Origin of the sequence: Streptomyces hygroscopicus subsp. hygroscopicus (assembly GCF_001553455.1) — a bacterium.
GTDB lineage: Bacteria > Actinomycetota > Actinomycetes > Streptomycetales > Streptomycetaceae > Streptomyces > Streptomyces hygroscopicus.
Map to the genome: position 1 here is coordinate 1 of NZ_BBOX01000065.1, position 49,020 is coordinate 49,020.

Consider the following 49,020-nt stretch of genomic DNA (forward strand, 5'->3'; position numbering starts at 1 on the left):
CGCTGACCACCAGCAGCTGCGGTTCCTCGTCCGGTGCGGGACGGGCGGGGGCCGTGGCGCACTCCTCCACCACCAGATGGACACCGGTGCCGCCGAAGCCGAAGGCGCTCACCCCCGCCCGGCGCGGCTGGCCGGACCGCGGCCACCGGGTCGGTTCGGTCGGGATGGTCAGCCCCGCCGCGTCGAGTCCCGCCCGGTCGGCCGGCTCGAACTCAGGCTGCGGCGGTATCACGCCCCGGTGGACGGCCAGGACGGTCTTGATGAGTCCGGCGATCCCCGCGGCGTTGAGCGCGTGCCCGACCACCGCCTTCACCGCGCCGAGGAAGGCGGGCGCGCCCCGCTCACCGCGCAGTTCGCGCAGCACACCGATCTCGACCGGATCGCCGACCGTGGTCCCGGTGCCGTGCGCCTCCAGGTAGCCCACCGAGTCCGGGGGCAGGCCCGCGTCGCGGTAGGCCCGGCGCAGCGCCCGGAGCTGACCGGCCGCCTGGGGGTGCATACCGCCCTGCACCGTCCCGTCGTTGGCCGTTCCCACACCGCGGATCACCGCGTAGACCCGGTCGCCGGCGGCCAGTGCGTCGGCCAGCGGCCGCAGCACCAGCACCCCGGCCCCCTCGCCCAGGACGAAGCCGTCGGCCTCCGCGCCGAAGGGCAGGCAGGTGCCGCGGCGCGAGATGGCGCCGATCCGGCACAGCCCCACCAACAGGTCGGGGGTGAGGATGAGTTGGGCGCCACCGGCCAGGGCGATGCGGCACCGGCCCGCGCGCAGCGCGAACACGGCGTTGGCCACCGCCATGAGGCCACCGGAGCACGCCGAGTCCAGGGCGTAGCTCTCGCCGTGCAGATCGAAGACCGAACTGACCGTGTTCGGGCCCATGTTGAGCAGCAGCCCGGCCACGGACGTGCCGTGCAGCCCGTCCACCGCGCGCACCGACTCCGGCCACCGGGGATCGGCCGCCCGCGCCCCGAACTCGCCGCCGGCCAGCTGACGCATCCGGATCCGCAGGGTGCTGATCTCGCGGTAGCCGCTCTCGGTGAGTGCCGTGATCACCGAGGTCTCCTCGCGGTCGAAGCCCTCGGCCTCCCATCCCGCGTCCTGGATCGCCTCACGGGCGAGGTCGATCAGCAGCCGGGCCTGGGGATCCATCGACCGGGCCCGGCGTGGCGGGATGCCGTAGTGCGCCGCGTCGAAGTGGCCGACGTCCGGCAGCAGCGCCATGGTGTCCGTATAGGCCGAGGCCGGGTCGCGGAAGCTGTCGCTGAGAAAGGCGGCGGCGTGCCACCGCGAGTCCGGAACGGTGGAGAACTGCGCCCGCGGCTCGGTGAGGAGCCGCCAGTACTCGTTGACGTTCCGGGCCCCCGGTAAGCGGCAGGCCATTCCCACGATCGCGATGTCATCGCGCCGGGGTGCGGTTGTGTCCACTGTTGGAATCCTTCGCTCTCGCAGATGTCATCCGGTGTCGGCCAATCGCTCGCGCCACCAGTCCACCGTCGCCTTGACCTGCTGATCGACCGGGGTGGCCCGTACCGAGAACGCGGCTTCGTAGGCGCTCGCGTCCAGGACGAAGGGGCGGTCGAACTGGTAGCGGATCTCCTTCAGTTCGCGGATCAGCGGGGAGACCAGGCCCAAGGCCGCCAGCACGGCCGGCGGCAGCCCGCGCACCGCGACCGGCCCCGTTCCCGACTGGGCGGCGAGGCGGTCGACCATCTGCCGGGTGGAGCGCGCGGGCTCCGTCGGGACGTGCCAGGCCCGGCCCCAGGCCCGCTCCTCGCCCGCGACCTCGACCAGGGCCCTGGCCACGTCGGGGAGATAGCTCCAGCTGTGCGGGGCGTCCGGGTCCCCGAGCGCGGAGACCGGCTTGCCGCGCAGCACTCGTGGCATGACCCGTCCGGCCAGGTGGCCCCCGTCGGTCACCCCGGGCCCGAAGAAGTCCGAGGCGCGCACCTCGACCGCCTTGATACGGCCCTGTTCGTGGAGTTCGCGCGCCTGCTGCCAGGCGGCGGCGCGCACCCGTCCCTTGGTGGTGGTGGCCGACAGCGGCAGGTCCTCGGTCATGGGGCCGTCCACCGGGCCGTAGCCGTAGAGGTTGCCCAGCATGACCAGGACGGCCCCGGTCGCCTCGGCCGCCGCGCAGAGCGACGTGGCCAGCGGCGGCCACTGGCGCGCCCAGCGGTGGTAGGGCGGTGCGGCGCAGCTGAAGATGGCGGCCGCGCCCCGCGCGGCCGCGATCAGTCGGGTGCTGTCGGTCGCGTCCAGCGCGACGTGCTCGATACCGGGTTCCGGAGCGCGGCCCGAGGTGGTGACGACCCGTACCGCATGGCCCTGTTCGGCCAGCAGCCGGGCGGTGGCCGTTCCGGCGGGCCCGAATCCTACGACGACATAGAGGCTCACGCGCGGCACACTAGCGCGAGACGCTGTGGCGCCTGCGATAAATATGGCGGGCCGCGCCCCTTGCCGAGGACCGGTCCTGGCCAGCCGGGCGAGGAGAGCGGGCTGCGCGTACCACGCCACCCCGCGGGCACCCGCCACGCGAGGTACCACAAGCCCCCGCCGAGCGGGCCCCGTTCACACGCGCAGGCGGTACGGCATCATGCAGACGACGACATCGGTGCGCGCCCTGAGGACCGTGGCCAGCAGCAGGCCGCGCCGGTTCTGGAGGATCTTGTAGCGCCGGTGCCGGGGCTCGACCTCGGGGATGAGAACGGCGATCTCCCGGCCGCCCCCGGCCTCGCGCCGCACATACGCGACCACCGGCTGCACCAGGGACCGGTGCGGGCTGTCGATGATCTCCAGGCGCACCCCGGGATTCCAGCGCTCCCAGGTGTCCTGCAGGGCCCGCGCCTTCTCGGGCTCGGCCTGGACGCTGATCGCCACGACCTCGTCGCCCAGGGCGAGCGCCGCCGTCAGCGCGCGCTGCGCGAGCCTGCTGACCTCGCCGAGCGGGACGATGACCAGGCTCATGGTGCGCGCCGGTGGCGGCGGGATCCGCCCGAGCCCGAGTTCCCGGCCGGCCGCCGTGTAATAGCGCTGGACGCGGGTGAACAGCAGCATCAGCAGCGGCACCGCGACGACGACCGCCCAGGCCCCTTCGAGGAACTTGGTGGTCAGCAGGACCAGACCGGCCCCGGTGGTCAGCACGGCCCCCAGACCGTTGATCATCGCCCGGCGCAGCCACCCTTCCGGCTGCTCGGTCGCCCAGTGCCGTACCAGCCCGACCTGGCTGATGGTGAAGCCGGTGAACACCCCGATGGCGAACAGCGGGATCAGCCGGTGGGTCTCGCCCCCCACCGCGCTGAGCAGCGCGGCCGACAACAGCGCCAGCGCCACCACCCCGTACCGGTACACCGGCCGCTCCGCGCGCAGCCCGAACAGGTGGGGCAGCCGGTCGTCCCGCGCCAGCAGGCTCATCAGGACCGGGAGGCCGCCGAAGCTGGTGTTCGCGGCGAGCGCGAGAACAAGGGTGACGATGAGGTTGGTCGCGTAGTACTGCCATCCGGTTCCGTACGACCCGGCGGCGAGCTGGGCGAGGACCGTTACACCGCCGCGCGGCGCGACATGGTCGCGGCGGATCAGATACGCCATCCCGAGCAGCATCGCTCCGAGGAGCATGCCGAGCATCAGCTCGGTGTGCCGCGCCCGCTCGATGCGCGGCTCGCGGAACATCGGCACGCCGTTGGCGATGGCCTCCACCCCGGTCAGGGCGGAGCAGCCCGAGGAGAACGCTTTCAGGATCAGCAGAACGCCCAGCGCCTCGGTGGCCTGGACGGGGTGGGCCGCGCCGACGACGGCCGCGGGGTGCGAGCGCAGGATTCCCATCACGACGATGCCGAGCATGCTGACGATGAACAGCACGGTCGGCAGCATCAGCACCTGGGCGCTCTCGGCCACTCCCCACAGGTTCACGGCCGTGAGCAGGGCGAGCAGCACCAGGCAGACGGCGAGCAGATGCGAGGAGAGGGGCGGGAAGGCGGAGGCGAGGCTGGCGGCGCCGGCGGCCAGGCTGACGGCCACGGTGAGGACGTAGTCGATGGTCAGGCTCGCCGCGGCGAGCAGGCTCACCCGTTGCCCGAGGCTCTTCTTCGCCACCGCGTAGGCGCCGCCGCCGTCCGGATGGACGGCGATCACCTGGCAGTAGGAGATCACCAGCACGGTGAGCAGGACGGTGATGACGACAGTGATGGGCAGCGTGGCGGTAAGGGCCCCGGTGACGGCGGCGACCAGGACGACCACGATGGCCTCGGGGCCGTAGGCGACCGAGCTCAGCGCGTCCAGGGACAGCGCGGCCAGCCCCTCGAGGCTGGTGAGATGGTGCTTGTCGCCCTCCCCGTGACGCAAAGGCACCCGTGGCCGCAATGCGCGGTGTGCCAGTCCGAACGCCATGGGGAACCTCGGGACGGGGTTGTCGGGGGCCGTCCCGCGACAGTGTGCCCCGCCGTGGCGCCCGGCCACCTGAGGCATGCCCGGACAGCCGCCGCTTGTCCGCCGCCTCCGTGACTCCGCTGACCTGACCGAGTGCTCCTCACGGCGCTCCCCGAGTGTCGCCGCGGCGGTGGGAGCCGCGTCCATAGCATGACCTGGCGCGGTCATCGACCTGTCGGCAGCAGGCCGGGCCGTGCGATTGGTTCCTGGGGCCCATGCGGTCGCGCATCCGGCGAGCGAGGGTGGCGCTGACGAGGCGCGCCGGGTTACGCCCAGCGCCGGACGAGTGGAGGTTGGTGACCATGACGGTGATGTCCGTGCCCAGGTTCGAGCGGTTCTTCCGGGTGGCGGCGGGACTTGATGTGGACAAGAACGACCTCAAGCGCTACAGCGGCTTCGTGGACGCCAAACTCTACGATCTGCTGCTCATCGCCGAGGCGGTCGCGAAGGCCAACGCCCGGGACGTGATCCTGCCGTGGGATCTGCCGATCACCAAGGGGCTCCAGGAGAGCATCCACCGCTTCCGGGACCTCGACCACGAGATCGAGTTGAAGCCCATCCTCGATCAGCTCGCCACGCACCCGCCGCTGGACCGCGCACCCGACGACGCGACGGAGGCGAGGCTGCCGGAAATCGTCGGCGGGCTCAGCCTGGCGCTCGCCAAGGCGTTCAGGATTATCTACCCGGACCTGAAGAATCCGCAGACCAAGCACTGGGAGACCGTCTGGCCGCTCTTCAATCTCCTGCTGTGACGCCCGGGTTGTGCATGCCGGGAGCGATGCGGTGACCGCCGGACCGGCCAGGATGGCCCTCCGAAGCCCGCGGCGGCACCCGGCGAAGCGGGACCGCCGCGGGAGGGAGCCGGATCCCGGCGGTCTCAGCCGCCCTGGCGTTCGCTGCTCTCGGTTATCCCGATGTGACGGGGCTTGGCGCTCGCCGCCTTGGGGACGGTGATCGTGAGCACGCCGCTGCACACACCGTTCCCTGGCCGCGCCGCTGTCGGCGAACCGGCATGTTCATCGTCCGTCGTCGGGGTGGCGCGCGACATCGACGGTGGTGTGGCCGAGGTGCTCATGGACCTGATGAATGGCCATCGCCCCTTCGCCGACGGCGGAGGCCACCCGCTTGACCGAGCCGCTGCGCACATCGCCCGCGGCGAAGACGCCGGGCAGACTGGTCTCCAGCCCCAGACAGACACGGCCCTGGCCCTCCCAGACCGTGCCACTCGCACGGGCCTGCGCCGCGGCGCCGGTGAGGACGAAGCCGCGGTCGTCGAGGGCGACCACGTCGGCGAGCCACGCCGTACGGGGCTGGGTCCCGATGAAGACGAACATCGCGCGCACGACCAGCTTGCGACGCTCCCCCGTGCGGTTGTTCTCCACCACGATGGCCCGCAGGACGTCGTCGCCCTCCGCCTCGCGCACCTCGCTGTTGAGTATCACGTTCACCCGCGGATGGCGTTCGATCTGGTCGACGAGGTAGCGGGACATCTTGGCGGCGAGGTCAGGTCCCCGGACCAACAGGTGGACCCGCGGGACGCGCTTGGCGAGGAAGAGGACGGCCTGGCCCGCGGAGTTGCCGCCGCCGACCACCGCGACCGGATCCGCGCTGCACTGCTGGGCCTCGTACACGGTCGCCGCGTAGTAGACGCTCGCCCCCTCCAGCCGTTCGATACCGGGTACTTCGAGCCTGCGGTACTTGGCGCCGGTGGCCAGCACGACGGTGTGGGCCACCACATCGCCGCGCTCGGCGAAGGTGACGCGGTAGGCACCCTCCTCGGGCTTGAGCGAGGTGGCCTCCGCGGGAACCCAGACCCGGGCCCCGAACTTGCGCGCCTGGAGCTCGCCCCGTTCGGCGAGGTCGGAGCCGGAGATCCCGGCCGGGAAGCCGAAGTAGTTCTCGATGAGGGACGAGGTGCCGGCCTGGCCGCCCGTGGCGATCGTGTCCATGAGGTCGGTGGTCAGTCCTTCGGAGGCGCTGTAGACGGCGGCCGCTAGCCCGGCGGGTCCGGAGCCGACGATGATCAGATCGCTGCGCGCCTCCTCGATGGACGGAGAAGAGAGACCGATGAGCCGCGCCAGTTCGGCGTTGCTGGGGTTGCGCAGCACCCGCTGATCGCGCCAGATGACGATCGGTGTCTCTTCCGGGGGGATGGAGAAACGGCGCAGCAGTGCCTCGGCCTCCTCGTCCGACTCCAGATCGATCCAGCGGTGCGGCAGCCGGTTGCGGGCCGCGAACTCGCGCAGCCGCCGGGTGTCGGGTGAGTAGCGCGAGCCGAGGATCCGAAAGCCCGCGCCGGCGCCGACGAGCAGCGCGCGGCGGCCCAGGTAAGCGCGGAGGACGAGGTCACCGAGGATCGGATCGCGGGCGACCAGCACCCGCAGCCGGTCGAGCGGAAGGGACAGCACCTCCCCCGGCTCACGGACCCGGGCGGTGTAGAAGGCCACCTGCCCCTGGAGCAGCCCCAGCTCGCCGAGGAAGCGCCCCGGCCCGTGCACCCTCAGGACCCGCTCGTCGGGGGTGCCGTGGGCCTCGACGATCTCGATGGAGCCGTTGAGGATGACCAGGAAATCCGCACACCGCTCCCCCTCCCGGACCAGCACCTGGCCCGGCTCGACCCGGAAGCGCTCCCCGTGTTCGGCGAGGAACGCGATCTGGGCCTGCGACAGCCGGGGGTAGGCGCCGTACAGATCCGGGGTCTCGAACGGCACCGCCTCGTCGGGAGCGGCCTCGGGGGGCCGGTCGTCGCCTGCCATCAGGCCGGCGCCTCGTGGGCGTAGCACCAGCGCCAGTTCTCGCCCGGCTCCATGGGTTCCACGATGGGATGCTGCTCGACATAGGCGTGGGCGCACGCGTGCTTGAGCGGCGAGGAGTCGCAGCAGCCGACATGCCCGCAGGTCAGACAGAGCCGCAGATGCACCCAGGGGGACCCCAGGCGCAGGCACTCCTCACACCCCTCGGGGCTGCGCGGGGAGACCGGGCGCACCATCGACAGATGCGGATCGGGCTCGATGGCCATGGCGTTCACCCTCTCTCGCTGTCCCGCCGGCCCGCCGCCACCTGCTCGACCCAGGAGCGCAGGGTGCCCGCCGGGGCAGCACCCGCGCGGCGGGCGACCGGCTCGCCCTTGTCCAGGATGAGCAGGGTCGGCACGGCCTGCACCTCGAACCGCTGAGCGAGGTGCGGATTGCGGTCGATGTCGACCTTGACGAGTTTGACCCTGCCCGCCAGCTCCGTGGCGACCTGCTCAAGTGCGGGGCTGACCATCCGGCAGGGCCCGCACCAAGTCGCCCACAGATCCACGACGACGAGGGGCGTCGCCTCCTCGGCGACCTCGGCGAACTCGTTCTCGTCCGCGTCCACGATCCACGGCAGCGGCGACTTGCAGTTCCCGCACCGAGGGGCGCCCTCGGCCGCCACGGGGATCTTGTTCGCGCGTCCGCAGGTGGGGCACTTGATGGTCCGGGCTTTGGTCGTTGGGCTTGACATGGCCGGTCACGCCGCCTCTCCGACTTCCTGCCGGGCTCGCTCCTCCGCGTGCTCGCCCGATGGCTGTTCGTAGGTGACCACCAGTTCACCGTGCTGGGCGTCCACCTTGACGGTGGCGCCCTCCTGGACGTCGCCCTTCAGCAGGGCGCGTCCGATGAGGGTCTCCACCTCGTGGGAGATGAAGCGGCGCAGCGGGCGTGCCCCGTAGACCGGGTCGTAGCCTTCGTGGGCGATGACCTTCCGGGCTGGTGCCCTTGGGATCACCGAGTTGGTGGTGCCCAGGTCGATACCGACTGCCTTGGCCATGGGAACTCCTTCCGGGACGGCCGCGGATATTCCCCCCGGTGCCCGGTCGGGCGACAGGACAGGGATATAACGACACCTAAGCCACAGTAGTGACTAAATGGGCTCAGATGGGCGCCTGCGCCTGTGGGGTCTCATTTCGGCGCCCCGGACCGCCACCGAGGACAGGTACGGGCGGGCGCGATCCGGGCGGCCCACACCGGGGCATACCGGCCCGCCGCTTCCCGGCCCGGCCGGGCAAGGACGGCCGCCCCGCGGCCAGGATGGCGCCCCGGCCCCGTGGGCCTCGGGGTACCGGGACAGCGGCGCCCGGCCGCCGGATCAGCCGGAACCGTCCGGGTGCAAGATGACCTTGGTCCAGCCCTCGTCCCGGCGGTCGAAGTGGTCATAGGCGTCGGGAGCCTGGTCCAGCGGAAGCTCATGGGAGACCACCCAGCTGGGCTTGGCCTTGCCCCCGGCGATCAGGTCGCGCAGTCGGCGGTTGTACCTCTTCACCGGTGCCTGGCCGGTGCCGATCTTCTGGCCCTTGAACCACAGCTTGCCCCAGTCGATGGGCACCTTGCCCTTGGCCTCGAAGTCGCCGATCTGGGGCTGGGCTTCCCTGCCGCCCGGGTCCTCGGGGACGAACACGCCCACCACGCCGATGCACCCGGTGAAGCGGACGTTCTCGATCAGGCTGTTCATCGTGCGGGAGGCGTCCTCGTGGCCCGACGGGTCATGGGCCTGGTAGCCGACGCACTCGCAACCGTTGTCGGCACCGAGCCCCAACGTGGCTTCCTTGATGACCTCACCGGGGTCCTGTTCGCGCATGTCGATCGGCATGGCGCCGATCTCCTCGGCCTTGCGCAACCGATCGGTGTGGAAGTCGCACACCCACACCCGTCCAGCACCCTTGATCACCGCCGAGTAGGCCGCCATCAGTCCCACGGGACCCGCACCGTAGATGACGGTCTGGTCTCCGGGGTTGACGCCCGCCATCTCGGTGGCGTGGTAGCCGGTGGGGAAGATGTCAGCCAGCATCACGTAGTCCGCCTGGCGCTCTTCGGCGTCCTCGCCCAGCCGCAGCGCGTTGAAGTCCGCGTACGGCACACGCAGGAACTCGGCCTGGCCGCCCTGGTACGGCCCCATGTCCGCGAAGCCGTAAGCGGCTCCGGCGGCCGAGGGCTCCGGCTGCATGGTCAGGCAGTAGTTGGTCAAGCCGCGCTCGCACTGTTTGCAGAAGCCGCAGGCGATGTTGAACGGCAGCACCACATACATGCCGACCTTGAGCTTTCTGACCGCCGAGCCGACCTCGATGACCTGCCCCAGGTTCTCGTGCCCGAAGATGCGGCCCTTCTCGAACGACGTACGCCCTTCGTACATGTGCAGATCGGAGCCGCAGATATTGGCGGTGGTGATTTTGACGATCGCGTCGCAGGGGTGCTCGATCCTCGGGTCGGGCTTCTCCTCGACCACGACGTTCCGCGGTCCTTCGAATACAGCTGCTTTCATGATCACTCCTCGCTCACCACCACACGCATACGACCACTGCCGTCACCCGGCCCGAGGCCGCGAGCGATGGTGGATGGATGGTGGCGAGGCCGTGATGTCCTGCGGCCCCGCTGCGATGGCGGCACGTGCCGTGGAAGACGGTCGCCCGGTCCTCCACGGTCTCATCCGGGCACTTCGAACGCGACCGCGGCCGGCGGAGGTGGTGGCGGCGCCCTCGGCCCCGCTCAGTCCTCCGAGAGATCCTGCTCGGCCCAGATGGTCTTGCCTTGGACCTCCAGGCGAGTGCCCCAGCGCTGAGCGAGTTGGGCCACCAGGAAGAGGCCACGGCCGCCCTCGTCGAGCGCGCGGGCCCGGCGCAGATGCGGTGCCGTGCTGCTGAAGTCGGAGACCTCGCAGATGAGCGCGCGGTCGCGGATCAGGCGCAGCCGGATGGGCGGGCGGCCGTAGCGGATCGCGTTGGTGACCAGTTCGCTGACGACCAGCTCGGTGGTGAGGACCAGCTTCTCCAGTCCCCAGTCCATCAGTCGGGCGGTGACCTCCCGCCGGATCCGGGAGACGACGGCGGGTTCCGGTGGGATCTCCCAGGTGGCGACCCGGTCGGGGCCGAGGGCCCGGGCGCGGGCGAGGAGCAGGGCGACATCGTCTTCGGGGCGGTCGGGGAGCAGAGTGTGCAGGACGGTGTCGCCGAGGGCGTCCAGGGACGGGGCCGGCTGGGCAAGGGCCTCGCACAGCGCCTCCAGCCCCTCGTCGATCGCGCGGTAGAAGCTCTCGACCAGACCGTCGGTGTAGAGGGCGAGGACACTGCCCTCGGACAGTTCGGTCTCGACCGCCTCGAAGGGCAGGGTGCCCAGCCCGAGGGGCGGGCCGTTGGAGACGTCGAGGATATCGGCGCTGCCGGCCGGGGTGACCACGACGGGCGGGGGGTGGCCGGCGCTGGCGAGCGTGCAGTGGCGGGAGACCGGGTCGTAGACCGCGTACAGGCACGTGGCACCGGTGGCCCCGGAGGGCTCTGGATCGTCCTCGGCCGCCAGCCGGGTCACGAGATCGTCGAGGTGGGTGAGCAGCTCGCCGGGCGGCAGATCGATATCGGCCAGGGTGCGTATGGCGCTGCGCAGCCGCCCCACGGTGGCGGACGCCTCGACGCCACGGCCCGCGGTATCGCCGACCACCACGGCGGCGCGAGCGCCGGAGAGCGGGATCACGTCGAACCAGTCGCCGCCCACGCCGGCCCACGCCTCCGAGGGCACATAGCGCGAGGTGACCTCCATCGCGGCCAGGTCGGGCAGGCGCCGCGGCAGCAGATGGCGCTGCAGAGCCCTGGCCGTCATGCGCTCGCGCTTGTAGCGGCGTGCGTTGTCCACGCATACGGCCGTTCGGGCCGTGATTTCCTCGGCCAGCAGCAGGTCATCCTCGTCGAAGGGCACCGGCGTCCGGTGGCGCGCGAAGAACACCACACCAAGGGTGACACCGCGGGTGCGCATCGGCACCACCAGCTCCGAGTGGATCCCGTACTCCCGGATCCGGGCGGCCCGTACCGGATCGAGGGCGTTCCACCGGACCATGAGCTCGTCGGTCACCTGGTAGAGGATGGCCCGGCCCTCGGCCAGGCATTCGGCCGACGGTGAGGACTCCGGATGGGTATCCAGTTCGCCCACGTCGACCACGGCCTCCGGGGTTCCGGGGAGGACGGAGCGATGGGCGGCACGGCGCATGGTGATGGGACCGGACAGCGGGCCCGAGGGGGGTTCCTCACCCTGGTCGAGGAAGGTGAGCAGGTCGACGCCGACGAAATCGGCGACCCGGGGGACGGCCACGTCGGCCAGTTCATGGGCGACATGCGCGAGGTCCAGGGTGGAGCCGATGCGCTTCCCCGCCTCGTTCAGCAGCAGCAGCCGCTCCTGGGCCTGGTGCCGGCGGGTCGTGTCGTACGCGGCGAAGCACACGCCGTACACACTGCCCGTCCGGTCCTTGAGCGCCGCGAGCGAGATCGTCCAGGCGTGCTCGCGGCTTTCCCCCGGCACCCGCAGATAAGCCTCCAGGACCTGCCGTTCGCCGTTTTCCAGCACGCGACGCATGCCCTCCTCGGTCTTCTCGCTCTCCGGGTGCGGCAGGAGCTCGACCAGGCGCATACCGCGCATCCGATCCTCGGTGAGGGCGGCCGCCGCCTCCATATCGGCGTTCGCCCGTACCAGCCGCAGGTCCGTGTCGAAGACCGCGAGCACGCACGGGGCCTGGGTGAACGCCCCCACAGCCGGGTCGGCCTCGGGCGGACACGGTTTCCGCGCGGCGGCGGCCACCAGGAGCCACCCGGTGGCACCGCCGTCCGCCACCACGCGGTGCGCCAGCGCCTCCGCCTCCACGCGATGGCCGTCACGGTGGCACAGCCCCACCCGTCCGCTCCACCCCGACCGGCCGGCCAGGCAGCGCCCGACCGCCTCGACGGCGGTCCCCCCGGCCCATAGCTCGGTCACTGCTCGCCCCACGATCTCCTCGGGCAGATAGCCGAGCAGCCGCTGAGCGCCCTCGCTCCACCCGGTCACGACGCCGTGCGAATCCATCGTGGCCGTGGCCAGGTACACCATGTCGAGAGGCTCGTTCACCACGGAGGACATCGTCTTACGGTCCCGTCGGCCACCATTCGATCACCAGAATCGTGGCGTCGTCGCTGAGTCGTCGCGCCGGCGGTCGAACGATGGCGTGCATCAGCAGGCGGAGCCCATAGCGGTTCAGGACCTCCGGGAACACCGCACGTGAGGCGTGCTCGGCGGCGCTGACCAGCGCCTCGAGCAGCTGTCCGGCGGCCTCGGCCGAGGTCGACACATCCGCGTCCACCATACGAGCAACTGTACGGCGGGCTCTCTTCCGGCGTCGTCCGTGGCCACCGTCCCGGCCGCCCTGCGGGCGGGCTCAGCCCTCCCCCGTCGGTGGCCGGGGCGCGCCCCCGCGCTCCCGGGCCACTCGTCACTCCGCCTCGGCCAGCTGAACGCGCCGCTCCTGCCGGGCCGAGTCGACGTCCCGTTCCAACGACGTCCGGCTCACGCCGCTCGTCGGCTCCTTCAGCGCCCGCACCAGCAGCTCCGCCCCGCGCCGCACCCCTGGATCCTCTCCGCTGTCGGTCCCCTCCCAGGCGGCGAGAGCCTCATCAAGGCATCACCTTCGTCATGCGGCCCCCGCGGAGAACGCCATGCGCGGGGGCCACGGCCGCCGCGCTCGCCAGCGACGCCAGGCGCGCGTAGTCGCCCAGTCCGAGCGAGCGGCCCACCTGCTTGGCCAGCGCTCCGCCGCCAAGGAGGAACAAGGACACCGCGAAGTCCACGGCATAGAGGCCGACGAACGGCCTGGAACCGGTACGGGCCGAGACCTGGCAGTTCGCCTGCTTGCCCAGTGCACCGGAGTACTGGGGAGCAACACCGACGGACATCTTTCCCTGTGCGTCCACACACCTACCGTGCAGCTGGACACAACCGACGCAGAGACCTGACGGAGTCCTCCTAGCCCCGGCGCAGGCCGGCCAGGAAGCGCCAGAGCGCGGAGCGGTACCGTTCCGGCTGGGCGGGTGTCGCGGGCTCGGGCGCCGGAGCGGGGGCCGGGTCGGGGGTAGCCGCGGGGGCCGGGTCGGGGGTAGCCGCGGGGGCCGGGTCGGGGGCAGGCGCGGCCGTCTCGGTGACGGCCGGCACCGAGACCTGCCGGGTGCGCATCCGGAACCGGACCGGGAAGGACTTCAGGCCGCGTACGTGCGCCGACGAGCGCCAGGGCAACTGGTCGACGGGCAGCCCCAGTTCGATGTCACACCGCTCGAACAGCTTGCCCACCGCCGTGGTGACGATCATGTCGGCGATGCCCCGGCCCGGACACTGGTGCGGCCCCGCGCCCCAGGCCAGATGGGCGCGTGAGCTGACCGACGCCTCCTGGCTGCCGGGGGTCGCGAACATCGGATCGCCGTGCGCGGCGGCGATCGAGGGCAGCACCGCGTCCCCCGCGGCCAGCCGGAAGTCCCCCAGGTCGGTGTCGGCCACGGGGAAGCGGAAGGTGAGGTTGGCCCACGGTGGCGAGGCGATGTGCACGCGGTTGACCAGCTCTTCGACGGGTCCCGCCATCAGGCCGGCCCGCGTCCCGGCATCCCCGGCCAGCACCTCCAGCACGCTGTTGGTGATGGCGTGGCTGACCAGCTCCGACATGATGACAATGATCGCGTAGAGCTCCAGGCCGATCTGTTCCACCGTCAGCGCGGGTTCCACCGCGAGCAGCCGGGTGGTCAGGTCGTCACCGGGGTGCCGCTTCTTGTGCGCGGCGAGTTCGGTCGTGGCGGCCACCAGGCGGCCCACGGCCGCGGCGGCGTCCGGGCCGCCGTCCACCATCCGCCACGAGTCCATGAAGACCTCGTCGCCCTGCTCGACCGGGAAGCCGAACAGCCGGTTGACGGCCATCAGCGGCAGCGCCCGCGCGAACTGCGCGCCCAGGTCCGCCCATCCGCTCTCGCTGCCGTCCGCGAAGAAGGTGATCAGCTCGTCGGCGTGCCGGGAGACGGCCTTCGCCAGCTCGTAGGACTGCGGCGCGTGGGGGTCCTGGAAGGGGGCGATCGCCTCGTCCACGGCGGCGCGCGTGGCCTTGCGCTGCTGGTCGTCCTGGAGCAGCAGATGGCTGACCTGGTAGCCGGGCAGATTCGGCCAGTCGGACGGCACCCGGCCCTCGCGCAGCCACCGCCAGTGCTGGACGTCCTTTTTCCACACCGTCTCGTCGCGCAGGACCTCCCACACCTCGCGGTAGCCGAGCACCAGCCAGACCGGGACCCCGTGCAGATCGACGGGCGCCACCGGCCCGTACCGGCCCCGCAACCGCGCGTAGAACGCGGCGGGCCGGGTCTCGAAGTCACGGGTGAACAGCGGCTCGACCGCCAGGGACGCCAGCTCCGAAGGGGGGAATTCCATGTTCGGTGTCCTTAGTGCGACAGGAATGGCCATTCCGGCTGGGCCGTGAGGTCCGTGTGGGGAAGCCACACGGCATGCTGACGCGCGGCACGGAGCGAGACCGGCCCGCTACAGCGGGACAGACTAGCGGCCGACCCGCGGCCTGAACAGCGCGGCTGTCCCCGCGGCGGCCCTCGCCCCGGCCACGAGCCGGGCCCCTGTCGGCCCGGTTCGTGGCCGGGCGGACAGGGGCCGGTCCGCCGTGTCGTCGCGGATCTCCCGGTGCCCGGCGGCGACGGCGCGGCGGCCGGTCCTGTCGAGGAGTGGTCAGTTCGGTGGCGCGATCACCAGCCGTGCGCCCCGGGTCCCGGCGGAGGAGGGCCCGGTCTCCAGGAGGAGTTCCCCGGGTTCGACGGCGAGCCGGAGGTCCCGGGTGACGGAGGCGAGGGTGTCGGCGCCGATCGCGAACACGGCCTCGGCCCGCTCCCCCGGGCTCAGGCCGAGGCGGACGAATCCGCGCAGTTCACGGACGCGGGGCCAGGAGGAACCACCCGACAGCCGCCGTACGTAGAGCTGGACCGTCTCGCGCACCGGCCGTGCCCCGGTGTTGCGCACGGTGACCCGGCAGGTGAGGGCGGGATCGTCCAGGGTCACCCGGGCGCGGGAGAGCCGTGGCGGGGCGTACTCCACCGTGGTGTACGACAGGCCGTGGCCGAAGGGGTACCGGCCGCCGGCGGGCTGGTCCACATAGCCGCGATACCCGTGGTCCTTGGCGTTGTAGAACACCGGCAGCTGCGCGGCCGACCGCGGTACCGACACCGGCAGCCGCCCCTCGGGCTCGGCCGCGCCGAACAGCACGTCGGCGACGGCCCGTCCGCCCCAGGGGCCCGGGTACCAGGCGCTCAGCACCGCCGCGGCCGTACCGGAGAGGTCGGGCAGGGCGTGCGGACGGCCCTGGACCAGGACGACGACGACCGGTACGCCGGTGGCCGCCACGGCGTCCAGGAGCGCCAACTGCCCTGCGGGAAGGGACAGATCGGCCAGGTCGACGCCTTCGCCGCAGGTCATGCCGACGAGGTCGGCGGACGTCACCACGGCCGCGCCGTTGGTGTCGAAGGAGGTGTCGTCCGACCGGGCGCTGGAGCCGCCCAGGACGAGCACCGCGACGTCCGCCGCCGCCGCCAGCGCCACCGCTCCGGGCAGGCCGGAGAGGTCTCCGCCGACCAGATCGCACCCCGGCGCATGGGTGATCTCGGCGTCCGGCGGGGCGGCCGACCGGATGCCGTCCAGGACCGTGACGTGGTGGGAGCCGGGCCGCTGCGGCGCGGTGTAGTCGCCGGTCTGCTGGGCGATCGAGTCGGCGTTCGGGCCGAGGACGGCGATCCGCCGGGTCGATGGCGCGAGCGGCAGGACGGCCCCGTCGTGGGCGAGCAGGGTGATGGACGCGCGGGCGAGGCGTTCGCTCAGCGCGCGTGGGCCGGAGCACGGTTCCGCGCGTGGGGCGGGGCGTGGTTCCGCGCGTGGACCGGAGCGCGGTTCCGGTGGCGCGGTGGTGCGGTAGGGCTGCTCGAACAGGCCCAGGCGGAACTTCAGCGCCAGGACCCGGGCCACGGCGGTGTCCAGGGTCCGCTCCGCGACGAGCCCCCGGTCGACCGCCTCGGCCAGCCGGGGGAAGCAGGCGTCCCACAGGCTCAGATCACATCCGGCGTTCAGCGCGCGGGCGCCCGCGGCCACCGGGTCCCCGGTGATTCTGACCAGGCGGTCCACGGCGCCACCGTCCGCCATGACGAGCCCGTCGAACGCCCATTGCTCCCGCAGCAGCCCGGTCAGCAGCGTCCGGCTGGCCACACAGGGCAGACCGTCGAACTCGTTGTAGGCCGCCATCACCCCGGCGGCGCCGGCGCGCACCCCGGCCCGCGCCGCCGCCAGGTGGATCTCGTGCAGTTCGCGGGCGCCCAGTTCGGTGGCCGCGCTGTTGCGTCCGCCGACGGTGGCCCCCTGGCCGGCGAAGTGCTTGAGCACGATGGCCACTCCGGCCGAGCGCGCGCCCCGCACCAGCGCCCCGGTGAACTCGGACGCCAGATACGGGTCCTCGCCGAAGCACTCCTCCGCGCGGCCCCAGCGCGGGTCGCGCACCAGGTCGAGGGCGGAGACCAGCGCCACGTGGCCGCCGCGGGCCCGCAGTTCCGCGGCGACCCCGGCCGCGGCGGCCTCGTACAGGGCGGGGTCCCAGGTGGCGCCGACGGCGAGGTTGACCGGCAGCACGGTGCCGTCCAGGGCCTGATGGCCGTGCGGCATCTCCTCGGTGAACAGCAACGGTATGCCCAGCCGGGTGTTCTCCACCACGTGCCGCTGCACCAGGTCCGCGACACCGGCCCCGTCCGCCGCCGTGATGCCGTCCGCGAGCCCGACGCCGGACCACGCGTCCGCCCGCTGCAGCCCGTACAGGGCTCCCATCCCGTCGTACGCGGCGACCTCGGCGCGGAAGGCGTCGGTGAGCCGGTGGCCGCCGTCGTGCCGCTCGTAGGCGTGCCAGCCGTACATGCGCTGGTTGACCTGGCCGACCTTCTCGGTGAGCGTCATGCGCCCCAGCAGGTCGCGGACCCGCTCCGGCACCGGCGCGGAGGGGTCGCGGTAGAGGTGTGCGGTCATGTCAGCTCCAGGACGCGCACTCCGTACGGGTCGAGCGTGACGTCCGTGACCGGCGCGCCGGACGCGAGGTCGCGCAGCGTGCCGTCGGCGGCGGGGCGGACGGTGAGCTCCTCGGGGCTCTGGCTGACCAGCCACACGAAACGGCGTCCGTCCTGGTGGAGCAGGAGGTCCGCGCCGATGTGCGGGCAGTCGACGGTCACCGGGCGGCGGACCCCGGCGACCTCGGCGAGCGCCGCGTACAGGCGGTGGGTGTCCTCGGGGTTGGCCCGCGCGGTGCGGGCGGCCATGTGCTCCAGGGGGTAGGTGGCCAGGACGGTGCGGCCGCGCCCGGTGTCGCGCACCAGGAGGGCGGGCCGGCCGTGGGCGTCGACGGCCACCACCCGGGCGTCCCCGGCGACGACCGGCAGATAGGCCCGGCTGTCCTCGTTGCCCGCGACGGGGAAGCGGAGGGTGTCCCCGGCCGTCAGCCCGCCGAAGTCGGCGGTGAACGTCATCTCCACCACGTCGTCCTCGATGGGCTCGGCGACCCCGTAGGAGAGCTGGAGTTCCACGCCGAACAGCCCGTCCAGGTCGTCGAACCACGGGCCGCGGGTCCCGGGGTGTTCACCGGAGCAGAACGAGAGGTAGACCGTGGCGCCTTCGTGGGCACGGCGTTCGAGCGCGCGCCGGGTGCGGGTGGTGAGCTGACGGGTGGCGGGCAGCAGATACAGGGCCGCGTCGCCGGGCAGGCCGTCGGCCTCCCGGGTGAAGCCCACCGGCAGGTCGGCGGCGCGGGTGGCGACATAGCTCTGGTGCAGGGAAGTGAAGATCAGCGGGCGGTCGGCGGGCCTGCTGTAGGGGTAGCCGCGCTCCAGGAAGGCGGGCACCACCAGCGCCGCGTCGGCGTCGGCACGCCGGCAGTGCGCGAAGTCCACGGCCTTGAGCGTCTCGGCGAACGCGGCGAGTTCGAGCAGCGGGGCCTTGGGGGCTCCGGTGCTGTCGGTGATGCCGAAGTGCATCTCGAAGGGGTGGTGGTCGTAGGGCGAGCGGTCCCACAGGCCGTCGTAGTCGGTGTTGTTCCAGGCGATCCAGCCCGTCGCCCCGCCGAGCAGGGAGTTGTGCAGGGTCTGCCGGTAGTAGACCGCCGCGTTCGCGGCGGACACGGTGTCCGTGGACAGGCCGAACTCCTCCAGTACGACGGGCTGCCCGGTGACCGAGGCCAGTTCGCATTCGAAGGCGGCGCGCAGGTGCTGGCGGGGCCGGTCGGTGTCGGAGCGGTACACGTGCGGGCCGACGAAGTCGACGTACTCGGCGGTCTCGCGCAGCGAGAAGCCGTTGTCGCGGCCGGTGACCTCGATGCCCCACGCGCCGTCGCCGAGGGAGACGGGCTGGGTGGCGCCGGCCGCCCGTACCGCGTTGCACATGGCCTGTGCCCAGGCCGTGACCACCTCGGAGGAGGGCGGGTCCACCTGGTAGATCCGGCCGTATCCGGGCATCTCGTTGGTGATGAGCCAGCCGGTGACCGCCGGGTGGTCCGTGAAGCGGCGGGTCATCTGGGAGGCGAACCACGCCTGGCGGCCGACCATCCACACGTCCTCGTACAGATCGCGGCCCCCGCGCCAGGCCGGGTCCCAGTTCTCGCCCGACATGTGTCCGACGATGAAGGTGGGCACCGTCCCCATGTCCGTCTCGGTGTGCGCGTCGAGGAAGTCGCGGAAGCGTTCGCACAGCGTCTCGTCGACGCGGTGGGGCTCCGGGTGGAAGTCGGGCCAGTAGAAGAACGACCGGGTCATCGTCAGGCCGTGCTCGCGCAGCACCCGCAGTTCCTCGCGGACCGTCTGCGGGTCGTAGTCGCGCCACATCAGCGGCCCGCCGGTGCGGGACCAGAAGTTGGCGCCGAGCCAGGGCAGGACGGCGGGGTGGTGGGTGAGCTGGGCGCTGTGGCGTCGCATGGTCCTTCTCGGGTCTCGATGGTGTGGGGGTGCGGGGGCGGGCGCGGATACCGGTGAGCGGTGGGCTTCAGGCGGGGGCGGGTCCGGTGGACTCGCGGACGACCAGGCGCGGCCGGTCCTCCAGCACCGTCTCCTCGACGTCCTCGCCGCAGCGGGCGAGCAGCAGCCGGGCCGCCGCCGCGCCGACCCGCTGCACCTGCTGGTCGACCGTGGTGAGCCGGGGGTGCAGCCAGCGGCCGAGCGGCAGGTTGTCGTGGCCCACCACCGACAGGTCCTCCGGGATCCGCAGACCGGCGCGGCGGGCCGCGCCGACGCCGCACATCGCCATGGAGTCGTTGGCGTAGACGATCGCCGTGGCACGGTCGGCGGTGTCCAGCAGCGCCCGGGTCGCGGCGACGGCGGACACTTCGGTGAAGTCGGTGTGCAGCACCGCGTAGGGCCGCAGGCCCGCCTCCTTCAGGGCCGTCTCGAAGACACCGCCGCGCAGCCGGGTGTGTTGCAGGTCGGCGGGGCCGGCCACGTAGGCGATGCGCCGGTGTCCGAGTCCGACCAGGTGGCGGACGACCTCCTCGACGGCGGCGCCCTGGTGGCGCAGGCCGACGCGCGGCACCGAGGCGGACCGGTCGGGGGGACCGAGCAGCACCGCGGGCAGGCCGAGGCGGGCCAGCAGGGCGGGGCGCGGGTCGTCCGCACGGGCGTCGGTGAGCACGGCCCCGTCGACGCGGCCTTCCGCCGCCAGCCGCTTGTAGAGGGCGTTCTCCTCCTGTGCCCCGGCGACCAGGTGCAGCAGCAGGCCGTAGCCGCGCGGCGCCAGTTCGCCCTCGATGCCGGTGATCAGTTCGCTGAAGTGCGGGTCCGCGCCGAGCACATCGGTGGGACGCCTGACGACGAGCGCCAGGGTGCGGGTACGGGCGCTGCGCAGGGCGGCGGCGGAGGCGCTCGGCGACCAGCCGAGTTCCACAGCGGTGTCCAGGATGCGCCGCCTGGTCGTCTCCGCCAGCCGGCCCTTGTCGTTGAACGCCTGGGACACGGCCGCGGTGGACACTCCGGCGGCGGCCGCCACCTCCTTGATGGTGGGGCGTCGCCCCGGCTTCCCGGTGGGCGCGCTCACATCTTCACCGCCCCGTTGACCAGTGCCTCCTGCATGCGCTTCTGCAGCACCGTGTAGACGACCCAGACGGGTACCAGGGTCAGTACGGTGCCGGCGGTGAGAACACCGTAGTCGGTGCCGGTGATGGCCTTGAGCGTGGGCAGGGCCACCTGCACGGTGCGCTGTTCGGGATCGGGGCCGATGATGACGAGCGAGTACAGGTACTCGTTCCAGAACGTGAGGAAGTTCAGCAGGAGGACGGTGGCGATGCCGGGCAGGCACATGGGTGTGTAGATGTGCCGCAGCACCGCGTAGGTGGACGCTCCGTCCATCCGGGCGGCCTCCTCCATCTCCCTCGGGATGGTCCGCATGAACTGCACCAGGATCACCACCGACAGCGGCATCGCCGTCGCCGGCAGGAAGATCACCATGAAGGCGCGGGTGTGGAACAGCCCGGTCGCGGCGGCGAGCAGGAACGTCGGGAAGAGCGCCGCGAACGTCGGGACCAGGAAACCGAGCGAGAACACCTTCTCCATCGCCGACGCCAGCCGTCCGGCCGACCGGGCGAGGGCGAACGCGGCGGGCAGCGCCAGCAGCAGCGTCAGCACCAGCGCGAGGACCGTCACCAGCGCCGAGTTGACGACGGCCGGTCCCAGATCGGCGCCCCGGTAGGCGGTCCGGAAGTTGTCGAAGCCGAAGGAGGTGGGCAGCGCGAAGGGGTGGGCGAAGATCTCCTCGTTGCTCTTGAACGCGGAGGCGAGGAAGTAGTACAGGGGCACGATCAGCAGCACCGCGTAGGTCCACACCAGCAGGTGTGCGGGCAGCCAGCGTTTGCCGGGTTTCATGGTGGGCCGCCTTCCGGTCAGTAGTTCTGGCGGAACACGCGGCGGATGGTGAGCAGCCCGACGAGCCCGGCCAGGAAGAGGATGACGCCGACGGTCTGGCTGTAACCCAGGTCGGCCGCGATGAACGCCTTCTGGTAGACGAGGAACGAGAGGGTCGTCGACGAGCTGCCGGGGCCGCCCTGGGTGAGCAGCAGGACGTGCTGCGCCGAACCGAAGAGGGTCCACAGGAACTGCAGCATGGTGACGACGCCGACGTAGTCGCGGATCACGGGGAAGTGGATGCGCCACATGGTCCGCCAGTGCCCGGCCCCGTCCAGCTGCGCCGCCTCGCCGAGGTCTTCGGGGACGCTGCCGAGCCGGGCGGCGAACAGGACGGCGGTGAAGCCGATTCCGCTCCACACGTCCAGGGCGATGAGGCAGGCCAGGGCCGTGGAGGGAGAGGCCAGCCAGGCGTCGGTGAGCGAACCGAGCCCGGCGGACCGCAGCGCGCCGTTGGCCAGCCCGTCCGGGGACAGCGCCGCATAGAACACCATCGCCTTGGCGGGGGTGGAGATCAGCCCGGGGATGAACAGCAGATAGCGGATGACGCGGTGGCCGGGCGGCCGCTGTGCCACGTAGTAGCCCAGCATGTAGGCGCATACGATCATGATCGGCAGCGCCACCGCCAGTTGGACGGCGGTGTTGCGCACCGCGTCCCAGAAGACGGGGTCGTCCAGGACCGTGCGGACGTTGTCCAGACCGGCGAAGGACACCGGCTGGAGCATCCCCGGCCAGTGCAGGGCGGCGATCACGAAGATGGCGGCCACCGGGCCGACCATGAAGATCACGTACCAGACCAGCGCGGGGACGGCGAGGATCGTGCCGCCCTGCCGGGGCATGCGTGAGGGGGTCGGGGCGGAGGGCGGCGCGGGGTGGCGTATCGCGGCCCCGCCCGGAGTCGGCGTCCATGTCGTCATGGGGTGGCTTCCGTGGGATCGGGCTCGGGGTCCGAGCGAGTGGGCGGGCGGTTCACGCGGACCGGTACGCGGTTTCCAGCGCGGCGCGGACCTTCGCGGCGCTGGTGCCACGGGTGAAGGACGTGCTGGTCGCGGTGATCAGCGGCTGGGCGGCGGCGGGCGGGACGTACACATCGGGCAGCAGTACCTGGCTCACCTCGGAGCCCAGCCGCTGCGCGGCGGCCACCAGCGGGAAATCCGTACTGACGGCGTCGGAGCGCAGCGCCATGTCACGGCCGCTCTCCTCGATGAACCGGGAGACGGTGTCGGGGCGGTACATGAAGCGCACGAACTTCTCGACGGCGTCGATCTTCTTGGTGCCGTTCGGGCTGATCCAGAACCCGATCAGGGTGTACGTCCGCAGGATGGTGGGCTTGTCGTGCGCGGCGCCGCCGGCCAGTGGCCAGCCGCCGACCTCGGTGTGCCGGGCCACGTCCGCGGGCACCTTCGCCAGCGCCGAGGACATCGCCGACTCGATCGCCGCGGCCCGCGTGTTGAACTGCGTGGTCATCGTGTCGGAGGTGAGGCCCTGCGCCTTGTCGGCGAAGACGCCCGCGTCCCGCAGCGTCACGAAGTAGTCGATGCCCTCCCGGGCGCCCCTGCTGCCGAAGTCGCCCGTGGAGTAGGCGTGCCGGGCCTCGTCCTCGGTCAGGAAGGTCTGGATGATCTGGGCGAGCAGTTTCTGCCCGGTCCAGTCGTTGCCGCCGACGGTGACCGGCGCGATGCCCTTGGCGCGCAGTTTGCGGGCCGCGCTGATCAGTTCGTCGCCCGTGGTGGGTATCGCGTCGACACCCGCCCGGTCCAGCAGGGCCCGGTTGTAGGCGATGGGCCAGTTGGTGGCGAAGTAGGGGAAGGCGCGCAGCCTGCCCTTGGCGTCGGTCCACGCGGCGAGGGCCTGGGGGAGCACCCGCTCGCGCAGGCCCCATGCGTCGAGGTGGTCCTTGACGTCGACCGTGGCGCCGACGTCCGTCCAGGCCAGCGTCTTGTCGTAGAGGTTGACCATGACGACGTCGGGCTCCTTGCGGGCCAGCCGCGAGGTCTCGTAGACCTGCGCGAGGTCGTCGCCGTTGATGAGGTTCTTGACCTTGAGTCCCGGGTTCTCCTTGCGGAACCGGTCCAGGGCCGCGAGGTAGGTGGGCGATCCCGGGGCGGTGGTGCCCAGCTGGCTGTGCACGACGAGGGTGTGGGGATCGGAGTCCGCGCCGGTCAGTGCGGAGCAGCCGGACAGGCCAGGCAGGACGGTCGCGGCGGCGGCGCCGGAACCGGCGGCGAGGAAGCCGCGCCGAGTCAGCGGTGAGTGCACTGCGGGGTCTCCAACCAGGCGGTTAACGAGTGGTTAATCGATCTACCTCGAGGGTGTGAGGACTGTAGGAGCCGCTTCGCGTCCGGTCAAGCCCCTGCCGGGAGGTGGACCGGCGGCCCGACGCGCAGCCGCCGGGGCGCCGACAACGCCTCATCCGCGCACCGAAAACTTTTCGGACGCGGGCCCCGAGAGATCCTCTTCGTCTTCGACGCCCCTCTCCCCACGCCACAACATCGCAGTTCACAGCGGAAAGCCGGAGGAGCGTCAGCAGGCATTCCTACCGGAATAGTTCCGGAAGAAAGCGTTGACGTTGCGTCAGTCCCGCAGCATACTCCGCATCGATCGTTGCCCATCGGCACACCGCCGTCGCCCGGCCACCAGCCCGGCGGCGGGTCGGCAGCGCCGCGACACAGTGCACCCCAGCACGGCCGGACGGTCCGCTCGACAACGTCCGGCCCCCGGAAGAAGGGACAGCAATGGTCATCGATGCCTGTCATGAGGAGCGCGCGGATCAGCGTCCTCGGTTACCCGTCCGCAGGGCGTTCACCCTCGGTGTCGCCGGTCTCCTCACCGCCGCCGGCGTCCTCACCCTGGCCGGTACCGCGAGCGCCGCGAGCACCCTCGGCGGCGCGGCGGCCGCCAAGGGCCGCTACTTCGGTGCCGCCGTGGCAGCCAACCACCTCGGTGAAGGACAGTACGCCGCCACGCTGGACACCGAGTTCAACGCCGTCACACCCGAGAACGAGATGAAGTGGGAGTCCGTCGAAAGCTCCCGGAACTCGTTCAACTTCGGCGCCGCCGACCAGATCGTCAGCCACGCCCAGGGCAAGAGCATGAAGATCCGCGGCCACACCCTGGTCTGGCACTCCCAACTGCCGGGCTGGGTCGGCGGTCTGGGCGCCACCGATCTGCGGTCGGCGATGAACAACCACATCACCAAGGTGATGCAGCACTACCAGGGCAAGATCTACGCCTGGGACGTGGTCAACGAGGCGTTCCAGGACGGCGGCAGCGGCGCGCGGCGCAGTTCACCGTTCCAGGACAAGCTGGGCGACGGCTTCATCGAGGAGGCGTTCCGCACCGCCCGTGCGGCCGACCCCAACGCCAAACTCTGCTACAACGACTACAACACCGACGGTCAGAACGCGAAGAGCAACGCGGTCTACGCCATGGTGAAGGACTTCAAGGCGCGCGGTGTCCCGATCGACTGCGTCGGCTTCCAGTCGCACTTCAACAGCCAGTCCCCGGTCCCCGGCGACTACCAGCAGAACCTCCAGCGCTTCGCCGACCTCGGCGTCGACGTGCAGATCACCGAGCTGGACATCGAGGGTTCCGGCTCCGCCCAGGCCGACAGCTACCGCCGGGTCACGCAGGCGTGCCTGGCCGTGTCCCGCTGCACCGGCATCACCGTATGGGGCATCCCCGACAAGTACTCGTGGCGCGCCAGCGGCACTCCGCTGCTGTTCGACGACAACTACGGCAAGAAGCCCGCGTACGACGCGGTGCTGGCGGCGCTCGGCGGCGGCGGAGACGGTGGCGGTGGCGGTGGCGGTGGCCGGTCGTGCACCGTGTCGTACGCCGAGACCCAGCGGTGGGGCGACCGTTTCAACGGCCAGGTGACGGTGCGGGCGGGCAGTTCCGCCATCAGCGGATGGACGGTCACGGTGACCCTGCGTTCCGCGCAGACCGTCTCCGCCACCTGGAACGGCAGCCCCAGCTGGGACAGCAGTGGCAAGGTCATGACGATGAAGCCCAACGGCAACGGCAACCTGGGCGCCGGAGCGTCGACCAGTTTCGGCTTCACGGTCATGGCGAACGGGGACTGGTCCGCGCCCACCATCGGCTCCTGCACGGCCTCGTAGCCCGGCCGGCGGGCGCTGCCCGGCGGTGGCGCACCCACGGCACGGCGGCTCCTCGCCGCCGTGCCGCCCGCCCCACGGCCACGTCCGCACTCGCACCCGCACCCGCACCCGCACCCGCACCCGCACACCAGGAGGAGACATGCCCGGAGGAAGAGAATCCGGCGGAACAAGGGCCCGCGACCGGGCGGGCCGGAGCCCACGCGCCCGCCTGCGGATCGCCCTCGTCGCCGCGGCCACGGCCGCCCTGGCGGCGTTCTCCGCCGCCCCGTCCCCGGCGGCCACGCACACCGCCGCGGGCGCCGAGGCGGCCTGGGCCAACTGCCCAGGCGGATACGTCGGCCTCACGTACGACGACGGACCGAATCCGGCGTCGACCCAGGCGCTGCTCACGGCCCTGCGGGCGGGCGGCGCCAAGGCCACCTTCTTCATCTGGGGGCAGCACGCCGAGCAGTACCCGGACCTGCTCCGGGCCGAGCAGGCGGCGGGCATGTGGATCGCCAACCACACCATGACGCATCCGCATCTCACCCAGATCGGCGAACCGGCGGCGTACAACGAGATCGCGGGCGCCCAGAACACCATCCAGCGCATCACCGGGCAGACACCCGCCCTGTTCCGGCCGCCCTACGGCGAGACCAACGCTCAGGTCAGGTCCGACGAGGCTCGTCTGGGGCTGACCGAGGTGCTGTGGAGCGTGGACTCCCAGGACTGGAACGGGGCCAGTACCCAGCAGATCGTCCAGGCCGCCGCCACCATGCGGGCGGGAAGCATCATCCTCATGCACGACGGTGGCTACCAGACCACCGTCGGCGCCGTGCCGCAGATCCTCAGCGGGCTCGCGGCCCGGGGGCTGTGCCCCGGCAGGATCACGGCCGGCGCGGGCGGCGGCGCGGTCGTCACGGCTCCCTGAGCGCCGGGTCCGGGTGACCGCCTGCTCCGCGGGCGGTCACCCGGACATGACTGGCTGTCAGGCTTCGGGGAACACCCAGCGGTGGAAAGGCGTTTCGCGGAAGCTCTCGGGATGGTGTGCCGAGCGCCACCGCAACGGCACCGCCGGACCTCCGTCACGGTGCAGTTCGCCGGTGAGCGCGTAGTCGGGGTGCACACCGTCGTCGCTCATCGTCGTGGTGAACTCGAACGTGAACCGGTCGCCCGGCTGCACCGGCAGGCCCGTCTCCGACAGCGGGGCGTAGACGGGGGTCCAACTGCTCCAGTTGTGCAGCGAGTCGATCGGCACGTCGTCCTCGGCCGCCCACAGCCGCACCCCCAGCGCGAGCCCGGAGAAGTGGCCCGGCCGGGTGAACGTCAGCTCGGCGCGGTCGACGCCCTCGGGCCGCAGGTCGCCGTTGAACTCCAGCGGCTCCACCTCAACGGCGTCGGACAGGTACGACCGCTCCCGCACCTCCGGGCTCTCCTGCAGCCCGGCGAGACACACCCGCAGGTCGAAGGGGCGGCCCACGGCGGCGAATACGTTCTCCACGAAACGGAAGACGGCCGGGGGGAAACCGGGCGGTTCGCCCCCCGTGGCGCTGCCCAGGTCCAAGGCGACAGCCGTGGTGGCGCTGCGGTGCGGAATGAACAGCCCGTTGGGCTTCACCAGGCGTTCCCGCGCGTCCCGCAGCACCGAGCCCGCCCCCTCGGAGCCACCGAGTGTGCCGATGATCTCGGAGACGCACATATCGACGCGTTCGGGCAGCTCGATCTCGGTGGACAGGCCCTCGATCACGGTGATCCGGTCGGCGAAACCCGCCTCCTCGATGACCTTCCGGGCGATCTCCGCGGGCTTGGGCATGACCTCCACGGCCCACACGTGCCGCGCCCCGGCACGGGCGGCGGCCAGCGCCCACACCGCGTCCTGCCCCGTGCCGATGTCGAGCACCGTCCGGCCGGGGGCGTAGCGCGGGACGGCTGCGGCGTACCGGCCCACCCGGTCCTCGTCCTTGAGCATCATGTCGTACACGAAGTCGTCGTACACCGGGTACTCACCGACGGAAGGGAACAGCATGACCGGCGGGTTCGACTCGTAGTGGCAGGCGCGCACCGGAATCGTGCGACCGGGCGCCGCTAACTCGGACACATAAGAGTTGGGCATTCTCCGTCCTTTTCCCTGGGGGGTGGTCGTTCCGAGCAGCCTGCCAGGTAAAGACAATGGAAAGCCCTAGGAGTTCGGCTCAACCATGGGCCGATATCGCGATCAAAGATCAGTTCACGTGGCCAGAAATGATCCGTGAACGCTTATAACCTAAGATTCAATTATTCAAATGCGAGAGACTGCGTCCGGTGAATTGACATGCTCGCGATCAGGGGAACGAAAGCAGAAGCGCCGTGCCGTGGTGGGGTCACCACGGCACGGCGCTTCTTTCGGAGCCGGCCAGTTTCCGCTCCGCGCGTCACTCCCCCGCATGCGGGCGCCGCGCCCAGAACAGCGCGTGGCCGCTGTCGCCCTCGGGAACGAACTCCTCCTGCTGGACGGCCAGCCCGGCCTCGGTGAGCCAGGTCCGGTAGGTCGCGGCGTCGGCGTGGCTCCACCACATCGTGGTACCGCCGCCGAGCCAGTTGTCGTCGGTTCCGGTCCAGGCGCTGTGTCCGGTGGTGCCCAGGAACCAGCCGCCGGGGCGGAGCCAGCTGGCGATCTTCGCGAGAAGGGGAGGCTGTTCTTCGAGCGGAATGTGGATCAGGGCGTAGAGGGATACCACGGCGTCGAAGGAGGCGGCCGGGAACTCCACGGCCGTGGCGTCGGCTTGACGGAACTCGGCCTCCGGCACCAGCTCCCGCGCCCGGCGGATCTGCACCTCACTGATGTCGACGCCGGTGACGCGGTGCCCCGCGCCGCTCAGCACCCGGGCGACCGGTATGCCGGTGCCGCACCCCAGGTCCAGCACGGTGGCACCGGCCGGGATGCGCTGCTGGAGGGTGCCGAGCCAGGGCTGGTACTTCGTCTCGGCGGTGAAGGATTGCTCGTAGTGGCGGGAGAGCGCGTCGTACCCGCGCCTGACCAGATCCTTGGGGTCGTTGATGTCCACGGCGCAGCACGGTAGTTGGGGGCCGGTGCGTTCCGCGAACGGTTTTCGCGCGTCGATGCGGCGCCGTCCGCGCCTTCGGCGCCTTTGAGCATGGGTCCGGGGGTGCCCTGGCCAGGCTCCGTCGCCGACCACCGGGCCGGTGGGGGCGAGGCCCGGTGGCGGCCGCCGTCGGCCCATGGTGAGGACCGGTCCGGACTGCGGCGGGGGGTGGGGTACCCCTGGAAAACGTTTGACACATTAGTTGCGTCAGATCAAGCGTTTTTCAGAGAGGGTACCGGGAGGGAGGCCCGCTCCACCGGCCCGCAGTCCGGATGGACCCTGCCCCGGAGGTCGGAAGCCGCCGCCCGGCTCCGCCTCCACGGACCCGGGCCCGGCGACGGCGCCGAGCCCTCCACCCCCTGCCCCGCTGCTCAACGGCGCCGAAGGCGCGAGACGATACCCGCGCCCGGCCGCCCGTCCCCGGCACCCGCTCCTGGTCGCCCGCTCCCGGCGCCGTCAGACCGTGCGCACTGCGGCCACGAACTCGGCCCAGGCCCCGGCCGTCACGACCAGAACGGGACCGCCCTTGTCCTTGGAGTCGCGGATGCCGACCCGGGCGATGTCGGGGAGGTGGGCAATCTCGACGCACGCGGTGCCGTTAGCCTCGCTGTGGGAGGACTTGAACCATGCGCGCTCCGGCGCGATGTCGGGCGCTATGCGGTGAGTCATGTCAGACCTCTCGTGCTAGTCGTTGCAGGAATGCCGGTGTCTCGTTCGGAGCGAGAGCCGCCGCGCGCAAGCCCTCGAATCTGCGGGAGAAAGACCAGATCGTTGTGTCCTTGTCGCTGATATCGGACCCGTCGGCGACATCGCTTTGCACGACCGTCGGCAGCGGGGAACCGAACTCCAGGAGGGTGAAGTTGGAGCCGGGACGGTACGTGACCGTAGCCATCGGGAGGATCTGCACGGTCACGTGGTCGAGCTGCGTGAACGCCAGGATCTCCTCATACTGCTCGCGCATCACCTCCGGGCTGCCCACCACCCGTCGCAGCGTTGCTTCCTCCTGGATGACCCAAAGCTCCAACGGGTTGTTTCTGCGCGTGAGAGCCTTCTTGCGTTCCATCCGGATCTGGATGTGCCGCTCGACGAACTCGGTGGTCGTCTCTTCTACGGGCTTGGCCGCCTGGAGCAGTTCACGGGCATAGCGCTCGGTCTGTAACAGCCCCAGCACCACGCTCGGTTGCCAGGCCCGGACACTTCGAGCGCCACTCTCCAACCCGATGTACATCCCCATACCGGACGGCAGAACGCTGCGATAGATCGACCACCAACCACGGTTGAGCGAGTCTCGATGGATCTCGATCAAGAAATCCACATCCTCGCCATCCTCGACGCCGTAGCGATCCAGAAGGGCTCGCAACTCCGCGGCGGTTTTGAGACCTGTCAGCCCGTTCTCGACCCGATGGAGCTTCGAGGGGGAGAACGTCAACCCGTCCACCGCCTCCGCGAGAGTGAATCCGGCCTTATCCCTCAACCGCTTGAGCTCCCAGCCGAGTTGCATGCGACGGACTGTGGGCCCCGTTGGTGCTGCCATGAGTATGCCTCCCGGTGGATCGAGCCTGCCATGCCGTGGCGCGAGATCCGAGTCTGTCATCGAGAGTCACCTTTGTTGTGACAACAGCCCACTCGGTCACATATGCCATCTCAAGCGAGAAATTCAATCGCTCTTGCACAGCAACTCTCACGACCATGAAGCTGTTTCCGCCACCGCTTCATCACTCGCGGTAGTCGAACCTCGGAACGCCATGGAGCCCTCATGCCTTCGTCACGCCCCCGTCTGCTGCCCTGGCCCGGACTGAACGGGCAGCCCTGCTACCTCGTCACCGACGACACCGGCACCAGCTACCTGTCGCGGCTGGCCGACGAGATGGAAGCCGTACAGCTCCGCACCGGGGCCGATCTCCTCGGACACGCGCGGCCCCTGCTCCGGGACCACCGAGCCGGCGCCCGTGAACTCCGCTTCGTGGGGCATCGGCTCGCCGAGGCGCTGCATGACGCGCTGCGGGTGGCCGAGAGCCGGGGGCGGCGGCTGGAGGACGGGGAAGAGACCACGGCCGAGCAGAGTTAGTAGAAGCATGAACAACGTGGAGGTCGTGGTCATCGGTGCCGGGCAGGCGGGCCTGTCCGGGGCCTATCACCTGCGGCGGGCCGGGTACGAGCCGGGACCGGGCTTCGTGGTGCTCGACCACTCGCCCGCGCCCGGCGGGGCGTGGCAGTTCCGGTGGCCGTCCCTGACGTACGGCAAGGTGCACGGGATGTACGACCTGCCCGGTATGCGGCTGACCAGCGACGAGGCGGACGCCGAGCGGCCCTCGTCCGAGGTGATCCCCGCGTACTTCGCACGGTACGAGCGCGCCTTCGACCTGCGGGTCGTCCGGCCCGTGCACGTCGCCGCCGTACGGGAGGGCGACGACGGCCGACTACGCGTCGAGACCTCGGCCGGGACGTGGTCCGCGCGGGCGCTGATCAATGCGACCGGGACCTGGGACCGGCCGTTCTGGCCGCGCTACCCCGGACAGGACACCTTCCGGGGACGGCAACTCCACACCGCCCAGTACCCGGGGCCCGGGGCGTTCGCGGGGCGGCGGGTGATCGTCGTCGGAGGCGGCGCCTCGGGGGTGCAGCATCTGCTGGAGATCGCGGAGGTGGCGGCCGAGACGACCTGGGTGACCCGGCGCCCGCCGGTGTTCCGCGAGGGGCCGTTCGGCGAGGTGCAGGGGCGGGAGGCCGTGGCGATGGTCGAGCAGCGGGTACGGCAGGGCCTGCCGCCGCGGAGTGTGGTGTCCGTGACCGGGCTGCCCCTGACGGAGGCGATGCTGCGCGCCCGTGAGCAGGGGATACTCGACCGGCTGCCGATGTTCGAGCGCATCACCCCGGACGGGGTGGCCTGGGCGGACGGGCGCCAGGTGGCGGCGGACACCATCCTCTGGGCCACCGGTTTCCGCGCCGCGATCGACCACCTCGCCCCGCTGAGGCTGCGCGAGCCGGGTGGCGGGATCGCCGTCGAGGGGACCAGGGCGGTCCGCGATCCACGGGTGCATCTGGTCGGCTACGGGCCGTCGGCCAGCACGGTCGGCGCCAACCGGGCGGGCCGGGCCGCCGTCCGGGACATCCAGGCGCTGCTGAACGGGGCTTCGGCGTCCGGCCGCATCCCGGTGCCGGGCCCGGCCACCGCCCCCGGCCCAGCGACCACCCCCGGCTCGGTTCCCGCCCCGGCTCCGGAGGCCGCCGGTCGGGGCCCGGCTCTGGCGTCTTCCTCGTAACGGGCCCGGCAGGTGCGCGGGGCACCGACGCACGGGCCCGGCATGTGCGCGGACGCGGACAGCGGATAGACGGTCCCGGTGGCGCGGCCAAGAGACGGCCGTCGCGAACACCACCCGCACGAACACCCCACGTGCACACACAGCGGGCAGACGGTCCGGCTGCACGGCCAAGAGACGGCCATTACGAACACCACGTGCGCGGGCAGCGGGTGGGCGGTCCCGGTGGCGTGGCGAAGAGACGGCCGTCGCGAACACCACCCGCACGAACACCACGTACGCGGGCACCGCATCCAAGCCGAGAACACGGGGCACCGCACCCGAACCGAGAACACGGGGCACCGTACCGAGCCGGAACACAGGTCACCGTTACCCGAGCCGGAACACGCGCCCCGCACCCCGCGGGCTCCGCGTCACCCCGCCGGTCTGGGCGCGAACGTCGAGTCCCTGACCACCAGTTCCGGCTGGAGGACGATCCGCCGGTGCTGATGGCCGTCCGCCCCCTCACCGGTCTCCTCGATCAGCAGCTCCGCCGCCGCACGCCCCATCCGGAACGCGGGTTGCCGTACCGAGGTGAGCGGCACCGCGGCCGCCGCCGCGAACTCGATGTCGTCGTACCCCACCAGCGCAACCTCCCCCGGCACCGACACCCCGGCCGCGAAGAGCGCCTGGAGCACGCCCAGCGCCAGCAGGTCGTTGGCGCAGAACACCGCCGTCGGCCGGGGTGAGATGCCCAGCAGCCGCGCGCCCGCGTCCCGGCCCGACGCCACGTCCAGCCGCTCGGCCTCGATGTGCACCATCGCCTCCGCGGGCAGCCCCTCCTCCGCGAACGCGGCGAGCAGCCCGGCGCGCCGGTCCTGGCACTGCGGGAGCTGCATCGGGCCGCTGACGTAGACCACGGAGCGGTGGCCCTGGGCGATCAGGTGGCGCCCGGCGAGCGTTCCGCCCTCGACGTCGTCGACCGAGACCGAGCAGGCGTCGCCGCTGGGCACCTCGCGGTCCACGAAGACGAACGGGATGTCATGGCGCCGGAATCCCTCCAGGTTGGTGCCGGTGACATCGGCCGGGGTGACCAGCACCCCCCGCACCCGGTGCTCGGCGAAGAGGCCGAGGTAGTCGGCCTCCTCCTCGAGGCTCTGCGCGCTGTTGCACACCATCACCCCCAGCCCCGCCTCCCGCGCCGCCCGCTCCGCGCCCCGCGCCACCTCCACGAAGAACGGGTTCGCCATGTCCAGCACCAACAGCGCGATGATGCGGCTGCGCCCGGCCCGCAGCTGACGGGCGGACTCCTGGCGGACGTAACCCAGCCGCTCGATCACGGCCTGTACCCGGTCGCGGGTGGTCTCGGCGACCATCTCCGGTCGGTTGATCACATTCGACACGGTGCCGACCGACACTCCCGCCTGCCGCGCGACGTCCTTGATCCCCACCATGCGTCCCACGACCCCGACCATCCGCCTTCCCGCGACCCACCGCGGCCGCGGGACCATCGTAGTGCCCTGTTCGACCGGTCGGTCAGGACCGGGCCGCACCGCTCGGACCGCCGGGGAGCGGTGTCTCACCCCTCGAGGGCGAGGACCGGCACACCGGTCGAAGCAGGCTGGCTCACGGAGTCTCCTGACACGTACCCAGCGCACACAAATGAAATGTTTCAAGACGGATTCCGGGAAGCTAGCCCTGCCCCGTACGGCCGTCAAGGGGGTGGGCACGGGACACCTCAGCGACGTTCAACTACGGTGCTTTCGGGTGTCTGTTCGACGGCCGCGCGGTGTGCGCGGTCGGCTCGGGCACCCACCGCTTCTTGACTCCCGGTCGGCCGCGCGGCTAGGTTTCTTGAATCGTTTCACGCCAAGGAGACCCATGTCTGACGTTCCGGCCGTGAAGGCGGCCCTCAAGAGCCAGGCGGTCGAGACGCCGTCATGGGCGTACGGCAACTCCGGAACCCGCTTCAAGGTCTTCGCCCAGCCCGGCGTCCCCCGCTCCCCCCAGGAGAAGCTGGACGACGCCGCCCAGGTGCACGCGTTCACCGGGGTCGCCCCGACCGTGGCCCTGCACATCCCCTGGGACACGGTCGAGGACTACGGGGCGCTCGCCAGGTACGCGAAGGAGCGCGGCCTGAGACTGGGCGCCGTCAACGCCAACGTCTTCCAGGACGACGACTACAAGCTGGGCTCGGTCACCCACCCCGACCCGGCGGTCCGCCGCAAGGCGCTGGACCACCTCCTGGAATGCGTGGACATCATGGACGCCACAGGCTCCCGCGACCTCAAGCTCTGGTTCTCCGACGGCACCAACTACCCCGGCCAGGACGACATCGCCGCCCGCCAGGACCGCCTCGCCGAGGCGCTGGGCGCGGTCTACGACCGCCTGGGCGAGGACCAGCGGATGCTGCTGGAGTACAAGTTCTTCGAGCCCGCCTTCTACACCACGGACGTCCCCGACTGGGGCACCGCCTACGCCCACTGCCTCCGGCTCGGTCCCCGGGCCCAGGTCTGCGTGGACACCGGCCACCACGCCCCGGGCACCAACATCGAGTTCATCGTCGCGCTCCTGCTGCGCGAGGGGAAACTCGGCGCCTTCGACTTCAACTCCCGCTTCTACGCGGACGACGACCTGATGGTGGGCGCGGCCGACCCCTTCCAGCTCTTCCGGATCATGTACGAGGTGGTCCGTGGCGGCGGGCTGACCTCGGGGGTCGCGTTCATGCTCGACCAGTGCCACAACATCGAGCCCAAGATCCCGGCGATCATCCGCTCCGTCATGAACGTCCAGGAAGCCACCGCCAAGGCCCTTCTGGTCGACCGGGACGCCCTCGCCGCCGCCCAGCGTTCGGGCGATGTCCTCGATGCCAACGCGGTCCTGATGGACGCGTACAACACCGATGTCCGCCCCCTGCTCGCCGAGGTGCGCGAGGAACTGGGCATCGACCCCGACCCGATGGCGGCGTACCGGGCCTCCGGCTGGGCGGAGCGGATCGTGGCCGAGCGCGTCGGAGGAGAGCAGGCGGGCTGGGGAGCGTAGCGGGCGGCCCACCGATGACAGACCACCACACGCAGAGGACGACATGACACCACCGCACCCCGAGGCGGCCGCGCTGCTGGAGCGCTCACACCGCCTCGGCGCCGATCCGCGCAACACCAACTACGCGGGCGGGAACACCTCCGCCAAGGGCACCGCCCCCGACCCCGTCACGGGCCAGGACGTCGAGCTGATGTGGGTCAAGGGCTCCGGCGGCGACCTGGGCACCCTCACCCACTTCGGACTCGCCGCACTCCGCCTGGACCGCCTCCGGGCGCTCACCGGGGTCTACCCCGGGGTGGACCGCGAGGACGAGATGGTCGCGGCCTTCGACTACTGCCTGCACGGCAAGGGCGGCGCCGCGCCGTCCATCGACACCGCCATGCACGGCCTGGTCGACGCCGCCCACGTCGACCACCTCCACCCCGACTCCGGGATCGCGCTGGCCTGCGCGGCGGACGGCGAGGCGCTCACCGAGGAGTGTTTCGGCAACCAGGTGATCTGGGTGCCCTGGCGCCGCCCCGGCTTCCAGCTGGGCCTGGACATCGCCGCCCTCAAGAAGGCCAACCCGCAGGCCATCGGCTGTGTCCTCGGCGGCCACGGCATCACCGCCTGGGGCGACACCTCCGCCGCATGCGAGGCCAACTCGCTGCACATCATCCGCACCGCGGAGGAGTTCCTCGCCACGCGCGGCAAGGCCGACCCGTTCGGCCCCGTCGTCCACCCCACCCTCACCGAGCCCGAGCGCCGCGCCCGCGCGGCGGCCCTGGCCCCCGTCATCCGCGGCCTGGCCTCCACGGACCGCACCCAGGTGCACCACTTCACCGACTCCGGCACCGTCCTGGACTTCGTCTCGCGCGCCGAACACCCGCGCCTGGCCGCGCTCGGCACCTCCTGCCCGGACCACTTCCTCCGTACGAAGGTCCGCCCCCTGGTCCTGGACCTCCCTCCGGACGCGCCGCTCGACGAGACGATCAGCCGCCTGGAGGAACTCCACACCGCGTACCGCGCCGACTACGCGGCCTACTACGAGCGCCACGCCACACCAAACTCCCCGGCGATGCGCGGCGCGGACCCGGCGATCGTGCTGGTCCCCGGGGTGGGGATGTTCAGCTACGGCAAGGACAAGCAGACCGCCCGGGTGGCGGGCGAGTTCTACGTCAACGCGATCAACGTGATGCGCGGCGCCGAGTCGGTCTCGGCGTACACGCCCATCGAGGAGTCGGAGAAGTTCCGCATCGAGTACTGGGCGCTGGAGGAGGCCAAGCTCCGCCGCATGCCGAAGGCCAAGCCCCTGGCCACCCGGATCGCCCTGGTGACCGGCGCGGGATCGGGCATCGGCAAGGCGATCGCGCACCGCCTGGCGGCAGAGGGCGCCTGCGTGGTGGTGGCGGACATCAACGCGGCGGCCGCCGCCTCCGTGGCCCAGGAGCTGGGCGGCCCGGACAAGGCCACGGCCGTCACCGTGGACGTCACCGACGAGGAGCAGATCAGGGCGGCCTTCGACCAGGCGGCCCTGGACTTCGGCGGGGTGGACATCCTGGTCAACAACGCGGGCATCTCCCTGTCCAAGCCACTGCTGGAGACCACCGCCGCCGACTGGGACCTCCAGCACGACGTCATGGCGCGCGGCAGCTTCCTGGCCGCACGCGCAGCGGCCCGCATGCTGATCTCGCAGAACATGGGCGGCGACATCGTCTACATCGCCTCCAAGAACGCGGTGTTCGCGGGCCCGGACAACATCGCCTACTCGGCGGCCAAGGCCGACCAGGCACACCAGGTCCGCCTCCTCGCGGCCGAGCTGGGCGAGCACGGCATCCGGGTCAACGGTGTGAACCCCGATGGCGTGGTCCAGGGCAGCGGCATCTTCGCGGGCGGCTGGGGCGCGAAGCGCGCGGCGGTCTACGGCGTCCCCGAGGAGAAACTGGGCGAGTTCTACGCCCAACGCACCCTGCTCAAGCGCGAGGTGCTCCCCTCCCATGTGGCGAACGCGGTCTTCGCCCTGGTCGGCGGCGATCTGACGCACACCACGGGGCTGCACGTCCCGGTCGACGCGGGGGTGGCGGCGGCGTTCCTGCGCTGACCGGCGCATGAGGGGACGGGGCCGTCAGGGGGCGGGGGTTCTGGACGCTTACGCGTATGCGCGGCGCCCGGGCCCGGCCCACGGGCGGCCCTCGCCACTCCCGGCGCCCCCGGTGCTCCCGGTGCTCCCGGTGCTCCCGGTCAATGGCCCCGTGGATACGGCGCCGTGAAGATACGGTCCGGAGCCCCGTCCCGGAGGCCCCGGCCCCACCCGCGAAGAACGCCCGCACCCCCCAACCGCCGTACCACCCAGCCCCACCCCCACCGCGACACGCCAGCCCGCCCGCCACCGCAGCACCCGCCACCCACCAGCCACCAGCCATCCCACTGCCCGCACCCACCACGAGGTCCCCGTGTCCGCCAGAGAACTCCACTTCGCCGCCGTAGACCTCGGTGCGTCCAGCGGCCGTGTCATGGTCGGGGAGGTCGCCCCCGGCCGGCTGACCCTCCACGAGGTGCACCGCTTCCCCAACCAGCCCACCCGGGTCATGGGCACCCTGCACTGGAACATCCTGTCCCTGTACCAGGGTGTCCTGGACGGTCTCGGGGCAGCCGCGACCCACGCCGCAGCCCGCACCACGCCCGGCACCACACCCCGCACCACGCACAGCGCCGGTCTGACCAGCATCGGCATCGACACCTGGGCGGTCGACTACGGCCTGCTGGACGCCTCCGGCGCACTCCTCGCCAACCCCGTGCACTACCGCGACACCCGCACCGCCGGCACCGCCGGGAAGGTCGCGGCGGTGCTCCCGCCCCCGGCCCTCTACGCCGCCACCGGCCTCCAGCACCTCCCCTTCACCACGATCTACCAGCTCATGGCGGCCCGGGGCACCCCCGCCCTCGCCGCCGCCCACCGCCTCCTGCTCATCCCCGACCTCATCTCGTACTGGCTGACGGGCGAGGCCGGCACCGAGCTGACGAACGCCTCCACCACCCAGCTGATCGACCCCCGCACCCGCGACTGGGCCGGTCCGGTGGCGGAGGCCCTCGGCATCGACCTCGCGCTCTTCCCTCCGCTGCGCCATCCGGGCGATCCCGCCGGAACGCTGCGCGAGGAGGTGCTGGCCGAGACGGGCCTCACCGCCCCCACCCCCGTCACGGCCGTCGGCTCGCACGACACCGCCTCCGCCGTCGTCGGCGTCCCGGCCACCACCCGTGACTTCGCGTACATCGCCACCGGCACCTGGTCCCTGGCCGGTCTGGAGCTGGACGCGCCGGTGCTCACGGAGGCGAGCCGGGCGGCCAACTTCACCAATGAACTCGGGGTGGACGGCACGGTCCGCTATCTGCGCAACATCATGGGGCTGTGGATGCTCCAGGAGTGCGTACGAGCCTGGGACGCCCAGGGCAGCCGGACCACCCGTACCGACCTCACCGCCCTGCTGCGGGAGGCGGCCGAGGCCCCTCCGCTCCGCTCGGTGGTCGACGCCGGCGACCCCGCCTTCCTCGCGCCGCACCACATGCCCGACCGCATCGCCGACGCCTGCCGCCGCACCGGCCAGCCCGTCCCGCGCACCCCCGCCGAGACCACCCGCTGTGTGCTGGACTCGCTCGCCCTGGCCCACCGCCGGGCGATCGAGGACGCCCAGCGGCTGTCCGGCCGGAAGGTCCACGTGGTGCACATCGTCGGCGGCGGCGCCCACAACGCCCTGCTGTGCCGGCTCACCGCCGACGCCTGCGGGCTTCCGGTGGTCGCGGGCCCGGCCGAGGCGGCGGCTCTCGGGAACGTCCTGGTCCAGGCCCGGACGGCGGGAGCGGTCAGCGGTGGGCTGGCCGACCTGCGGGCGCTGCTTCACAGCACCCAGCCGCTGAGGCAGTATGAGCCCACAGGTGATCGTTCAGCGTGGGACCGGGCAGCCGCCCGGCTGGCGGAAGCGCAGGCCACAGGGCAGGTCACCGAGGCTGCCAGCGGCCAGGGACACGAGGAGGAACCGTGCGTGTAGCGCTCTTCATCACCTGCGTCAACGACACCCTCTATCCGCGCACCGGCCAGGCCGTGGTGACGCTGCTCGAACGGCTCGGCGTGGAGGTCGGTTTCCCGGACGCGCAGAGCTGCTGCGGCCAGCCGCAGTTCAACACCGGCTACCGCCACGAGACCGAACCGCTGGTGCGCCGCTACGCCGCCGCGTTCCGCGGTTACGACTACGTGGTGGTCCCCTCGGGGTCGTGTGCGGCGATGGTGCGCGACAACTACCCCCGGATCGCCGCCAAGGCCGCCGCCGAGGGCCGTGGCCAGGAGCTCGCGGAGGCGGCCGCCGAAGCCGTCCCCAAGACCTATGAACTCACCGAATTCCTCACCGACGTCTTGGAAGTCGTCGACGTCGGCGCGTACTACCCGCACACCGTGACCTACCACCCCACCTGCCACGGCCTGCGGATGCTGGGGCTGGGCGACCGCCCGCGCTCGCTCCTCGCCGCCGTGCGGGGGCTGAACCTGGTGGAGCTGCCGGGCGCCGAGGAGTGCTGTGGCTTCGGCGGTACGTTCGCCGTCAAGAACCCGGCCGTGTCGGCGGCCATGGGGGCGGACAAGGCGCGCAACATCACGGCGACCGGCGCCGAGGCCGTGTGCACGGTCGACAACTCGTGCCAGATGCACATCGGCGGCACGCTCGCCCGCCAGGGCTCCACGGTGCGCCCGGTCCACATCGCCGAGATCCTGGCCAGCACGGAAGGGAACGTCTGGTGAGCGCGGCCCGCGGAGGAGGAAGCGTCCGGTGACCGAACCCCGCACGGAAGGAAACACCCGGTGAGCGGAACCCACCAAGCCACCTACCTCGGGATGCCCGCCTTCCCGCAGGCGGCCGACGCCTCGACCCGGAACACCCAGCTGCGCGCCAACCTCCGCCACGCCACCCATACCATCCGCGCCAAGCGCGCCACGGCGGTGGCCGAACTGGACGACTGGTCGCGGCTGCGCGCCGCGGGCGCGGCCATCAAGGACCGTACGCTGCGCCATCTCGACCACTATCTGGAGCGGCTGGAGAACGCGGTCACGGCGGCCGGCGGCCACGTCCACTGGGCGGCGGACGCGGAGGAGGCGAACCGGATCGTCACCGAGCTGGTCCGGGCGACCGGCGAGCGGGAGGTGGTCAAGGTCAAGTCGATGGCCACCCAGGAGATCGGCCTGAACAGCGCCCTGGCCACCGCGGGCATCACGGCGTACGAGACCGACCTCGCCGAGCTGATCGTGCAGCTCGGCGACGACCTCCCGTCACACATCCTGGTCCCGGCGATCCACCGCAACCGGGGTGAGATCCGGGACATCTTCGCGGAGCGGATGGCCCGGTGGGGCCGCCCGGCCCCGGACGGACTGACCGACGCGCCCGCCGACCTCGCCGAGGCCGCGCGGCTCCACCTCCGCGAGAAGTTCCTGAACGCCAAGGTGGGGATCTCCGGCGCCAACTTCATGGTCGCCGAGACCGGCACGCTCGTGGTCGTGGAATCCGAGGGCAACGGCCGGATGTGCCTGACCCTCCCCGAGACGCTGATCTCCGTCGTCGGTATCGAGAAGGTGGTGCCCACCTTCCAGGACCTGGAGGTCTTCCTCCAGCTCCTGCCCCGCTCCTCGACCGCCGAGCGGATGAACCCGTACACCTCCACCTGGACCGGCACCACGGACCAGGACGGGCCCCGTACCTTCCATCTGGTGCTGCTGGACAACGGCCGCACCGACACCCTGGCCGACACCGTGGGCCGGCAGGCGCTGCGCTGCATCCGCTGTTCGGCGTGTCTCAACGTGTGTCCGGTGTACGAGCGGGCGGGCGGCCATGCCTACGGCTCGGCGTATCCGGGGCCGATCGGCGCGATCCTCACCCCCCAGCTGCGCGGCACCGGGAGCGAGCTGGACGCCTCGCTGCCGTACGCGTCCTCGCTGTGCGGGGCGTGCTACGAGGTGTGTCCGGTCGCCATCGACATCCCGGAGGTCCTGGTCCACCTGCGGGAGCGCGTGGTCGAGGGCGGCCCCGCCTCCGTCCGCGGCACCCGCGCCGTCATCAAGCCCGCCAAGGGCCACGCCGCCGAGCGTGCCGCGATGCGCGCCGCCCGCTGGGCCCTGGACCACCCCCGGGTGCTGCGCACCGGCCAGCGCCTGGCCTCCCGCACCCGCCGCTTCCACCCGCGGCGGCTGCCCGGTCCGGGGCGGGCGTGGACCGATACGCGTGAGCTGCCGAGGGTGCCGGAGGAGTCGTTCCGCGACTGGTGGCGACGCACCCGGGGCGAGAGCCGCACGGAGGGAAGGAAGAAGACCACATGACCCCGCCAGACCCCGGCCCCCGGAAGCCCGGCACGCCGGACCCCGGCTCCAGGAAGCCCGGCACGCCGGACTCGCGCGCCCTGGTCATGGCGCGCGTCCGCCGTGCCCTGGCCGATGTGCCGCGCGCCGAGACGCCCGACGCGGTGCCGGTCGAGCGCACCTACCACCGCGTCCACGGGGACCGCACGGCCGCCGGAACCGTGGATCTCCTCGCGGAGCATCTGGCCGACTACCGGGCCGTCGTCCACCGGGCCGGTCCCGCGTCCCTCCCGGACCTGATCGCCCGTCTGCTCGCCGATCGCGGCGCGACCAGCGTGGCGGTGCCCCCCGGTCTCCCCGCGTCCTGGCTGTCCGCCGTCCCCGAGTCGGTACGCCGGGTTCCGGACACCGCGGAGCTGACCCCGCACGATCTGGACGCGGTCTCCAGCGTGGTGACGGGCTGTGCGGTGGCCATCGCCGAGACCGGCACCGTGGTCCTGGACGCCGCCCCCGACCAGGGCCGGCGCCGTATCACCCTGGTTCCCGACCACCACGTCTGCGTCATCCGCGTCCCCGATCAGGTGGTGGGTTCCGTCCCCGAGGCGCTTGAACGGCTGGACCCGGCCCGTCCGTTGACCTGGATCTCGGGTCCGTCCGCGACCAGCGATATCGAACTCGACCGCGTCGAGGGCGTCCACGGCCCCCGCACCCTGGAGGTGATCCTCGTCGCACCGGAGCCGGAAACCGCTGGTCAGAACTGATCGGGAGGCAGGAGGCATATGCCCTGCCCTGACCGGGCCATGCCTCCTGCCTCCCGATCAGGGCAGGGCATATGCCATGGGAACGGGGAGGGGAACACCCCTGCGGGGGATGCGGCGTTCCTCACATACCGGCGGTAACACCGCAGTTGGGCGGTTTAAGCCGATGCTGTTGTCGGTAGGGGGCTCTAGTCTTATGGCATGCGTCCGATTCCTACTCAACAACCCACCTTACTGACCAGCTCCTCCACCGACCAGGCCAACGAGGCGATACGCGTCTTCCTGCGGGCCCGGGCAGGCCGGGCACTGCGGCCTGCGGAGCGGGCCGAGTACAGCCGGTTGCTGAAGGTCTACACCCGGGCGCTGCGCGGCGAGGTGGAGCAGGCCGCCTGAGCGGCGCCGGCCGACCACAATCGAAAAGTGGGGGGACGCCATGCGAGCGGTGGGGAAGGCCGTCTTCGGAGCGGTGTCGGCGGGGCTCCTGGGGATCGCCGGGTACGGCGGGTACAACCTGTACCGGGGGGTGACCGGCGGCGACACCACGGGCCTCCACGACGGCCCGGTGACCGCGGACGAGGCCCGGCAGACGGCGCGCGAGTTCCTCGACGCCTGGGCGGACGGCAATGACATGCTGGCCTCGGGGCTCACCAACAACGCGGAGGCGGCGCTCGGCGCACTGAGCGGCTACCGCGACGACGCGCATGTGAAGAAGGTGACCGTCACCCCCGGTCCGGCGCGGAACACCACGGTGCCCTTCACCGTCAAGGCCGAGGTGGTCTTCGACGAGGCCCGTTCGACCTGGACCTACACCTCGCGGCTGACCGTGGTGCGCGGCCGGACGACGAAGAAGCCACTGGTCGACTGGCGGCCCTCGGTCCTCCATCCCCGGCTCGGGACCACCGAGTCGCTGCGGACGGACCTGGCGGACGATCCGCCGCTGCGGGTGCTGGACCGGGACGGCAAGGAGCTGCGGCAGGGCCGTTATCCCTCGCTCGACCCGGTGCTGACCGCGCTGCGGTCGAGATACGGGTCGGACGCGGGGGGCACCCCGCGGGTGGAGGTGTCGACGGTCGAGTCCGACGGCACCACCGGGGCGACGCTCCATGTGGTGACGAAGGGCAAGCCCGGCACCCTGCGCACCACCCTCGACCCGGCGGTCCAAAAGCGCGCGGAGAAGGCGGTGGCCTCGCGCGACGGCGCCTCCGTGGTGGCGCTCAGACCCAGCACCGGGGAGATCCTGGCGGTGGCCAACTCCGACCGGACCGAGTTCAACGCCGCCCTCCAGGGGCAGACCGCGCCGGGGTCGACGTTCAAGATAGTCACCGCGGCCACCCTGCTGGAGGCGGGCAAGGTCACCCCGGGCCTCCCGGTGCCGTGCCCGAAGACGGCGGCGTACGCGCAGGGCATGACGTTCCACAACGTCGAGGGCAGCGCGAACCCGGGCGCCACCTTCGCGCAGGACTTCGCGGCGTCCTGCAACACCGCGTTCGTCTCGCTGGCCGGAGCCGTGCCCGACGGCGCGGTGGCCGAGGAGGCGCGGGCCGTGTTCGGGATCGGGCTGGACTGGCGGGTGGGGGTCACCACCTTCGACGGCGCGGTGCCCAGCGGGGCGGGCGACGACAAGGCGGCCGCGATGATCGGCCAGGGCACCGTCCAGACGAATCCGCTGATCATGGCGTCGGTCGCGGCCACCGCCCGGACCGGCACCTTCAAGCAGCCCGTCCTGGTGCCGCCGTCCGTCGACCACCGGGAGATCGCCACCAGCGACCGCAGCCTGAGCCCGGCCACCGTCGCACAGCTGAAGGCCATGATGCGGCTGACCGCGACGAGCGGCACCGCCGCGCGGGCGATGTCCGGGCTGACCGGGGACATCGGCGCCAAGACGGGCTCGGCCGAGATCGACGACCAGGCCCGGACCAACGCCTGGTTCACCGGCTACCGGAACGATGTGGCGGCCGCCGCCATGGTCACCGGCGGCGGCCACGGCGGGGACGCCGCCGGGCCGCTCGTCCGCGCGGTGCTCGAGGCCGGCTGAGCCCCAGGGCGCGCCGGATCAGCTCTTCAGCCGTTCCCGCAACTCCTCGATGTCCGCCAGGAACCACGTCTGCCGTCCCCGATTGCACTCGCGGACGAAGTCCCGCAGCGCCGAACTGTCCTCCGTATGACGGGAGATGTCGCCGAGGACCACCAGCCCCATGGCGTATTGCACGAACTTCTGGATGATGTCCCCGGCCACGCGCGTGCTCAGCCGGAAGAACGCCTCGTCGAACCGCTCGACCGGAAGGACGACCCACTGGGCGCCCTGGTACCCGGCGTCGCCGATGAGATCCAGCGCGTCGCGTTCACCGCCGATGGTCCCGCCCTCGGGGGCGCACAGCAGGACGGGGACGTCGTGGATCGTCAGCAGCTCGCTCATGGCGGCCAGGCTAATGCCGCGACCGGACGCGGTCGACGGCATGACGGGTGCCCGCCCCGCAGGGGGTGCCGCCCGATGGCCTCCCCCAGCCGCCCCGAGCCGCCCCCAGGCTCCCCCAGGCTTCGTACAAGGGTTGTGCGAAGAGGTTGTCCATGGTCCGGCACCCGCTCTAGCCTGGCGCGGCACCCGACAGCACAGCACCTGCCCGCGCGGAGGGGGATTCCGGCGTGAAGCGCACGTCCCGCGACATACGCACCGCCAACCGCTACGGGGTGCTGCGGCATGTCGTCGCCGCATCCCCCGTCTCCCGGCAGGAGCTGGCCGCCGCGACGGGGCTGAGCCTGGCCACCGTCGCGAATCTCGTCGGTGAGCTGCTCGGCCTCGGGATGCTGGTCGAGGTCGGGTTCGAGGACTCCGACGGCGGCCGGCCGCGCGGTCTGGTCGCGGTCAACTCCTCGAAGGGCGCGCTGATCGGTGTGGATGTGGCGGAGACGTACATCCATGCGGAGCTGTTCGATCTGACGCTGACCGTGCGGGCCCGCGCGGACGCGGAGGTGCGCCCGGAGGAGAACGACCCGGCCGAGGTGGTGGCGCGTATCGCCGCCGCCGTGTCCTCGGTGGTCCAGCAGGCGGGAGTGGCCGCGGACCGGGTGCTGGGCGTCGGCGTCAGCGTGCCGGGACAGGTGGACCGCGAGGGCGGGGTGTCGGTCTTCGCCCCCAACTGGGACTGGCATGACGTGCCGCTGCTGCGGCTGCTGGCCGAGCACCTCCCCCACCCGCTCCACCTCGACAATCCGCTGCGCGCCTGCACCGTGGCCGAGCAGTGGTTCGGGGCGGCGCGCGGACGGGATGACGCGGTGGTGGTCAACCTCGGTACGGGCGTGGGGGCCGGGCTCGCGCTCGGCGGCACCCTGCACCGCGGGGTCAGCAACAGCGCCGGGGAGTGGGGGCACACCACCCTGGTCCTGGACGGACGGCCGTGCCACTGCGGCAACCAGGGATGTGTGGAGGGCTATGCCGGCGCCCCCGGCATCATGCGGACCCTGCGCGAGCTGAGCCCCGACAGCCCGCTGCTGCACCCGGACGGCCAGACGGCGACCATCGAGGCGCTCGGCCGGGGCCTCGCGGAGGGCGACCCGGTGGCCGTGAAGGTCGTGCACACCACCGCGCGCTACCTCGGCGCCGCCCTCGCCGATCTGGTCAACCTGCTCAACCCGGAGCTGATCGTGCTCAGCGGCTGGGTCGCGGCCACCCTCGGTGAGCCGCTGCTCGCCGAGGTGCGGGAGGCGGTGGCGGTGCGCGCGCTGCGCCGCCCGCTGGCGAACACCGAGATCGTGCTGTGCCCGATCCCGTCCAATCCGGTGAGCCTCGGCGCGGCCACGTTCGCCCTGGAGGGCTCGCTCGCGTCGGTGGGCCCGAAGAACCGCCGCACCTCGCCGAGATGGCGCGGCACTCCCGTGTGACGACGGAAGCGGACCGGACCAGGCACTCCCGGGTGACAACGGAAGCGGACCGGGCCAGGCACTCCTGGGTGACGACGGAAGCGGACCGGGCCGACGGACCCGGCGGGCGCGGCTGGAGCCCCTCGCGGGCGGTTGCGGAACCGCTCCCCACGGCCCCGGAGTCCTAGCTCAGACACCAGCCGCAAGGTAGGTCGCGGGTAGCGGGTCGAGTCCCGTCACGGCGGCTACCGCGGAGCTCCGCGCCGATCGGTGACCGGTCGGCGCGGACCCGGTCTACCGGTTCGCGGCTTCGCGAGAGGCGATCCGGTTCGTGCGACCGACCGCGCGGCCCACCGCGTTGCGCACCGCGAGGCCCGGCCGGGTGCGGGGCACCATGAGCCTGGAGAGCAGACCGACGCGTCGCTGCCGCGGGCCTACCTCACGGCGGAGCCGCGACTCGTAGGCGGCGAAGGCGCGGGCGTGATCACCGGGATGGGCGGCGAGCTCTTCTGCGAGGGCGTACGCGCCCGCCATCGCCATGCTGGACCCGTCGCCCAGCAGGGCTGTCGCCGCCGCCGCGTCCCCGAGCAGTACGACCCGTCCGCGGGACCACGAGGGCATCCGGACGGTGGTCAGGGGGTCGAAGAACGGAGCCGGGTGGTCGAGGAACGTCGCCACGAGTTCCGGTGCCCAGCCTCGATCTGGCGGCGGTCGTCGTGCCCCGCCGCGGCATCGACCTCGCCACACTCGCCAAGGAGCTGCGCGCCAGCGACGTCGGGCTGGAGTTCCTCACCGGGGAGTTGCAGGGCACGCACGACCCGAGCGGCGTCGTCTTCACCGTGCTGGCCGCGCTGTCCGGGATGGAACGCGAGTACATCCGCGACCGCACCCTCGAAGGCCACGAGTCCGCCCGCCGACGCGGCACGACCATCGGAGGCGCCGGCGTCACCAACGACTCCATTGCCGTTCGACGCCTCGAAGCCCGGCGCCGCCCTGACGGGACGTCGGCGGCGCCGTCCGGCCCACTTCGTCCAACCCCTTGCCGAAGTCTTCGTCCATGGCTAACGTCCCGCTGCGCAAGGGAACGCGAAAGGAACGTGGCGGCGACAGAACGGAGCTCTCGGCCATCACCGTCATCCGTGGCCGGAACGCCTTCCGCGGCCCCTGGCCATCGGCCAGGATCAGAGTTCGTGGTTCGTGGACCGTGGGGGTCGCGCCATCCTCGTACCTGACCGCGCGGACCGTCACCATCCGCCCGATCTTCATCGCAACCGCCGTATCGACCCTGCCGCTCGTCCTGGTCGTCGTGTTCCCGCGGCGCCGGCTGGTGCGGGGTGGCACAGACCGGTATCAAGGGCTGACCGAGGAGAGTCGATGAACTCCACGCAGCACACGCCACCGCCCTACTACGAGGACGTCTCCCCCGGCGCGGGAGCGCTGCCGCCCCGCCCCTGGACCCCCTCCACCGACGCCGCGCGGCTGAGCCTGAACGGGACGTGGTCCTTCCGGCTGTCGCCGACCGCCACCGCCGAGGACGACTCCTTCGCCCGCCCCGGCTACGACGCCCGGGGCTGGGACGAGATCCCGGTGCCCGGCCACTGGGTGCTGCACGGCCACGGGGCGCCGATCTACACCAATGTGCGCTACCCCTTCCCGGTGGATCCGCCACGCGTCCCCACCGAGAACCCGACCGGCGACCATCTGCGCGTCTTCGACCTGCCCGGCGACTGGCCGGACGGCGGGGACGCGGTGCTGCGCTTCGAGGGCGTCGAGTCCTGCGCCCGGGTGTGGCTCAACGGCGAGGAGCTGGGCACCTTCAAGGGCAGCCGGCTGCCGCACGAGTTCGCGGTCGGGGGGCTGCTCAAACCGTCGGGGAACGTGCTGGCCGTGCGGGTCCACCAGTGGTCCTCCGGTAGCTATCTGGAGGACCAGGACCAGTGGTGGCTGCCCGGCATCTTCCGTGAGGTGACGCTCGAACACCGTCCCGAGGGCGCGCTGGCGGACTACGCCGTCCACGCCTCGTACGACCACACCACCGGCACGGGCACCCTGCGGATCGACTCCGACCCCGGCGGCCGGGTCACCGTCCCCGAGCTGGGCCTGGACCTGGCCACCGGGGAGAGCGCCACCGTCCCCGTCGAGCCGTGGACGGCGGAGACGCCCCGGCTGTACGAGGCGCGGCTGACCACCGTGGGCGAGAGCGTGTCGCTGCGCGTGGGCTTCCGTACCGTGGTGGTCGAGGACGGGCTGCTCAAGGTCAACGGCCGCAGGGTGCTCTTCCGGGGCGTCAACCGGCACGAGTTCCACCCGGAGCACGGACGGGCGGTGGACCTCGCGACCATGCGCCGCGATCTGGTGCTGATGAAGCAGCACAACATCAACGCGGTGCGCACCAGCCACTATCCGCCGCATCCGGCCTTCCTCGGGCTCTGCGACGAGCTGGGGCTGTGGGTCATCGACGAATGCGATCTGGAGACCCACGGCTTCGTCGACCTGGGCTGGCGGAACAACCCGGTGGACGACGACCGCTGGACCCCCGCGCTGCTCGACCGCGCCGAGCGGATGGTCGAGCGCGACAAGAACCACCCGTCGGTGGTGATGTGGTCGCTGGGCAACGAGTGCGGCACCGGACGCGGGCTGTCCGCCATGGCCGACTGGATCCGGGAGCGCGACCCGTCCCGGGTGATCCACTACGAGGGCGATCTGTCCTGCGCCGACACGGACGTCTACTCACGGATGTACGCGCCGCACGAGGAGGTCGACCAGATCGGCCGGCGCACCGAGGCGCCGTGGGGCGATCCGGAGCTGGACACCAGGCGCCGGACGCTGCCGTTCATCCTGTGCGAGTACGCACACGCCATGGGCAACGGACCGGGCGGGCTGAGCGAGTACCAGCGGCTGTTCGAGGAGCACGAGCGCTGCCAGGGCGGGTTCGTCTGGGAGTGGATCGACCACGGCTTCGCCCGGCGCGCCCCCGACGGCCGCGTCTACCACGTGTACGGCGGGGACTTCGGCGAGGAGCTGCACGACGGGAACTTCGTGTGCGACGGGCTGGTCTTCCCCGACCGCACTCCCTCCCCGGGGCTGGCCGAGTACAAGAAGGTCATCGAGCCGGTGCGGATCGAGGGCGGCGAGGCCGGGGGCGGGGCTGGGGGCGGATCTGGCGGCGGGGCTGGGGGCGGGACCGGCGGCGGGGCTGGGAGCGGATCTGGCGGCGGGACCGGGGGCGGGGCTGGGGGCGGGACCGGCGGCACGGTCCGCGTCACCAACGGCCATGACTTCGCCGACCTTTCCCATCTCGTCTTCTCCTGGACCTATGAGGCCGAGGGCGAGGCGATCGGCTCGGGTGAGCTGACAGTGCCGCCGCTGGCCCCCGGCGAGTCCGCCGATGTGGAGCTCCCGCCGCCGCCCGCCGCAGAGGCGGGGGGGGGACGTGGGTGGACCATCGAGGCGCGGGCCG

At 71.8% G+C, this 49,020-nt stretch carries 41 protein-coding genes and 2 pseudogenes; 17 read left to right on the forward strand and 26 right to left on the reverse strand.

What is annotated here, in order from left to right; translation table 11 throughout:
* The 3 genes from AXW62_RS08125 to AXW62_RS08135 all read right to left on the reverse strand — a co-directional run.
* Positions 1-1,378, reverse strand: a 1,378-nt coding sequence (locus AXW62_RS08125; protein ID WP_252368536.1) for a beta-ketoacyl [acyl carrier protein] synthase domain-containing protein, incomplete at its 3' end; no start/stop codon positions are given.
* Positions 1,379-1,450: 72 nt separating this feature from the next.
* The gene (locus tag AXW62_RS08130) at positions 1,451-2,392 is read right to left on the reverse strand and encodes an NAD-dependent epimerase/dehydratase family protein (protein ID WP_060943906.1); all 942 of its coding nucleotides are present in this window, start codon (positions 2,390-2,392) and stop codon (positions 1,451-1,453) included.
* A gap of 174 nt (positions 2,393-2,566) precedes the next feature.
* Positions 2,567-4,381, reverse strand: a complete 1,815-nt coding sequence (locus tag AXW62_RS08135; RefSeq protein WP_060943907.1) for an amino acid permease — start codon at positions 4,379-4,381, stop codon at positions 2,567-2,569.
* A gap of 341 nt (positions 4,382-4,722) precedes the next feature.
* Here AXW62_RS08135 and AXW62_RS08140 point away from each other — a divergent pair, with 341 nt between their 5' ends.
* Positions 4,723-5,172 (forward strand): DUF1931 family protein, encoded by a 450-nt coding sequence (locus AXW62_RS08140; RefSeq protein ID WP_060943908.1) that lies wholly within the window; start codon positions 4,723-4,725, stop codon positions 5,170-5,172.
* Between the two features lie 264 nt (positions 5,173-5,436).
* Here the strand turns inward: AXW62_RS08140 and AXW62_RS08145 are convergent, their stop codons facing one another.
* From AXW62_RS08145 to AXW62_RS08215, 16 genes and pseudogenes are all read right to left on the reverse strand, one after another.
* On the reverse strand, positions 5,437-7,176 hold the full coding sequence (locus AXW62_RS08145) for an FAD-dependent oxidoreductase (protein WP_060943909.1): 1,740 nt from the start codon (positions 7,174-7,176) through the stop codon (positions 5,437-5,439).
* Entirely contained in the window at positions 7,176-7,439 is a 264-nt protein-coding gene (locus tag AXW62_RS08150; protein WP_060943936.1) for a UBP-type zinc finger domain-containing protein, read from the reverse strand. The genes AXW62_RS08145 and AXW62_RS08150 overlap by 1 nt, the downstream gene beginning before the upstream one ends.
* A 5-nt stretch (positions 7,440-7,444) precedes the next feature.
* The gene (trxA, locus tag AXW62_RS08155) at positions 7,445-7,909 is read right to left on the reverse strand and encodes a thioredoxin (protein ID WP_060943910.1); all 465 of its coding nucleotides are present in this window, start codon (positions 7,907-7,909) and stop codon (positions 7,445-7,447) included.
* Positions 7,910-7,915: 6 nt separating this feature from the next.
* A pseudogene (locus AXW62_RS08160) lies at positions 7,916-8,155 on the reverse strand (ClpB D2-like domain containing protein); the annotation flags it as partial.
* Between the two features lie 378 nt (positions 8,156-8,533).
* The gene (locus tag AXW62_RS08165) at positions 8,534-9,703 is read right to left on the reverse strand and encodes a glutathione-independent formaldehyde dehydrogenase (protein ID WP_060943912.1); all 1,170 of its coding nucleotides are present in this window, start codon (positions 9,701-9,703) and stop codon (positions 8,534-8,536) included.
* Between the two features lie 224 nt (positions 9,704-9,927).
* Positions 9,928-12,315 carry an ATP-binding SpoIIE family protein phosphatase gene (locus AXW62_RS08170; protein ID WP_060943913.1) on the reverse strand — a complete coding sequence of 796 codons (2,388 nt, stop codon included), beginning with the start codon at positions 12,313-12,315 and terminating at the stop codon, positions 9,928-9,930.
* A 4-nt stretch (positions 12,316-12,319) separates the two neighbouring features.
* Positions 12,320-12,538 (reverse strand): hypothetical protein, encoded by a 219-nt coding sequence (locus tag AXW62_RS08175; protein WP_060943914.1) that lies wholly within the window; start codon positions 12,536-12,538, stop codon positions 12,320-12,322.
* Between the two features lie 126 nt (positions 12,539-12,664).
* A complete protein-coding gene (locus tag AXW62_RS46620; protein WP_284709080.1) occupies positions 12,665-12,796 on the reverse strand; it encodes a hypothetical protein in 132 nt (43 codons plus the stop codon).
* Positions 12,797-12,845: 49 nt separating this feature from the next.
* Positions 12,846-13,124, reverse strand: a complete 279-nt coding sequence (locus AXW62_RS08180) for a hypothetical protein (protein ID WP_060943915.1) — start codon at positions 13,122-13,124, stop codon at positions 12,846-12,848.
* 70 nt (positions 13,125-13,194) lie between these two features.
* Positions 13,195-14,631 carry a cytochrome P450 gene (locus tag AXW62_RS44390; RefSeq protein ID WP_060943916.1) on the reverse strand — a complete coding sequence of 479 codons (1,437 nt, stop codon included), beginning with the start codon at positions 14,629-14,631 and terminating at the stop codon, positions 13,195-13,197.
* A gap of 306 nt (positions 14,632-14,937) precedes the next feature.
* Complete coding sequence (locus tag AXW62_RS08190) at positions 14,938-17,262, reverse strand: glycoside hydrolase family 3 N-terminal domain-containing protein (RefSeq protein ID WP_060943917.1); 2,325 nt, start codon at positions 17,260-17,262, stop codon at positions 14,938-14,940.
* Positions 17,259-19,193 (reverse strand): cellulase family glycosylhydrolase, encoded by a 1,935-nt coding sequence (locus AXW62_RS08195; protein ID WP_060943918.1) that lies wholly within the window; start codon positions 19,191-19,193, stop codon positions 17,259-17,261. The genes AXW62_RS08190 and AXW62_RS08195 overlap by 4 nt, the downstream gene beginning before the upstream one ends.
* A gap of 67 nt (positions 19,194-19,260) precedes the next feature.
* Positions 19,261-20,304, reverse strand: coding sequence for a LacI family DNA-binding transcriptional regulator (locus tag AXW62_RS08200; protein ID WP_060943919.1), 1,044 nt, complete (start codon positions 20,302-20,304; stop codon positions 19,261-19,263).
* Entirely contained in the window at positions 20,301-21,128 is an 828-nt protein-coding gene (locus tag AXW62_RS08205) for a carbohydrate ABC transporter permease (protein ID WP_060943920.1), read from the reverse strand. Before AXW62_RS08205 ends, AXW62_RS08200 begins: the two co-directional genes overlap by 4 nt.
* Before the next feature lie 17 nt (positions 21,129-21,145).
* Entirely contained in the window at positions 21,146-22,084 is a 939-nt protein-coding gene (locus AXW62_RS08210; protein WP_030831014.1) for a carbohydrate ABC transporter permease, read from the reverse strand.
* A 52-nt stretch (positions 22,085-22,136) separates the two neighbouring features.
* Positions 22,137-23,426 (reverse strand): ABC transporter substrate-binding protein, encoded by a 1,290-nt coding sequence (locus AXW62_RS08215; protein ID WP_060943921.1) that lies wholly within the window; start codon positions 23,424-23,426, stop codon positions 22,137-22,139.
* A 476-nt stretch (positions 23,427-23,902) separates the two neighbouring features.
* Between AXW62_RS08215 and AXW62_RS08220 the strand changes: the two genes are divergently transcribed.
* A complete protein-coding gene (locus AXW62_RS08220; protein ID WP_060943922.1) occupies positions 23,903-25,288 on the forward strand; it encodes a glycoside hydrolase family 10 protein in 1,386 nt (461 codons plus the stop codon).
* Positions 25,289-25,427: 139 nt separating this feature from the next.
* A complete protein-coding gene (locus AXW62_RS08225) occupies positions 25,428-26,198 on the forward strand; it encodes a polysaccharide deacetylase family protein (protein WP_060943923.1) in 771 nt (256 codons plus the stop codon).
* Positions 26,199-26,255: 57 nt separating this feature from the next.
* Here the strand turns inward: AXW62_RS08225 and AXW62_RS08230 are convergent, their stop codons facing one another.
* The 4 genes from AXW62_RS08230 to AXW62_RS08245 all read right to left on the reverse strand — a co-directional run bounded on the left by AXW62_RS08230 (position 26,256) and on the right by AXW62_RS08245 (position 29,884).
* Positions 26,256-27,380, reverse strand: a complete 1,125-nt coding sequence (locus AXW62_RS08230; protein ID WP_060943924.1) for a 50S ribosomal protein L11 methyltransferase — start codon at positions 27,378-27,380, stop codon at positions 26,256-26,258.
* 298 nt (positions 27,381-27,678) lie between these two features.
* Positions 27,679-28,311, reverse strand: a complete 633-nt coding sequence (locus AXW62_RS08235) for a class I SAM-dependent methyltransferase (RefSeq protein WP_060943925.1) — start codon at positions 28,309-28,311, stop codon at positions 27,679-27,681.
* 495 nt (positions 28,312-28,806) lie between these two features.
* Positions 28,807-29,019, reverse strand: coding sequence for a DUF397 domain-containing protein (locus AXW62_RS08240; protein WP_174556365.1), 213 nt, complete (start codon positions 29,017-29,019; stop codon positions 28,807-28,809).
* 1 nt (position 29,020) lies between these two features.
* Entirely contained in the window at positions 29,021-29,884 is an 864-nt protein-coding gene (locus tag AXW62_RS08245) for a helix-turn-helix domain-containing protein (RefSeq protein ID WP_030831038.1), read from the reverse strand.
* A 222-nt stretch (positions 29,885-30,106) separates the two neighbouring features.
* Here AXW62_RS08245 and AXW62_RS08250 point away from each other — a divergent pair, with 222 nt between their 5' ends.
* Together AXW62_RS08250 and AXW62_RS08255 are read left to right on the forward strand one after the other, a co-directional pair.
* Entirely contained in the window at positions 30,107-30,418 is a 312-nt protein-coding gene (locus tag AXW62_RS08250; protein ID WP_060943926.1) for a hypothetical protein, read from the forward strand.
* A gap of 7 nt (positions 30,419-30,425) precedes the next feature.
* Positions 30,426-31,613 (forward strand): NAD(P)-binding domain-containing protein, encoded by a 1,188-nt coding sequence (locus AXW62_RS08255; protein WP_079115524.1) that lies wholly within the window; start codon positions 30,426-30,428, stop codon positions 31,611-31,613.
* Positions 31,614-32,023: 410 nt separating this feature from the next.
* Here the strand turns inward: AXW62_RS08255 and AXW62_RS08260 are convergent, their stop codons facing one another.
* Positions 32,024-33,043, reverse strand: coding sequence for a LacI family DNA-binding transcriptional regulator (locus tag AXW62_RS08260; RefSeq protein WP_060943938.1), 1,020 nt, complete (start codon positions 33,041-33,043; stop codon positions 32,024-32,026).
* A gap of 427 nt (positions 33,044-33,470) precedes the next feature.
* On the opposite strand from AXW62_RS08260, the gene rhaI reads away from it, so the two are divergent.
* The 8 genes from rhaI (at position 33,471) to AXW62_RS08300 (ending at position 43,737) form a co-directional block, all read left to right on the forward strand.
* On the forward strand, positions 33,471-34,631 hold the full coding sequence (gene rhaI, locus AXW62_RS08265; RefSeq protein ID WP_060943927.1) for an L-rhamnose isomerase: 1,161 nt from the start codon (positions 33,471-33,473) through the stop codon (positions 34,629-34,631).
* Positions 34,632-34,674: 43 nt separating this feature from the next.
* Complete coding sequence (locus AXW62_RS08270; RefSeq protein WP_060943928.1) at positions 34,675-36,711, forward strand: bifunctional rhamnulose-1-phosphate aldolase/short-chain dehydrogenase; 2,037 nt, start codon at positions 34,675-34,677, stop codon at positions 36,709-36,711.
* A 412-nt stretch (positions 36,712-37,123) separates the two neighbouring features.
* Positions 37,124-38,656, forward strand: a complete 1,533-nt coding sequence (locus AXW62_RS08275; protein ID WP_252368537.1) for a rhamnulokinase — start codon at positions 37,124-37,126, stop codon at positions 38,654-38,656.
* A complete protein-coding gene (locus AXW62_RS08280) occupies positions 38,647-39,399 on the forward strand; it encodes a (Fe-S)-binding protein (protein WP_060943930.1) in 753 nt (250 codons plus the stop codon). Before AXW62_RS08275 ends, AXW62_RS08280 begins: the two co-directional genes overlap by 10 nt.
* A 93-nt stretch (positions 39,400-39,492) precedes the next feature.
* Positions 39,493-40,965, forward strand: a complete 1,473-nt coding sequence (locus tag AXW62_RS08285; RefSeq protein ID WP_060943939.1) for a lactate utilization protein B — start codon at positions 39,493-39,495, stop codon at positions 40,963-40,965.
* A gap of 86 nt (positions 40,966-41,051) precedes the next feature.
* On the forward strand, positions 41,052-41,705 hold the full coding sequence (locus AXW62_RS08290) for a LutC/YkgG family protein (RefSeq protein ID WP_060943940.1): 654 nt from the start codon (positions 41,052-41,054) through the stop codon (positions 41,703-41,705).
* A gap of 198 nt (positions 41,706-41,903) precedes the next feature.
* The gene (locus AXW62_RS08295) at positions 41,904-42,095 is read left to right on the forward strand and encodes a hypothetical protein (protein ID WP_060943931.1); all 192 of its coding nucleotides are present in this window, start codon (positions 41,904-41,906) and stop codon (positions 42,093-42,095) included.
* Positions 42,096-42,135: 40 nt separating this feature from the next.
* Entirely contained in the window at positions 42,136-43,737 is a 1,602-nt protein-coding gene (locus AXW62_RS08300) for a penicillin-binding transpeptidase domain-containing protein (protein WP_060943932.1), read from the forward strand.
* 18 nt (positions 43,738-43,755) lie between these two features.
* Here AXW62_RS08300 and AXW62_RS08305 read toward each other — a convergent pair whose 3' ends face one another.
* Positions 43,756-44,118, reverse strand: a complete 363-nt coding sequence (locus AXW62_RS08305) for a DUF4180 domain-containing protein (RefSeq protein WP_060943933.1) — start codon at positions 44,116-44,118, stop codon at positions 43,756-43,758.
* Positions 44,119-44,345: 227 nt separating this feature from the next.
* Here AXW62_RS08305 and AXW62_RS08310 point away from each other — a divergent pair, with 227 nt between their 5' ends.
* Positions 44,346-45,581 carry an ROK family transcriptional regulator gene (locus tag AXW62_RS08310; protein WP_060943934.1) on the forward strand — a complete coding sequence of 412 codons (1,236 nt, stop codon included), beginning with the start codon at positions 44,346-44,348 and terminating at the stop codon, positions 45,579-45,581.
* 273 nt (positions 45,582-45,854) lie between these two features.
* Here the strand turns inward: AXW62_RS08310 and AXW62_RS08315 are convergent, their stop codons facing one another.
* Positions 45,855-46,238 carry a Rossmann-fold NAD(P)-binding domain-containing protein gene (locus AXW62_RS08315; protein WP_252368535.1) on the reverse strand — a complete coding sequence of 128 codons (384 nt, stop codon included), beginning with the start codon at positions 46,236-46,238 and terminating at the stop codon, positions 45,855-45,857.
* 38 nt (positions 46,239-46,276) lie between these two features.
* On the opposite strand from AXW62_RS08315, the pseudogene AXW62_RS47035 reads away from it, so the two are divergent.
* From AXW62_RS47035 to AXW62_RS08320, 3 genes and pseudogenes are all read left to right on the forward strand, one after another.
* Positions 46,277-46,474: pseudogene (locus tag AXW62_RS47035) on the forward strand (recombinase family protein); the annotation flags it as partial.
* Between the two features lie 143 nt (positions 46,475-46,617).
* A complete protein-coding gene (locus AXW62_RS47040; protein ID WP_169808121.1) occupies positions 46,618-46,938 on the forward strand; it encodes a hypothetical protein in 321 nt (106 codons plus the stop codon).
* The coding region (locus AXW62_RS08320) for a glycoside hydrolase family 2 TIM barrel-domain containing protein (RefSeq protein WP_060943935.1) at positions 46,935-49,020 on the forward strand (2,086 nt) is incomplete at its 3' end. The genes AXW62_RS47040 and AXW62_RS08320, both read left to right, overlap by 4 nt.

Excerpts from the sequence above, each read along its gene's own strand:
- AXW62_RS08145 (WP_060943909.1), bottom strand. The coding sequence starts at position 7,176 with ATGGCAGGCGACGACCGGCCCCCCGAGGCCGCTCCCGACGAGGCGGTG.
- AXW62_RS08180 (WP_060943915.1), bottom strand. The coding sequence starts at position 13,124 with ATGTCCGTCGGTGTTGCTCCCCAGTACTCCGGTGCACTGGGCAAGCAG.
- AXW62_RS08285 (WP_060943939.1), top strand. The coding sequence starts at position 39,493 with ATGCCCGCCTTCCCGCAGGCGGCCGACGCCTCGACCCGGAACACCCAG.
- AXW62_RS08275 (WP_252368537.1), top strand. The coding sequence starts at position 37,124 with ATGGTCGGGGAGGTCGCCCCCGGCCGGCTGACCCTCCACGAGGTGCAC.
- trxA (WP_060943910.1), bottom strand. The coding sequence starts at position 7,909 with ATGTCAAGCCCAACGACCAAAGCCCGGACCATCAAGTGCCCCACCTGC.
- rhaI (WP_060943927.1), top strand. The coding sequence starts at position 33,471 with ATGTCTGACGTTCCGGCCGTGAAGGCGGCCCTCAAGAGCCAGGCGGTC.
- AXW62_RS08225 (WP_060943923.1), top strand. The coding sequence starts at position 25,428 with ATGCCCGGAGGAAGAGAATCCGGCGGAACAAGGGCCCGCGACCGGGCG.
- AXW62_RS08250 (WP_060943926.1), top strand. The coding sequence starts at position 30,107 with ATGCCTTCGTCACGCCCCCGTCTGCTGCCCTGGCCCGGACTGAACGGG.
- AXW62_RS08245 (WP_030831038.1), bottom strand. The coding sequence starts at position 29,884 with ATGGCAGCACCAACGGGGCCCACAGTCCGTCGCATGCAACTCGGCTGG.
- AXW62_RS08170 (WP_060943913.1), bottom strand. The coding sequence starts at position 12,315 with ATGTCCTCCGTGGTGAACGAGCCTCTCGACATGGTGTACCTGGCCACG.
- AXW62_RS08290 (WP_060943940.1), top strand. The coding sequence starts at position 41,052 with ATGGCGCGCGTCCGCCGTGCCCTGGCCGATGTGCCGCGCGCCGAGACG.
- AXW62_RS08140 (WP_060943908.1), top strand. The coding sequence starts at position 4,723 with ATGACGGTGATGTCCGTGCCCAGGTTCGAGCGGTTCTTCCGGGTGGCG.
- AXW62_RS08165 (WP_060943912.1), bottom strand. The coding sequence starts at position 9,703 with ATGAAAGCAGCTGTATTCGAAGGACCGCGGAACGTCGTGGTCGAGGAG.
- AXW62_RS08190 (WP_060943917.1), bottom strand. The coding sequence starts at position 17,262 with ATGACCGCACACCTCTACCGCGACCCCTCCGCGCCGGTGCCGGAGCGG.
- AXW62_RS08240 (WP_174556365.1), bottom strand. The coding sequence starts at position 29,019 with ATGACTCACCGCATAGCGCCCGACATCGCGCCGGAGCGCGCATGGTTC.
- AXW62_RS08210 (WP_030831014.1), bottom strand. The coding sequence starts at position 22,084 with ATGACGACATGGACGCCGACTCCGGGCGGGGCCGCGATACGCCACCCC.
- AXW62_RS08150 (WP_060943936.1), bottom strand. The coding sequence starts at position 7,439 with ATGGCCATCGAGCCCGATCCGCATCTGTCGATGGTGCGCCCGGTCTCC.
- AXW62_RS08230 (WP_060943924.1), bottom strand. The coding sequence starts at position 27,380 with ATGCCCAACTCTTATGTGTCCGAGTTAGCGGCGCCCGGTCGCACGATT.
- AXW62_RS08270 (WP_060943928.1), top strand. The coding sequence starts at position 34,675 with ATGACACCACCGCACCCCGAGGCGGCCGCGCTGCTGGAGCGCTCACAC.
- AXW62_RS08255 (WP_079115524.1), top strand. The coding sequence starts at position 30,426 with ATGAACAACGTGGAGGTCGTGGTCATCGGTGCCGGGCAGGCGGGCCTG.
- AXW62_RS08220 (WP_060943922.1), top strand. The coding sequence starts at position 23,903 with ATGGTCATCGATGCCTGTCATGAGGAGCGCGCGGATCAGCGTCCTCGG.
- AXW62_RS08175 (WP_060943914.1), bottom strand. The coding sequence starts at position 12,538 with ATGGTGGACGCGGATGTGTCGACCTCGGCCGAGGCCGCCGGACAGCTG.
- AXW62_RS08260 (WP_060943938.1), bottom strand. The coding sequence starts at position 33,043 with ATGGTGGGGATCAAGGACGTCGCGCGGCAGGCGGGAGTGTCGGTCGGC.
- AXW62_RS08300 (WP_060943932.1), top strand. The coding sequence starts at position 42,136 with ATGCGAGCGGTGGGGAAGGCCGTCTTCGGAGCGGTGTCGGCGGGGCTC.
- AXW62_RS44390 (WP_060943916.1), bottom strand. The coding sequence starts at position 14,631 with ATGGAATTCCCCCCTTCGGAGCTGGCGTCCCTGGCGGTCGAGCCGCTG.
- AXW62_RS08305 (WP_060943933.1), bottom strand. The coding sequence starts at position 44,118 with ATGAGCGAGCTGCTGACGATCCACGACGTCCCCGTCCTGCTGTGCGCC.
- AXW62_RS47040 (WP_169808121.1), top strand. The coding sequence starts at position 46,618 with ATGGCTAACGTCCCGCTGCGCAAGGGAACGCGAAAGGAACGTGGCGGC.
- AXW62_RS08135 (WP_060943907.1), bottom strand. The coding sequence starts at position 4,381 with ATGGCGTTCGGACTGGCACACCGCGCATTGCGGCCACGGGTGCCTTTG.
- AXW62_RS08295 (WP_060943931.1), top strand. The coding sequence starts at position 41,904 with ATGCGTCCGATTCCTACTCAACAACCCACCTTACTGACCAGCTCCTCC.
- AXW62_RS08205 (WP_060943920.1), bottom strand. The coding sequence starts at position 21,128 with ATGAAACCCGGCAAACGCTGGCTGCCCGCACACCTGCTGGTGTGGACC.
- AXW62_RS08195 (WP_060943918.1), bottom strand. The coding sequence starts at position 19,193 with ATGCGACGCCACAGCGCCCAGCTCACCCACCACCCCGCCGTCCTGCCC.